This window comes from Mesorhizobium sp. 113-3-9 (genome assembly GCF_016756515.1).
In the GTDB taxonomy this organism is placed as follows: Bacteria; Pseudomonadota; Alphaproteobacteria; order Rhizobiales; family Rhizobiaceae; genus Mesorhizobium.
The window spans coordinates 3203988-3258579 of the sequence record NZ_AP023246.1; the positions used below are offsets into that span (position 1 = coordinate 3203988).

Here is a 54592-nt window from a genome sequence, read left to right on the forward strand (position 1 = left end):
ACCTGTGGATCGAGAATGTGTGCGTCGCGCCGGAGGCGCAGGGCAGGGGCATCGGCCGGCTGTTGCTGGAGCGGGCCGAACAGAAGGCGCTCGAAGCCGGTCGCCCGGAGCTGCGCCTGCTGACCAATGGTGCTTTCGCCGACAATGTGTCGTTGTACAAATGGCACGGCTATGTGATCGACCGGGAGGAGCCGTTCATGGGCGGCATGACGGTCTATATGAGCAAGAGGCTCGCGGGCTGATATGAGGGAGATTGGCAGCTTTGGCGCTGGCTTTCCTCCCGCGACGTTGGAGATTGGCGAAGGCCGCGGTTGTAGCCAATCTCCCCCCAAGTGGGGGAGATGTCCGGCAGGACAGAGGGGCGCGCGAAGGAACTCGACTGTGGTTTCTTGGCGTTTGGGATAAGTGCCACAGTCCGAAGTCCGACGACGGCATGCTGCACTCTGGCTCAATCACTGGCGTGCTGGCTCAACCACTTCGGGGGTTGCGTTTGACAGCGGCGTTTGTGCATCGTTATCTCTAGCTGGATATCACGGCCGGAACGGCCTACGGCACCCCCAAGGAGAAAACCATGTCACACAATCTGCAGTTCTATATCGATGGCGCGTGGGTCGATCCTGTTGTGCCCAACACGCTCGATGTCATCGATCCCTCGAACGAGGATGCTTTCGCGCAGATCTCGCTCGGCTCCAAGGCCGATGTCGACAAGGCGGTGGCCGCCGCCAAGCGCGCCTTCAATACATTCGGCTTCACCTCGGTCGAAGAGCGGCTCGACATCCTGAACCGCGTCATCGAGGTCTACAAGAAGCGCTCCAAGGACCTGGCGCTCGCCGTATCGCGCGAGATGGGCGCGCCGCGCCAGATGGCGCTTGACAGCCAGGTCGGCATTGGCCTTGCACATCTGCAGAAGATGGCCGAGACGCTGAAGACCTTCCAGTTTCGCCACGTCAAGGGCAGCGCGCTGATCGTCAAGGAGCCGATCGGCGTCGTCGGCCTGATCACGCCGTGGAACTGGCCGCTGAACCAGATCACCTGCAAGGTCGGCCCCGCGCTCGCCGCAGGCTGCACCATGGTGCTGAAGCCTTCCGAAATCGCGCCGCTCGACGCCATCATCTTCGCCGAGATCATCGACGAGGCGGGCGTGCCGAAGGGCGTGTTCAACCTCGTCAACGGCGATGGCCCGGGCGTTGGCCAGGCGCTGTCCAGCCACCCCGACGTGGACATGATGTCGTTCACCGGTTCGACCCGGGCCGGCATATTGGTGGCCAAGGCCGCCGCCGACACGGTCAAGCGCGTGCACCAGGAGCTTGGCGGCAAGTCGGCCAACATCCTGTTCCCGGATGTCGACCTCGCCAGCGCGGTCACCAAGGGCGTCGCCGGCTGCTTCGGCAACTCAGGCCAGTCCTGCAACGCGCCGACCCGCATGTTCGTGCCGCGCGACCGTCATGACGAGGCTGCCGGTTATGCCAAGGCAGCGGCGGAAAAGTTCACCGTTGGCCCGGCCGACGGAGCCAACACCAAGCTTGGCCCTGTCGTCAGCCAGGTCCAGTTCGACAAGATCCAGGACCTGATCCAGAGCGGCATCGACGAGGGTGCGACGCTGGTCGCCGGCGGCCCCGGCCGCCCGGCCGAACTGAACCGCGGCTACTATATCAGGCCGACGGTGTTCGCCGACGTCACCCACGACATGCGCATCGCGCGCGAAGAAATCTTCGGGCCGGTGCTGGCGATCCTGCCCTATGACACGGTCGAACAGGCGGTCGAGCAGGCCAACGACACCGTCTACGGCCTCGCCTCCTATATCCAGGCCAAGGACATCCAGAAGGCCCGCGACGTGGCGGCGCGCATGCGCTCCGGCAATGTCTACATCAATTACCCGACCTGGGACGCCGGCTTGCCCTTCGGCGGCTACAAGCAGTCGGGCAATGGCCGCGAATACGCCGAATACGGGCTCGAGGATTTCCTCGAGATCAAGGGCATCGCGGGGTATGAGGCGGCTGAATAATGCCGATACAGCGCGCCGCTCGTGCGGCGCGCTGACCTTGCTACATGGGTGCGGTGGAGCTGATTGCCGAAGTCGGCGCTGTCAATTTAGGTTCTCTTCACGTGTTCGAAGCGAAGCGATCGCGTGGCGCTTGTCTCTCTTCATTCTTGCCAATTGGCAAACGCATGCTATATCTCTGCCAATAGCAGGGTGAGCAACATGCAGCTTCAGTCGATCGTCATAACGCCGGCCACGGTCGGCAGCGCCATCTCGGATGAGGAAGCGGGCGCCTTGGCGCGCACCACGGTCAATTTGTTCAAGGCGTGGGGCCTTACCGACCTCGAGGCCTGCATCCTGCTCGGCGGCATGTCGGCGCGGACCTGGGCTCGCTGGAAGGAGGGCGGCATCGGTCGGATCGACCGCGACCTGCGCACCCGCATGGCGCATCTGATGGGCATCCACAAAGGCCTGCGCTATCTCTTCACCGAGCCGGCGCGCGGCTATGCCTGGATCCGCAAGCCCAATGCCACTTTCGGCGGCCAGTCGGCGCTCGACCTGATGCTGCGCGGCGAAATCTCCGACCTTGCCGCCATGCGCGAATGGCTCGATGCGGAGCGTGGTGCATGGTGAGTGGGGTCGCGGTCCGGCGCCGCGTCCACTGGCCCCAGACTTTTCGCATCATCCGCTCCATCCATCCGCCGATCGACCTGTTCGAGGACATTGCCGATCCGCGCGACTGGGAGGCGCTGGCCTCGGTGGAGGAGAAGACCAATCCGCGTATCAGGCTGGAGATCGGCGACCTCGGCAAGGTGGCGGCGGCGAGGCGAGTGTCCGGCCCCGGCGCCAGCTTCGTCATGGCGCCCTTCGTGCATTGTTCGACACTGCGGCCCGGGCGCTTCTCGGATGGCAGCTACGGCCTCTATTATGCCGGCGACAGCGAGGATGTGGCGCTGGCCGAAACCATCCACCATCACCAGAATTTCATGCGCGCCACCAAGGAGGATCCGGGCTGGACGGCTGACTTTCGCGTGCTGATCGGCAGCGTCGACCGCGACCTCGATGACGTCAACGCCGTGCCCGGCGTGCTCGACCCGAACGACTACACCGCCTCGCAGGCGGAGGGGCAGGCGCTGCGGGCGCAAGGCAGCGACGGGCTTCTCTGGAACAGCGTGCGCATGCCCGGGGGCCAATGCATCGGCATCTTCTGGCCTGACGTCATCCCTGTCCCGGTGCAGGGCCGGCATTACAGCTACCACTGGGACGGTGCGCGCGTCGACTTCGTGCGCCAGCACGATACGGGCAAGGTGCTGGCGGTCACCTGACGGGATGGCGGCGCGTTCGCCGCGGAGGCCGGCGCCCGGCGGCGCCATTTCCGGTTTCGTGCCCTGGCCGGAGATCAACATGCTGTGATTGCCGCAAATAATGGCATGGATTTCCTGCCATATCGCCTCCGCCCGATCTATATATCGGTTGAGATCGATGCGAGGTGAAGATGGACCGCGACATCATATTGAAGGCGCTGGCGCATCCGGTTCGACGCGATGTCCTGGCGTGGCTGAAGGAGCCTGAGAAGCACTTCACCGCGCAGGAGCATCCGCTCGAAATGGGCGTCTGCGCCAGCCAGTTCGAACGTTGCGGCCTGGCGCAGTCCACCGTGTCGGCGCATCTGGCGACGCTTGCGTCGGCCGGCCTCGTTACCACGCGGCGGGTCGGCCAATGGGTGTTCTACAAGCGCAACGAAGAAACCATCGCCGCCTTTCAGGCCGCCTTGTCCGATCTCTGACGATCCTCCCCGCTTCCTCCCCCCGAATGCATGAAAGGCATTTCTCATGGCTACCCTTTTTGATCCCCTGCGGGTCGGCGACCTGGCGCTGGCGAACCGCATCGTCATGGCGCCGCTGACGCGCAATCGCTCGCCCAATGCGGTGCCCGGCGACCTGTCGGTGACCTATTACAGCCAGCGCGCCACGGCCGGGCTGATCGTGACGGAGGCCACCGCCATCAGCCATCAGGGCCAGGGCTACGCCAACGTGCCCGGCCTCTATGGCGCGGATCAGCTTGCCGGCTGGAAGCGCGTCACCGACGCCGTTCACAGGGGCGGCGGCAAGATCGTGGTCCAGCTCTGGCATGTCGGACGCATCTCGCACACCGCGTTGCAGCCCGGCGGCGGCAAGCCGGTGGCGCCGTCAGCGATCAGGGCAAACTCCAAGACTTTCCTGGTCAAGCCCGATGGCGTCGGCGAGTTCGTCGAGACGTCCGAGCCGCGCGCGCTCGATGCGGCCGAACTCCCCGGCATCGTCGATGATTTTCGCCGCGCCGCCAAGGCGGCGATCGAGGTGGCGGGTTTCGACGGCGTCGAGATCCATGGCGCCAATGGCTATCTCATCGACCAGTTCCTGCGCTCGGGCACCAACCATCGCACCGATGACTATGGCGGCTCCATCGAGAACCGGACGCGCTTCCTGTTCGAGGTGGTCGACGCGGTGACGGGCGCTGTCGGTGCCGGCAGGACCGGGATCAGGCTGTCGCCGGTGACGCCCGCCAACGACACTTCGGATGCCGATCCGCAGCCGCTTTTCAACCACGCGGTGGCAGGCCTGGGCGGCCGCGGCCTGGCCTATGTCCATATCGTCGAAGGCGCGACCGGCGGCGCTCGCGATTTCAGCCAGGGCGACAAGCCGTTCGACTACGCAGAACTCAAGGCCAGCTATCGCAAGGCCGGCGGCACGGGCGCCTGGCTGGTGAACAATGGCTACGACAAGGAACTGGCCGAAAAGGCTGTCGCCGACGGCTATGCCGACCTTGTCGCGTTCGGCAAGCTGTTCATCGCCAATCCCGACCTCGTCAGCCGGCTGAAGCGCAATGCCGACCTGAACACCCCGGACAAGGCGACGTTCTATGGCGGTGATGCCAAGGGCTATACGGACTATCCGACGGCGGCCTGAGCCGTCGCCTGTCCACAACAGAAGAGCAGCCCGCTCCCCATGGGGGCGGGCAATCGCATATGAGACTTCCCGAAGGTTTGCCCGGCACGTACCCCCACCCCTAACCCCTCCCCCACAAGGGGGAGGGAGACTCGCGCCGGCGCTGAACTCGGCAAACTGTAGAAGTTTCGACGCCAAAGCGTAGCGCGCGGCAGCGTTCCCTCCCCCTTGTGGGGAGGGTTAGGGCGGGGGTCCTCTTCGTGAAAACTCATATGCAATTGCCCTGCCATGGGGGCCGGCTGCCTCGTTGATCCGCGACCGGATTGAATAGTCGGCCGGGACGACGTACAGACGCGATGCAAGGCAACGCTATTTTCGGATTGATATAACGTCTGCCGGTTCGAGGGCAGAGGTTCGCGAGATGGCGCCAGCAAGAAAACCCGTGGTGATGATCTATGCGGCCGGCAGCCTGCGTCATGTGCTGCCATCACTGGTCTCGGCTTACCAGGCGATGACTGGCGTGACGGCCGAGACGCGGCTTGGCCCGGCCGGCCTGCTGCGCGAGCGTATCGAGACGGGGGAGCGGCCCGATATCTTTCTCTCGGCAAGCTTTGCCCATCCGGCTCGTCTCGCCGAACTGAAGCTGGCGCGGCCGGCGGTGGTCTTTGCCCGCAACACGATGGCCGCCGCCGTGCGCCGCGATGCCGGCATCACCACCCAGAATCTTGTCGACCGGCTGCTCGATCCGGCGATCGGCATCGCCACCTCGACGCCGCTGAAAGATCCTTCCGGCGACTATGCCTGGGCGATCTTCCGCCGCATCGACCAGGCGCGGCCCGGCGGCTTCGCGCTGCTCGACGCCAAGGCGCAGAAGCTCGTTGGCGGCTCTGAAACGGCGAATATTCCCGGGCGCTACGACCCGATCGCGGCAGCACTCGCCGCCGGCACCGCCCATGTCTTCCTCGGCTATCGCACCGGCCTGAAAGGGTTGGCGCAGGAGACCGGGGGCGTCGATATCGTCGAAATCCCGGCGGCGGTGACTGTCGTGCCGGAATATGGGCTGGCAACGCTGGAAGGATGCTCGCCGGCCGGACAGGCATTGGCGCTGTTCATTCTCTCGTCGGTCGGGCAAGGGATCTTGCGGGATTTCGGGTTTCTGCCGGTGGCTCTGCCGCAGGGGCTGTGACGCGGCCTCTCTTCCTTCTCCCCTTGTGGGAGAAGGTGGCCTCGCGAAGCGAGGTCGGATGAGGGGTGCTCCAGGGAACACCAACGCCTCACTCCGCTGGAACACCCCTCAACCGTCTCGGCGCTGCGCGCCGATCCACCTTCTCCCACAAGGGGAGAAGGGAAGGCGCGCGATCGCCAGCCGAGATGAGCTTGCCGCGCTCAGCACCACGCTATATGCATGCGAACACATCGAATGCCCATCGAGAGGTCCCCCATGACTCTGCGCCTTGCCCGCGTGCTGGCCCTTGCCCTGATGTCGTCGCTGCTGGCGCTGGCGCCTGCGATGGCCCGCACCATAACCGACCAGCTCAACCGCACGGTGACCGTGCCGGACAAGGTCGAGCGCATCGTCGTGCTGCAGCACCAGACGCTCGACATCCTGGTCGAGCTTGGCGCCGCCGACAAAATCGTCGGCGTGCTGCGCACCTGGCCGAAGCTCATTCCCGGGCTCGACAAATACGCACCGCAGCTCACCGGCCTGCCGATGCCCGGCGATCTCTCGACGGCCAATGTCGAGGAAGTGCTGAAGCTGAAGCCCGATGTCGTCTTTGTCACCAATTATGCGCCGCCGGCGATGATCGAGCAGTTGTCGCAGGCCGGGCTGCCGGTGGTGGCGATCTCGCTGTCGAAAGGCGAAGGCGTCGAGGCGCCGAAACTCAATCCGACATTCGCCGATGACGATTTCGCCTATGCGGAAGGCCTGAAGATCGGCGTTCAATTGATCGGTGACATCGTCGGCAAGCGCGAGCGGGCCGATCAGCTGCTCGACTATGCCTTTGCCCAGCGCAAGCAGGTGGAAGACCGCGTCGCGTCGATCCCGGATGCCGAGCGGGTGAAGCTCTACATGGCCAACCCGGACATGAACACCTACGGCTCGGGCAAATACACCGGCGTCATCATGAAGCGCTCCGGCGGCGTCAATGTCGCTTCCGGCGTGCGCGGCGCCACCAAGGTGTCGATGGAGGATGTGCTGGCCTGGAATCCGCAAGTGATCTTCGTGCAGGATCGCTACGCGCCGGTGGCCGACGAGATCAGCACAGGCGCTGCCTGGCAGCATGTCGACGCCGTCGAGAACAAACGCATCTACATCACGCCCGAATACGTGAAGCCCTGGGGCTATCCGCTGCCCGAAGCACTGGCGCTCGGCGAACTGTGGATGGCGAAGAAGCTTTATCCCGAGCGCTTCGCCGACATCGACATGCAGGAGCAGGCTGACGCGTATTATCAGCAGTTTTATGGGCAGAAGTATTCCGGGCCGAATTGAGTTGCCGCCGAGGCCAATCGTGAGCGTCGCGCCGCCCCTCATTGCCTTGCCGGGCATTTCTGCCCGTAAACGGGGAGAAAGAAGCTGTGTCCGCGCCGCCGCCTTTTTAACAACATTGGCGATTGGCGAGATCGCTGGCGGGAGCGTCTTTGTCCCCGTCACCATACGGGGAGAAATGCCCGGCAAGGCAATGAGGGGCAGCGCAAACGATACACAAGGGATGCACGCCCGTAGTACCAGCGGCAGGAGGTGCTAATCCGTGCCCGAACCCCGCAAGCCCGCCCGCGGCCTCGCAGCCATCCTGCTCATCGCGCTGCCCGTCCTGCTCTTCCTCCTCTCCTTCCTGCTCGGCCGCTACCCCGTCGAACCCGTCACCGTCATCAAGGTCATATCAGCGCAATTCCTGCCGATCGCGCAGGACTGGCCGCCGGTGGTCGGTTCCGTGGTGCTCGATGTCCGGCTGCCGCGCGTGCTGGCCGCCATGGTCGTCGGCGGCGGGCTGGCGATTGCCGGCGCCTGTTATCAGGGCGTGTTCCGCAACCCGCTGGTGTCGCCTTTCACGCTTGGCGTTTCGGCCGGCGCCGGCTTTGGCGCGGCGGTGGCGATCCTGCTTTTCGGCGAGCGCTATGCGACGCAGGCCTGCGCCTTCGCCTTCGGTCTGCTGGCGGTGGCGATGTGCTTTGCCATGAACCGCTTCTTCCGGCTGAACTCGACCATCGCGCTGGTGCTGGGCGGCGTCATTGTCGGCTCGCTGTTCACGGCACTTCTGTCGCTGCTCAAATATGTCGCCGACCCCAACTCCAAACTGCCGGTCATCGAATTCTGGCTGCTCGGCTCGCTGTCTTCCGTGTCGACATCAGATCTCGTGCCGGTGCTGGTCGTGACCATTCCCTGCGTGCTCGGCCTGCTCGCCTTGCGCTGGCGGCTGAACCTGCTGGCAATGGGCGACGAACAGGCCCGCATCATGGGCGTCGAGGTCAACAGGCTGCGGCTGGTGATGATCCTGCTGTCGACGCTGATCGCGGCGTCCGCCGTGTCGATCAGCGGCATCATCGGCTGGGTCGGGCTGGTCATTCCGCATTTCGCCCGCATCCTGGTCGGGCCGGATTTCCGCCGCCTGCTGCCGGCGACCCTGTCGCTAGGCGCCTGCTATCTGCTCATCATCGACGATATCGCCCGCACGGTGACGGCGGCCGAGGTGCCGCTCGGCATCCTCACCGCGCTGATCGGCGCGCCGGTGTTCATGCTGCTGCTCGGGCGCGGCAGGTTGGGCTGGGCATGATGGGCCAGCCATGATGAGCTTGCCATGATCCTGGCCGCCGACGCTCTCGGCTTCTCCTATCCCGGCCGCGTCAGTCCGGTATTTTCCGGCATCGGCCTCGATATCGCGGCGGGCGAGGTGGTCTGCGTGCTCGGCCCCAATGGCGTCGGCAAGTCGACGCTGCTGCGCTGCCTGGCTGGGTTGTCCGCACCGAGCACCGGCTCGGTGCTACTCGAAGGCCAGCCAATCGCATCGCTGTCGCGCGCGGCCATTGCGCGGCTGTTGGCGCTGGTGCCGCAAAGTTATGAGACGGTGTTCGCCTTCTCTGTGCGCACCGTGGTCGAGATGGGACGGGCGCCGCATCTTAGCCTGTTCGACGCGCCGGGCGACGAGGCTGCCCGAATGACAAGCGAAGCGCTGACGACGCTCGGCATTGCCCATCTCATCGACGCCGCCTACAGCGAGATCAGCGGCGGCGAGCGCCAGCTGGTGCAGATCGCCCGCGTGCTGGTGCAGGCGCCGAAGCTGATGATCCTCGACGAGCCGACCGCGCATCTCGACTTCGCCAACCAGGCGCGCTTCCTGGCGTTGATACGCCGGCTGGCGGCCAGTGGCCTTGCCGTCATCTTCACCACTCACGCGCCCGACCACGCCTACGCCCTGGCCGATCGCACGCTGGTGATGTCGCCCAGGCATCCGCCGGTGCTCGGTCCGACAGGGGAGATCCTCACCGAGTCGGTTTTGTCAGGCGCGTATGGCGTGCCGATCCGGCTGATCCGCGCGGGCGGCCACGTCGCCTGCGTGGCCGAGGTGGAGCCGGGTTGAGCGGATTTCTTTGGGCGGTGACTTGCGGCGATCAAGAATTTGCCTGATCAAGTCGGCATCGTGCCCTGTCGCATTTGGCCAAGGAAGCGCGGTTGACCCTTGTGACGAGGAAGGGAGCAATGGCGGACAACCTCGTTGGCGACTGGAAAGTCCGCCGCACCATGATCGATTTCCTGGCCGGCGCGACCTATTGCTTCGCCGGCGACGCCGTGGTCACGGAAGATGCCTTCACCGAGCATGGAACCATGCGGATCGGCTCCCAAGAAATGCCGGCAAGCCGGCGTTACCGGCTCGAGCCGGGCGAGCGCTCGGTGCGCATCCTTCATGCCGATGGCCGCGACTTCATCGAGCTTGGGCCGGAGGCGGCGCAGACCGTCCGCCATCTCTGCGGCGCCGATCTCTATGTCGGGCGATTCTTCTTTCGCGGGCGGGACGAATGGGTGGAGGTCTGGCGGGTCAAAGGGCCTCGCAAGAATTACGCGAGCCTCGGGCGGTTCCTTCGCATCGACACCACCGGTCCATAGTCCTCAGGCCAGCGCCGCCGCCAGCAGTTTCGCCTGCGGCGTCAGTTCGTCGAAGCCGCGGGCGCAGAGATTGAGCTGGCGCGTCGCCCAGTCGTCGGTCAGCCGCAGGCTGCGTAGCCGGCGGGCCGAACGGCGCGCGGCGCTTTCGGGCACGATGGCGATGCCGGCGCCTTGCGCGACGAGCCGGCAGACATTGTCGAGGCCGGGCACGCGGATGCGGATGTGCAGGTGGCCGCCAAGACGGGCGGCCTGGCGGGTGATGTGCTCCTGCAGCGCGTGGCCGAGGCCGAGGCCGACAAAGGATTCGCCCAGGATGTCGGCGAGGTTGACGGCATGCAAGCCGGAGAGCCCCGGCCAGTCGCGCGCGACGATCACCACCAGCCGGTCGATGAAGAACGGTTTCTGCTCGAGATGCGAAAGCCCGGCCCATGTCGCGGCGATGCCGAGATCGGCCGCACCGCTGGCCACCGCCTCGACGATCTCATGGCTGGAGCGTTCATCGAGATCGACGTCGATGCCGGGATGCGCCACCAGGAAGGCCGGCAGGATATCGCGCAGCAGCTCGGCCGTGGCGGCGGTGTTGGCCATCAGCCGCACGCGTGCGCGCAGGCCGCCGGCATAGGCGCCGAGGTCGCCGGCCATCGCCTCGATCTGGTTCTGCACGGCGCGCGCATGATGCAGCAGCGCGTGGCCGGCGGCGGTCGGCACCACGCCGCGGCGGCGGCGCTCCAGCAGCGGCGCGCCGAGCCGCTCCTCCATGCCCTTGATGCGGGCACTGGCCGAGGCCAGCGCCAGCCCGGCGAGTTCGGCCCCATGGGTGATGCTGCCGCGCTCGGCAACCAGCAGGAACAGCCGGAGATCGGTGAGGTCGAAGCGCATCTTCTTGTTCCCTGCAAAACAGTCCGGCGGTTCGGAAAGTCGGTTGACCCCGATGATCAGCCTTCGCCGTGGCCGAAGGCTGGCAGCGCAACTTCCACATTGTGCGCGGTCCATGTGTCAGTCAAATCATTCACCATGGAGATGTGCGATGAGTGACAAGACCTCAGGCTGGCAAGGCATCCTTGAAAGCGCGGCGATCGTGCTGGCGGTCGCGGTTGCCTCGCTTGCCGTGGCGCAGGCGCAGTCTGGTTTACGGGATGCGCGGCATCAGCCGTCAGCCGCGATGCCGCGCCAAGACCCGGTCCTGATGCCGACGCGACGGACATGCTGCTGCATGACTGATCCCGTGGAGAAGGTGCGGTCGTGCTGAGCGCCGGCGTCATCGCGTGGATCGGCGCCGTCTTTCTCGCTGCCGGCTTCGTCAAGGGCGTCGTCGGCATGGGGTTGCCGACCGTGGCGATGGGGCTGCTGGCGGTGACGATGCCGCCGGCAGAGGCCGCCGCCCTGCTGTTGATCCCGTCGCTGGTCACCAATCTCTGGCAGTTGTTCACCGGCCCTTCCTTCGGCGGGCTCATCAGGCGGCTGTGGACGATGATGGCCGGCATCATGCTTGGCACAGTCGCTGGGGCAGGGGTGCTCACCGGCGCGCATTCAGGCGCGGCCTCGGCAGGGCTTGGCGCGGCCTTGGTGCTCTATGCCCTGCTCGGCCTGTTCAAGATTGGTGTCACCACGCCGGCGCGCCACGAGGCCTTGATGTCACCGCTGGTCGGCGTGGCGACAGGGCTGGTCACCGGCGCCACCGGCGTCTTCGTCATTCCGGCGGTGCCCTATCTGCAATCGCTGCGGCTGGAGAAGGAAGACCTGATCCAGGCGCTCGGCCTGTCCTTCACCATATCGACGGTTGCGCTCGCCATCGGCCTGCTCCGGACAGGCGCCCTGGCGTCGCCGGCGACGCAACTGACGGGGTCGGTCCTGACGCTGGCGCCGGCGCTGGCCGGCATGTTCATCGGCCAGGCACTGCGCCGGACAATGAGCGTCGAGACGTTTCGCACGGTGTTCCTGATCGGCCTGCTGGTGCTGGGAGCGTATCTTGCGGGGGAGGCGCTGTGGTGAGCGCTAGCCGGAAATCGCTTGTGCGCCCTCGATGAGTTGGCTGGCGATCTCCGGAACCTTGTCCTGTACGAGGTCGGTGACGGGCACGACGACGACCAGACTGCCCAGGATGCGCTTTTCCGAGTTGAAGATCGGCGCGGCGATGCCGGCGTTGCGGCTGTCGACTTCGCCTGCCGAGAAGGAGTAGCCCTGTTGGCGGATGGCTTTCAGTGTCTTGCGGAAACTTGCCCAGTCATTGCCGAGGCCGGCGGCGGCAATCTCGGCCGCATTGGCCAGCATCAGGCTGCGCAGCCGGTGGTCGGGCAAATGCGCCAGGATCGCCTTGCCGGCGGCGCCACGCAACAGTGGCATCGGCCTGCCGCGATCGTAGCTGGTCAGCACGGTGCGGTCGGGCCAGGCCTGGGCGATGCAGACGACGTTCTTGCCGTAATAGGCGCAGACCATGAGGTTGCCCTTCAGCCGGGTGATCATCTCGTCCATCACGTCGCCGGCGCGGTGCAGCAGCGGGTCGTTGAGGCGGATCTGGCGGTCGAGCTGGATAATGCGGGCGCCCAGTGTAAAGCCGCGCTGTATATCGGGCGCGATCAGGCCGGCGGAGCTCAACGTCTTCAGGTAGCGATAGGCGGTCGGCACCGAACAGTTCAGCTCGGCGGCGATCTCCTCCACGGTCAATGCCGTGCGGTCGCCGTCAAACAGGTCGAAAATGGCGACCATGCGCGTAAGGCTGTCCATGCGAAGACCGAACTCCTGTCTGGCAATCGCGACAGTGTATGAAAGCACCGCCGCGAAGCGTCAACCATGCGGGCTAAAGCGCGTCGTGTCGAAACGGATTCATACGCCGCGCTTCAGGTCCTTGTTTTCATGCATGCCGCGATCCCAAAACCGAGGTCACTTTTGGGGGACATGCATCAGTGGATGTGCATGCCGCCGTTGATGTCGATGGCGCTGCCGGTGATGTAGCCGGACAGCGGCGAGGCGAGAAACAGGCAGACATCGGCGACATCCTGCGGCGCGCCGAAGCGGCCGAGTGGAATGCCCTCGATGAAGCGCCGCTGCGTCGGTTCGTCGAAAGCGGTGGCGTTCATCTGGGTGATGATGATGCCGGGGTTGACGCAGTTGACCCTGATATTGCGGGGGCCAAGTTCGCGCGCCATGCTCTTGGCCAGCGCCAGAACGCCGCCTTTCGAGGCCGCGTAATGCGGGCCGCCGAGCAGCCCGCCGCCGCGCTGCGCGGCGATCGACGCCAGGCAGATGATGGCGCCGCCATCCTCCATCGCGGGGATCGCCGCCTGTGCCATGTTCAGCATGCCGCGCAGATTGATGTCGAGCGTCGCCTCCCAATCCTCGTCCGAAATATCGAGCAGCTTGCGCGCCTGGGCGATGCCGGCATTGTTGACGATGATGTCGAGCCGGCCGAACAGGGCCTTGGCCTGGCCGACGATGTCACGCAACGCCGCCTTGTCGCGAACATCGGCCGCCATGCCGATGGCGCGGGGCAGGCCCTTGGCGGGCACCTCGGCGGAGATGGACGCGGCCGCCTGTTCGCAGTCGCCCTGATCGAGGTCGATGATCACGACATGGGCGCCGGAGGCGGCGAATGTCCGCGCCGCCGCGAAGCCGATGCCGGCCGGATGCGCCGCGCCGGTGACGATTGCTACTTTTCCGTCGAGCATTTTATCTCCTGTAATTTATCATAATACGATAATTCCTTGAATTATGCGCTGTCAAGCGCGGGTATGCCGGCGTCGTGAAGGCCTTCGGATTGCTGCCAATTTGATTCCGGTGAATTAAATAACCCACTGAAATATATAATTTCCTGTGAGCGCAGGTGGACGCCTGTCCCTCCGGCTGCAAAGGCGGGCATTGGCGGGTTTTCATGGTGCCGCTTGACAATCGAAAAAATTATGAATTATCGTAATGTGAGAATTAATTGAAATTCTTGCAACCGGGAGGAAACCTGATGCGCGACAAGGAACTGAACATGCTTGCGACCCTGCATGCGCTGGAGGACGGCGTGGGGCGCCGCACCTTCATGAAGCTGATGGGGGCTGCCGGCATTTCGCTGGCGATGACGCCGGCGGTGACGCGCATGGCGCAAGCCGCCACCGTCATTCGCGGCAAGATCGCCAACCAGGTGTCCACGCCGTCCAACGACTACTGGTCGGTGTGGACGCGCGCCTTTGGCGCGGCGGCGGAGTCGCTCGGCCTCGAAAAGCAGGAACTGTTCCACCAGAACGACACCGCCCGCCAGCTGTCGCAGGTGCGCAGCCTGCCGGCGAGTTCCGCCAAGATGCTGATCGGCTGCGTCGAGCCGGCCGGCTCACTGCCGACGGTGGCGAAATTCTGCCAGGACAATTCCATCCACTACGTGCCGAGCTGGGAATCGCCGGCCTGGTTCACGCCGCCCGATATCGGCGATTTCTACGTCTCCTTTGTCACGCCGAACTCGGTCGAGGGCGCCTATGAGGTGGCCAAGGCATTGTTCCAGAGCGTCGGCGGCGAGGGCAAGATCGTCCACATAGCGGGTCTGGCGACGCCGACCGATTCCTACCGCACGGCGGGCCTGATGCAGGCGGCGGCCGAATTCCCCGGCATCAAGATCGTCGGCGGGTTGCATGCCGACTGGGACCGCGAGCAGGCGCGCAAGGTGATGCTGTCCATGGTCACCGCGCATCCCGACATGAAGGGTGTGTTCGCACAGAACGACAATATGGCGCTGGGCGTGCTCTCGGTGCTGCGTGAGCGCAATCTGAAGAACGTCAAGGTGTCGGGCGTCGACGGCCTGCCGGAAGGCCTGCGCGAAGTGGCCAAGGGCGAGCAGATGGTCGCCACCCACACCTCGCTGCCGCCCTATGGCGCGGGCTTCACGGCCGTGCTTGCCTTCGACGCGCTGAATGGCTGGAAGCCGACGCTGGGCGAACGGCTGCTGTTCACCGGCTCGGCCTTGGCCACGGCCGAGAATTCGGGGCGCATCGAGAAGGCGATCTATGGCGAAGGCTCCAAGCCGTTCGACTGGGCGCTGATGAGCCGTACGCTCAACCCCGAGACCTGGGACCCGCAGAACAAGATCACGGCCATCGAGCCCGAGACCTATTGGGGTCCGTTCCCGGACGGCAAGGAGCGCCTCAACGCCGCCTATGCCGGCGCCAGGGACAAGGGCGAGTTCTCCAAGGTCGATGCGCTCTATGCCGCGCATTACAAGACCGGGCCGGTCAAGGCCTGATCGACGCCGAGATTGAAGCCAGTCATGAACACGTTTGTTCCGGCACTCGCGCTGCGCGGTGTCAGCAAGCACTATGGCCAGGTCGCGGCACTGCGCGCCGTCGACCTGACCCTGGCGCGGCACAGCGTGCTGGGGCTGGTCGGCGAGAACGGCGCCGGCAAGTCGACGCTGATCTCGATCATCAACGGAACCGTCCTCCCGACGGACGGCGAACTCAGGGTCAACGGCGCCATCGTTGTCCCGGGTTCGCCGTTGGCCGCCGCGCGTGCGGGCATCGCCACCGTGTTCCAGGAGCAGGGGCTGATCGCCAATCTGCGCGTCTACGAAAACATGCTGCTTGGGCGCGAGCGAGGTTTCGCGCGGGCGGGTGTCCTGGGTAGTGCCGCGATGTCGGCACTTGCCCGGGACGTCCTTGCCGATCTGGGCATCGCCATCGACCCGATGGCGGTGACCGGCGATCTCGCCTTCGGCGAGCGGCAATTGGTGGAGATCGCCAAGGCCTTCGCGCTTGGCCGCATCTATCCGGTGGAGCCGATCGTGCTGCTCGACGAGCCGACCAGCGCGCTGTCGGAAAAGGAAACGCAGATCCTGTTCAACTCCATCCGGCGTTGGCGCGACAAGGCCTCGATCATCCTGGTCTCGCACCGGCTGTCGGATGTGTTCGCCGTCTGCGACCATGTCACGGCGCTGAAGGACGGTGCGGTGAATGGCCACTGGCGGGTGGCCGAGGCGACGCCCGACATGCTGCATGAGGCGATTGTCGGACGTCCGCGTTCGGCCGGTTACTACAAGGAGGCCGAGCAGCGTGAGCATCTTGGCGAGATCGTGCTGGATGTCCGCGCGCTCAACGTGTCCGGACAGCTTCACAATGTCTCGTTGTCGGTGCAGGCGGGCGAGATCGTCGGCATCGCCGGCGTGCTCGGCTCCGGCAAGACGGTGCTGGGCAATGCCATCACCGGTGCCATACGGCCGGCGAGCGGCGAGATCACGGTGGGGGCCAAGCGGCTGAGGCCAGGCTCCCGGGCCGATGCGCTATCGGCCGATGTCGGCTTCGTGCCGGCCGAACGCAATGTCGCCGGCGTCATCGGCATGCATTCGATCGAGTGGAACCTGACATTGCCGTCGATCCGCTCGTTCCGCATCGGCAAATGGCCGGTGCTTTCCGGACGCCGCCAGGCCGAAGTCACCGACAGCTGGATAGAAAGGCTACGCGTGCGCACCCCCGGACGTGCCGTGCAGATCCGCAATCTGTCGGGCGGCAATGCGCAGAAGGTGGTGTTCGCCAAATGGCTGGCGCGCGGCATCAAGGTGTTCGTGCTCGACGATCCCGGCCGCGGCCTCGATGTCGGCGCCAAGGAGGAGATCTACATCCTGCTGCGCGAACTCGCCAAGCAAGGCGTTGCCATCGTGCTGATCTCCGACAATCTGCCGGAGATCATCGGCCTGTCCAACCGCATCATCACGCTGAGATCGGGTTCGATCTCGGCCGAGATCAACGCGCCCGCGCATGACAAGCCGGCCGAGACGGCCGTCGTGCCGTACATGGTCTGAAACCAGATGGAAGCCAAAGTGTCCCAACCCACAATCGCGGCAGCACCGCCGGCATGGCGCCAATGGGTCGCCAGGAATGCAATCGCGCTCTATCCGGTGCTGGTCATCCTGGCGCTGGTGATCTTCTTTGCCGTGCAGAATCCCAACTTCGCCACTTTCGACAATGCGGTGAATATCGGCCGCCAGTCCTCGGTGCTGCTCCTGGTGGCGCTGGCCGGAACCATGGTGATCATGATCGGCTCGATCGACCTCTCGGTCGGCTCGATCGTGACGCTGTCCGGCATTGTCGCCGCACTCACAATCGACGCCGCCGGCCCGGTGGTGGCGATCGCGGCCGGGATCGGCACCGGCATTGTCGTCGGGCTGATCAATGGCGTGACGCTGATCTCGCTGAAAGTGCCGTCGTTCCTGGTCACGCTCGGCATGCTGTCGATCCTGTCGGGCATCGCCAACATGATCTGCGGCGGCTCGTCGATCATGTTCATGGACCTCAGCCTTACCGACTTCGTCAATTCGGAGCTCATCCCCGGCCTGCCGACCATCATCCTGGTGGCACTGTGCAGCGCGGCGGCCCTTGCCTTCATCGCCTTCAAGACGGTGCTCGGGCGCTATCTCTTCGCCATTGGCGGCGGCGAGATGGTGGCCGCCAATTCCGGAGTGCCGGTCAACCGCTACAAGGTCTATGCCTTCATGCTGTCGGGGGCGCTGTGCGGCATGGCGGGAGTGCTGCTCACCGCGCAGGTCGGCGCCGGCACCCCGGCCGCGGGCGCCAATATGCTGCTCGATTCCATCGCGGCAATCGTCATGGGCGGCACCGCGCTGTCGGGCGGCATTGGCGGGCCGCAACGCACCATCCTGGGCGTGCTGGTCATCGCCATCCTGTCCAACGGCATGGATGTCACCGAGGTCAGCAGCTTCACGCAGGAGATCGTCAAGGGTCTCGTCATCATCCTGGCGGTGGCCTCGACCATCGACCGCAAGAAATACCCCTTCATCAAGTGATCCAACGCACCAAGATACAGGAGCAGCCATGAGCGCCAAGCTTGTCCCCGTCGTCACCCGCAAGGACCAGGAGCATGCCGGCACCGGCCAGTCAGGCGGCGCGGTGCGCATTTCGGGTGTCAGTCCGCAGCACACGCCGGCGACGAAGATCTGGTTCGGCAAGGTGTCGAACAAGCCGGGCTACCGTTCCCTGCCGCACCATCACGGCGAAGCCGAGACCGGCGGATATGTGCTGCAGGGCAAGGGCCGCATCTATTTCGGCGACGACTATGCCGAATATCTCGACATGGACGAAGGCGACTTCGTCTTCGTGCCGCCGCACATGCCGCATGTCGAGGTCAATATGAGCACGACCGAGGACCTGGTCTGGCTCACCACGCGCACGCCCGACAATATCGTGGTCAACCTGACCGACGTCGACGACGCCACCCTGGTTGGCTATAGGCGCGCCTGACAAACCCCTCGGGAGGAAATGATGACCGACATCCGTCTCTACATGTTCGATACCGGCATCCTCAAATGCAAGTATCACGACATCTATCTGAACCAGGGCGGCGACGCCGATTTCGAAATCCCGGTGCCGTTCTATTTCATCACCCATCCAAAGGGGAACGTGATCATCGACGGCGGCACGCCGGTGGAATGCGCCACCGACGCCAAGGGCCATTGGGGCAAGGTGGCGGAGTTCTTCACTCCCGTGCTGACGCCCGAGCAGGGCTGCGTGGCGCAGATCGAGAAGCTCGGCTTCTCCGTCGACAGCGTCAAGCATGTCGTGCTTTCGCACCTGCATCTCGACCATGTCGGCGCCGTCGGCCGCTTCCCAAACGCCACCCACGTCGTGCAGCGCATCGAGTATGAATATGCCTTCACGCCGGACTGGTTCGCGGTGCTTGCCTATGTGCGCAAGGATTTCGACAGGCCCGACCTGAAATGGCTGATCCTCGAGGACGCCTGGGGCGATTTCTACGACCTCTATGGCGACGGCTCGATCATCCTGATCCGCTCGCCCGGCCACACGATCGGGCACCAGTCGATCCTGGTGCGGACCTCCAATGGCCAGTCGGTTCTGCTGGCTGTCGATGCCGCCGACACGCTCGACCATTGGGAGGAGCGCGCGCTGCCCGGCGCGTTGCATTCGACCATCGATTCCGTGCGCTCGGTGAAGAAACTGCGCGCCGTGCAGGCCAAGACCGGTGCGCTGGTGGTGGCCGGTCATGACGGGCCGCAATGGGCGACGCTGAAGAAGGCGCCCGACTTCTACTGACAGGCTTTGCAGGGCGGGCCGGACGGCCCGTCCGATATCGAGGACATGACATGAAGCTTCTGCGTTTTGGCCCGGCCGGCCAGGAAAAACCGGCACTGCTCGACGGGCAGGGCCGGTTGCGCGACCTTTCCGGCGTCATCGACGACATTGCCGGCGATGCGCTGGGCGACGATGCGCTGGCACGGCTCGGCGCGATCGAGCCGGCGACGCTGCCTCTGGTGGAGGGTAATCCCCGCATCGGCGCCTGCGTCGGCAAGGTCGGCAAGATGATCTGCGTCGGGCTGAACTATGCCGATCATGCCAGGGAGACCGGCAAGGAACCGCCGGCCGAGCCGATCCTGTTCATGAAGGCGACGACGGCGCTGTGCGGCCCCGATGACGACATCGAGATTCCGAGGGGCTCGCAGAAAACCGACTGGGAAGTCGAACTCGGGGTCGTCATCGGCAAGCGGGCAAAATATGTCGATGAGGCCGAGGCGCTCGGCCATGTCGCCGGCTATTGCGTGGTCAACGATGTGTCAGAGCGCGCCTTCCAGTCGGAACGCGGCGGCCAGTGGACCAAGGGCAAGAGCCACGACACGTTCGGTCCGATCGGCCCGTGGCTGGTGACGCGCGACGAGATCGCCGATCCGCAGGCGATCGATCTGTGGCTGGAGGTGGACGGTATAAGCCGGCAGAACGGCTCGACCAAAACCATGATCTTCGGCGTCGCCCATCTCGTCAGCTATATCAGCCAGTTCATGACACTGGAGCCCGGCGACATCATCGCCACCGGCACGCCGCCCGGCGTCGGGCTCGGGCAGAAGCCGCCGCTGTTCCTGAAGGTCGGCCAGACCATGCGGCTCGGCGTCGCCGGGCTGGGCATCCAGACGCAGCGCACCATCGCGGCGCGGGCCTGACCCGCGCCATCCCTCTTGACGCAATCCCGGTGGGAAAACCGCCTTACACCTTTCCGGGAACTGCCTCGCCCGACACCAGGAAAACACAGATGAGAAGTCTTGAAGGTCGCGTCGCCATCGTTACCGGCGCCAGCCGTGGGCAAGGGGAAGCGGAGGCGCGGCTGCTGGCGCAAGCCGGCGCCGCCGTGCTGGTCTGTGACGTGCTGCAGGCGGAAGGCGAAGCGCTGGTGCAATCGCTCGAGGCCGATGGTCACGAGGCGCGGTTCCTGGCACTTGACGTGTCCAGCAAGGACGCCTGGGCCGATGCCATCGCGGCGGTGCGCGGCTGGAAGGGCCGGCTCGACGTTCTGATCAACAATGCCGGGATCATCAACCGCAAGTCGCTCAACGACACGCCGCTGGAGGCATGGGAACGGCTGATCGGCATCAATCTCACCGGCACGTTCCTCGGCATCCAGGCGGCGGCACCGCTGATGCGCGAAAGCGGCTGCGGCAGCATCGTCAACATCTCGTCGAACAGCGCCTTCTCGGGCCATTACGACCCGGCCTATACGGCGAGCAAATGGGGCGTACGCGGCCTGACCCGCACGGCGGCGATGGAATATGTCGGCTGGGGCATCCGCGTGAACAGCGTCTGCCCAGGCCTCATCGTCACCGGGCTCAACGCCGACGCGCCGCATCTGAAGCCGATGATCGAGCTGACGCCGATGAAGCGCAGCGGCACGCCGGAAGAGGTGGCAAGGCTGGTGCTGTTCCTGGCCAGCGAGGAGTCCAGCTTCATCACCGGCGAGGATTTCCTCATCGACGGCGGCTTCACCTCGGGCGCCGCCTACAGGCGCGTCGCGGTGGAAAGCGGGCTCTACGAAAGCTGAACCGCGGCGCGCCGGCGGGCCGGTTTATATCCCAGCCGGCAATCGATCGAACGACCCGCGCCCTATCGAACGACCAGCACCGGGATCGCGGTGTAGGACAGCACTTCCGCCGTCTGGCTGCCCAGAAGCAGCTTGCCCAGTCCGCGGCGGCCATGCGAGGCCATCACGATCAGGTCGCAGCCCAGTGCCTGCGACAGTTCCAGGATCGCCTCGGCGGGCCTTTTGTCCTCGACATGGACCACCTCGGCGGAGACGCCGGCCGCATCGGCCGAAGCCTTGCACTTGGCCAGAACCTCCTTGCCGTATTTGCGCGATTCTTCCTGGTAGACGGCCAGTTCGTCGCCGGCGGCATAGCCGGCCATGGCGCCGCCCCAGGCGAAGATCGGGAATTGTTCCGAGACGGTGACGAAGGTGACGGCGGCGCCGATGCCCTTGGCCAATGTGAGGCCATGGGCGACGCCCTTGTCCGCCAGTTCCGATCCGTCGGTGGCGATGAGCAGATGTTTGTACATGGTGATCTGACCTGTTGTGCAAGGGCCGATGCCCTTGGGGTGGCGGGAGCCTTGGAGCGGCTTACCCTGATATAGTTGCGCGGCGGGCCTCCTCACAGGGCCAGCTTTATGTGGATCAGGGCCAGGCGAGGAGGGTGGGACCTGAAACCAGCGTCAGGCCGGTCCGATGCAGCCTGCCATTGGCGATGCGGTCGTCTTTTTGCAAACAATGCCGGTCGCAAGCAATTGGCCGCCGGGCATGCCCGGCGGCCAATGTTGAAACCGTATGATCCCGTCCCAGGCTTAGAACGGCGTCGCCGGCAATTCCTGGGTGCCTTCGAGCTTCACGGCCTGGAGCTCGTTCGCGTCATAGCCAAGGGCCCGCAGAATGGTGGGCGCTACCTGCGTCGTCTGCACCAGGGCTGGCACCGACCTCGGCTTGAGCGAAGGACCGCTGATGAGGAGCGCCACGTTGCGATCGTTCGCATTGGCGCCACCATGCTCGGCAATCTTCGAACCGGATGTGTAGACCACACCCGGATTGACCGTGGCTATGAAGTCCGGCGTACGGCTGTCGGTCGCCGGGTCCTGATAGGCGAGAGCCAGCGCATTCGGCGGTTGGATCTGGGCGATGCCTTCAGCCTTGCCCGATTTCTCGAGATAATCCTGCGCCGCCGCGAGGTTTTTCACCCTGTCTTGCGGCTTGAGCCAGATCAGCGCGGCGTCGTCGGCGATGTGGAAGGCGTAGCCCGGTGTCTTCGTGTATGGATCATCGTCCAGTGGCTGGAACGTCGCCGGGTCGATGGGCGACTGGCCATGCTTCGAGGCCAGTATGATCAGGGTCGAGTCGGCGAGATGATTGCCCTTGAGTGCGGCCATCAGTTCGCCGAGGGCGCCGTCGACATAGGCGAGCTGCCCCGCAAGACCATTGCCCGGCGCGCCGCTGGCGTCCACATAGCCGCCGACTAGACCGGCCTCGTCGCCAGGACCGGCCTTGGGGAGCTTCTGTCCCACGCTCACCGCCTGGAAATTCATGCCGAAAAGCGCGGGAACCGCAACATGATGCGCGCCGGTGCTGTCGAGGCCCTTGATTTCGTTGATCACCGCCTGGACCCGCGCTTCGTCGAAGTCACGTTCGGCCTTGAAGCTGCCCGTCGTCTTGACCTTCGTGCCGGGGATCAGGCTGTCCTGTTCCAACGCGTAGAGGTCGTCGACGCCTTTGCCAGAAGGTCCGTTCAGCCATTCGTAGGCCGGGTGCTTGTCGGACCAGGCCGTGCGGCCGCCATGCGCTTTCACGATCTCGAAGACGTTGTTGACCCGCACGAAATCATGCGGATAGACCACCGAGCACTTGCCTTTGATCAGCGTCATCGGCAACTTTGCCGGGTCGATCTGGCTGCGGAAATCGCCCGGCTTGCCGCCACCATCAAGGCGCGTCGAATCGACGTCGATGTTCTCGGCGAAGGCCACCTCGGCACCCGGCTCGCCCTTGCAATCCGAGGCCGGCGCGAAATAGGTGCGGTCGTAGCTGTCGTCGTAGAACACGCCCGTCGATTTGGGCGTGCCGCCGGTCACCTGTGCGACAAAGCCAGGGAACGAGTCGGACGGGGCGCTGGTCAGCGCGTTGGGATAGAAAATCCCCGTATGGGCGAGCGCGGCGAACGAGCTTGCCGGATGTGCCGCGACATAGTTTGACAGGTCGAGCGCATGAAGCCCGTCGACGCTGATAAGCAGCACGTGCTTGTAGGGTGCGGCGACGGCGCTGGAAGCAGACAGCGCGCCAGCGAACGCCGCCGTCAGCGTGCCCGCCGCCAGCGCCAGAGATAGCGTTTTCATTGAAGTGTCCCTCGTCTCGCAGCCCCGCGATGGATCAAGGATAGGCGAGTGGATATGACAGGTTCATGAAAACGCGTTGGCAAGGACCTTACGGATTCGTAAGCCAGCGGTGATGCAGCGGAAAGGTTGCCTCCGGCCAGCGCCGCTATTGCCGCCGGGCCTTTCGCTGTGCCGTACGGACCGCTACAGCTTGGCCGACAGCAACGAAAGGCCGAGCGTATGAGCAACGCATATCCGCAAATCCATCTGGTCCGGCATGGCGAGACGGCGTGGAGCCTTTCGGGGCAGCATACCGGGCGCACCGACATGCCGCTGACGCCGGCGGGTGAAGCCGCCGCGCGGGGGGTGGCGGAGCGGCTCAAGGGCCTGTCGTTCTCGGCGGTGTGGTCGAGCCCCTCGCAGCGCGCCTACAACACCAGCGTGCTTGCCGGCTTTGGCGCGACAAGCGTCAGAAACGACGATCTGCAGGAGTGGGACTACGGCGCCTATGAGGGGCGCACCACCAAGGAGATCCTGGCCGAGCGGCCGGGCTGGACAGTGTTTCGCGACGGCTGTCCGCAAGGCGAGACGGCGGCCGATGTCGGCGCCCGCGCCGACAGGATCATCAGGCAGATTCGTGAAGCCGGCGGCTCGATCCTGATCTTCTCCAGCGCGCATTTCCTGCGCGTGCTTGCCGCCCGCTGGCTGGGCCTGCCGCCGGAAGGCGGTGCGCTGTTCGTGCTCGACACGGCCAGCATCAGCGTGCTCGGCTACGAGCACGATCTCAGCGAGCCGGTCGTGCGCAGGTGGAACCTGAAGTAGCCGGAAAGCAACGCTGGCTCGGCGGGAAACGCCGTGGCTTCGTCATCCACGGGCGGAGCAAGGAGCGCAGCGACGCGGCGCAGACCCGAGGATCCATGCCGGGACTCCGAAGCGTTGCCACGGTGCAGAATATTGCTCCGCTGCGTTCTCCGACAAATGTCGCGGCATGGATCCCAGGGTCTCCGCGACGGAGCTTCGCTCCTGCTTCGCCCTAGGATGACGAACGCGGGGAGGCTCCGGCTATTCCGAATGTTTGGGGAACGGCGAAACCTGCGCAACCGCCCCCTACTTGTCGAACTTCCGGATCGCCTCTGCGCTCACGGGCGTGAAGAAGTTCACCAGATTGCCGTCGGGGTCGCGGAACAGCAGCGAGCGGTTGCCCCAGGGCATGGTGGTCGGCTGTTGCACGGTCACGTTCCTGATCAAATCGGACAGCTTGGCGAATTCGGCATCGACGTCGCCGACGCGGAATTCGAGGATGGCTGTGTGGTTGTCGGCGGGGCGGGCGATGTCGCCGCCGAACAGCATCAGGGTGCGCGTGCTGCCGATCGCCAGCGTGCAGGAAGGCGTCGCCAGTTCGGCGAAATCCTCGGTGTAGACCGTCACCGGCATGCCGGTGATCTCGCCGTAGAAGCGCACGAGGCGCTGAACATCAGATGTGATGATGCGGACAGAGACGAAATTCATCGCAGGGCTCCTTGATCGTCGAAGCCGCGGCCGGGCTCCCAGCTTCTCTATAGGGCAGGCCTCCTGCCAGCTTTCTGTCAGGAGAGAGATGCGGGCTTCACGCTTCCGGTTCGGACCATGTGGGCGGCAGGCCGAAGGCGACGAACAGCTCTGCCGCGAGCGGGCCGACATAGACCGTCAGCGAGGCGATGGCGCCATCGGCCGGCTCGATGACGTGCAGCGACTGGGCGCGCCATTCCGGGTCCTGGTGGCGCCGCGCGTAGATCGCGACGGCGGGTTGGCCGTTGGCCCGCGTTGCCGCGGCGCGGTAGCCGGCGAAATTGCCCCATACGGTCTTGAAGAAATCGTGGATCGCGGGGCGGCCCTGGTACCAGTCGTGCCATGGCGGCATGTGGTAGGTGGCGTCCTCGCGCAGCAGTTCGATGAAGCCGTCGAGATTGGCGGCCCGCCAGGCCCTGACATAGCGTTCGAGCAGCAGGCCCTCTTCGGGGTTGGGCTGCGATCGCTGCAAGGGGCGGCCCTCGGGATAGCGCTGGCCAAGCGTCGCCCGCGCCCGCTGCAGGGCGCTGTTGACCGAGGCGGTCGTGCCGCCCAGCAACTGCGCGGTCTCCAGCGCCGACCAGCCCAATACATCGCACAGCAAAAGGGCCGCGCGTTGCCGGGGCGGCAGCAGCTGGATGGCGGCGACGAAGGCCAGCCGCACGGCTTCGCCAGTTTCGTAGCGCGCGTCCGGGCCGGGCTCGCCATCGACAAGGTCCGGCAGCTCGGCGTCGGGGTAGGGCTCCAGCCAGGAAAGCTCGGCGGCCGGCCCGGCGGCGGCGGGCCCTTCGGTCGGCGGCCGTGCGGGCTCTTCGAGAATGCGGTGCGCCGACGATCGTGCCTTGATGGCGTTGAGGCAGGCATTGGTGGCGATCGTATAGAGCCAGCCGCGCGGCGAGCCGCGCCCGTCGAATTGCATGCGGCCGCGCCAGGCCTTGAGGAACGTTTCCTGGACGAGATCGTCGGCCTCGTGCAGCGAGCCCATCATCCGGTAGCAGTGGAGCTTGAGTTCGCGTCGGTGGGTCGCGGCCAGGCGCTCGAAGGCTGGCCGGTCGAGAACCGGCCGGTCTGTTCGATCCTGGGGCTCGGAAGCGCCGGGAGCGTCTGTCATGTCGAGCCCGCCATGCTGGTTGCGGCCGTCATCCTGCGCGCCTCACGCGGCCGCGGCAAGGCCGCTGCCGCTCACGGTGAAGGCGGTGCCCGGCATCTTGCCGCCAGCCATCGCGACCACCGCGCGCCCGACATCGGCGGGTGTCTGCACATCGCTCATGCTGGCCAGGAAATCCGCCGGGCTGATGCCGAGATAGGCGGAGACGCCCGCTATGCCGCGCTCGCCGACCCCGGTGCCGGCCATGATGCGCATCGGCGCCAGCGCCATGAAGCGCAGGCCAAGGCCAAGCCGGTCGGCTTCCTTCTGGCTGTGGGCGGCAAGGATCATCTGCATGCGCTTGGCGCCGGAATAGCCGCCGGAGTTCGGCGGTCCGCCGCTCAGCGCCGCGCCGCTGGAAATCAGCACCACGCGGCTGCCCGGCTTCAGCCGACCCTGAAGGGCGGCCCTGCAGAACAGGAACGAGGCCCTGACGTCCGTCTCCCAATTCGCCGAGAAGTCTTCCCAGCTCTGGTCCTGGATGGGGGCCGACGGAGCGAAGGCGCCGGCCGACATCACCAGCACGTCCGGCTCCAGCGCGGCGAACACCCTATCGGGCGCGGTGTCCCGCGTGGCGTCGGCGGCCAGCGTCCTGACCCCGGACGCTTCCCAGGAAAGCTCCTTCAAGGTTTCCGCGCCGCGGGCGACGGCAAGCACTGTCGCCCCTTCACCCAGGGCAGCTTCCACGATCGAGCGGCCGACACCCCGGCTGCCTCCGACCACGACGACATTTTGACCTTGCAACGATCCCATGGATCACCTCGCTTTTCCGGCCCGGACAATTCCGGCGCCTGTAGGTGAAGACAGCGCGGGCGGGCGGAAATCATCGGTGAGGCAAAAAAAAATTCGCGAATGGCGTCGCCGGAAAAACAGATGGTGAGGGCAGTTCTCCGGGTGAACGGCGTTTGTCGCTGCTCCTGACGGAAATTTGATCGTGCGTATCAGTACAAAGGCAGCTGGAAATATTATACAAGGCTAGAATAGATGGGTTTGCTTCAGGTATCCGAAATAGAGAGGACGATCATGCCGTCAATTCAAGGCGTGTTGGTTTCGATTTCTAAAAAAAAACTACAGGTAATACTCAATAATCTGAAGGATAGGAAAAATGACGCGCCGTATGACTTGTATCATAACAATGGCTGCAGTGGTTGGGTTTACTGGTTATGCGATGGCGGGGAGCAACCGGCCGATAACCTATGAAAAGACAGCACTTTCCGGGCGGGAGATTTATATTTTCCAGGATGCCAACCTGAACCCGGACTGCACGAGTGCAGGCCTGGACGACGTGCAGGCGACATCGGGGCCAAGCCACGGATCAATCCGGATCGTGGATGGCAAGGTCTATCCTAACTTCCCCAAGGACAGCGAGCGCTACAAATGCAACCTGCAGAGCGATGACGGAGTACAGGCGTTCTACAAGTCAGTCCCAGGTTTCAAAGGGCAGGACCAGATCAGTCTGTCTATCCACACGTTCAACGGAACCGCCCGCAACGTGGTGGTGAACATAACTGTCGAATAGGACAGTCAGAGCGCAGGCCGGGCCGGCGGGCGCGCCATAGAGCGCTCCTGCAGGCTGCCATTTCACTCCCCCACCAGCGCCAGCTCCTCCGCCGTCAAATGCCGCGCCGTGCCCTTGGCGAGGTCGCCTAGAGGCAGCCGGCCGATGGCAATGCGGATGAGGCGCTTGACCTCGATGCCGTGGGCGGCGAGCAGGCGGCGTATGTGGCGGTTGCGGCCCTCGTCGAGGACGATCTCCAGCCAGGCGGTGCGGCCGCCGCTGCGCAAAAGCGCGATCGAATTGGCGGTCAGGGTCTCGCCGTCGACGGTGACGCCCGCGCGCAACGTCTCGAGCATCGCTTCATCGGGCACTGTGCCGACCTGCACATGATAGGTCTTGGGCAAATGCGAGGCCGGGTCCATCAGCCGGTTGGCGAAATGTGTGTCGTTGGTCATCAGGAGCAGGCCTTCGCTGGCCTTGTCGAGGCGGCCGACCGGCGAGACGAAGGGCAAATCGAGCCCTTCCAGGCAGGCATAAACGGTGTCGCGCTGCTGCGGGTCGTCGCGGGTGGTGACCAGCCCGCGCGGCTTGTTGAGCATGACATAGACCTTGCGCTCGGCGACCAGCTTTTCGCCATCGACGACGATGCGGTCGCGGTTCGTGTCGACGCGCAGGGCCGCATCGCGCACCACCTTGCCGCCGACGCGCACGCGGCCCGCGGCGATCAGCACCTCGGCCTGCGTGCGAGAGCACAGGCCGAGCTTGGAGAGCGCGCGGTTCAGGCTGACGCCGGCTTTGGCCGGCCTGCCGTTGGGTGGTGGTCTTGATGCCATGCTGATCCGGATATGTCGGTTGCATCAGACAGATGGCACGGGCCGCGATGGCTCCGCAAGCCGCACACCGGCCGCGCCGAAGGGGCCGGTCGCTCAATCGCGCCCGTTGAAAAATGCGGTCAGCACCGGCGCGTGCGCGGCTGACTTCAGCATGTGGTTCTGGCCTGCCAGTGTCTGGTGACGGGCATTGGGCAGGGCCTGCGCCAACGCCTTGTTGCCATGGCGCATCCAAAGCGGGCTTTTTCCGCCATCGGTCACCAGTGCCGGCACGCCGAGCGAAGTCCAGCGGGCGGGGTCCAGCGGCTTGCCGAGCTGGTCGCCGGCGACGATGGCGCCGTCATAAGGCAAGGTATGCGCCACCGCCTTGAGCTTGCGCCAGATCGGCGTCAGCTTCATGACCGCGATCAGCAGGCCGGGCATGCCGACCGATTTGAGGAAGGCGCCCACAGCGTCGCCACGCCTGTCATCCGCGATGGCTTGCCTGATCGTTGTCCAGTCGCCTTGCGTGGCCGGGCGGCTGTCGTCGACGATCAGCGGCGCTTCGTAGAGCGCCAGCTTCGTGATGCCGGGCAAACGGGTCGCCGCCATCAGGGCCAGCATGGCGCCTGAGGACATGCCCCAGACATAGGCTTCACCACCGGCCGCCCGAAGCACGGCCTCGATGTCGTCGACCTCACGCTCGACCGCATAGGGCAAGGTGTCGCCGCTGTCGCCGCTGTCGCCGCGGCCACGGCGGTCGTAGCGGAAAACGGTGAAATCGCCTTCCAGCGCCTTGGCCAGAGGGCCGCTCGGGCCCATGGCGCGGGAGCAGAGCGCGCCATCGACGAGGATGAGCGGATGACCCTGGCCCCGGCGCTCGCAGGCGATCGGCGTTCCGTCCCGCGACAGCACGGTCTGCGTAGTCGGCTTGACGCCTTCAGCCTGCATGCTCGGCTCCCTTGTTGATCAGCTGTTCCAGCCGGTCGAAGCTCTGCGTCCAGCCGCCGCGCATGCCGAGCGCCAGCAGGCGTTCGCGGTCGGCGACGCTGGCCAAGGTGACTTCGAAATGGACATGGGTGCGCGCGCCGTCCGGTGTGAAGGTGACGGTGTGGCGGCTGTGGCCCGGCGGCTTGCCGGCCCATTCGCGGATTTCAGGATCCGGTTCGTCGCTGTAACTCAGCCTGACGTTCTCGATGACTTCGAGATAGCTGCCCCGGTTGCGGTAGAGCGTCCCGCCGGCGGTGAGCATGTCGATGCGCCAGCGGCCGCCGACACGCACGTCGAGCACGCAATGGGGGATGGTGCAGTCCCTGATGCCCCACCATTGCGCCACCAGAAGCGGATCGGTCCACAGCCGGAAGACGCGCTCGACCGGGGCGCTGAAAATCCGCTCGATGGCAAAGCTGCGGTCGGCGGTAGCGGGCGCGCTCATTCCGGCCTGTCCGCGCCGCGCCGCAACAGGTCCTCCATGCGATCGAAACGATTTTCCCACAGCTTGCGGTAGTCGTCGAGCCAGCGGTCGATGTCGCGCAGCGGCTTGAGTTCGATGCGGCTGAGATGTTTTTGGGCCGCCCGGCTGCGGGTAACGAGGCCGGCCTGTTCCAGCACGCCGACATGTTTGGAGACGGCGCGCACGGTAAGCGCGAAGGGTTGCGCCAGTTCGGCGACCGAGGCTTCGCCATCGAGCAGCCGGGCCAGGATCGCCCGGCGCGTCGGATCGGCCAGCGCCGCGAATGTGTCGTCGAGGGAGGGTTCAACAGCCATTATGGAACCAATAAGTTCTGGAACTAATTGGTTCTATAAACGGTTCCAGCCGCGCCGTCAACGCGCTTACGGAGTGGTGTGGGCGCTTGTGGAAGCATCCGCCGGGGAGGGCGTTTCCGCCCCGGCTGGACGTTTCAGGCCGCTTGCCCGACCTCGTTCGCGATGCCGTTCAGCACCTCGACCGCGTCGGCTGGCAGCTTCAGTTCCGCCGCCGCCAGGTTTTCCCTGAGATGGCCGACCGACGACGTGCCGGGGATGAGCAGGATGTTGGGCGAGCGCTGCAGCAGCCAGGCGAGCGCCACCTGCATGGGGGTCGCGCCAAGCTTGCGGGCGACATTGGCCAACGTGTCCGACTGCAGCGGCGTGAAGCCGCCGAGTGGGAAGAAGGGCACATAGGCGATGCCGTCGGCGGCCAGCTCGTCGATCAGCGCGTCATCCTCGCGATGCGCGATGTTGTACTGGTTCTGGACGCAGACGATGTCGGCGATGCCGCGACCCTGAGCGATCTGGGCGCGGGTGACGTTGCTCATGCCGATATGGCGCACCAGGCCCTGGCGCTGCAATTCGGCGAGCGTGTTCAATTGCGGCTCGAGCGATCCTTCCGCGGGGCCGTGGATGCCATGCATGGAGCGCAGGTTCACGACCTCGATCACGTCCAGGCCAAGATTGCGCAGATTGTCATGCACGGCCTGCGTCAGTTCCGGCGGCGACATTGCGGGAAGCCACGATGCGTCGGCGCCGCGCCGGGCACTGATCTTGGTGACGATGGTGAGGTTGGCGGGGTAGGGGTGCAGCGCCTCGCGGATGATCTGGTTGGTGACGTGCGGGCCATAGAAATCCGATGTGTCGATGTGGTCGACGCCGCTGGCGATCGCCTCGCGCAGCACGACGAGGGCGCCATCATGGTCTTTCGGCGGACCGAAGACGCCCGGCCCCGCCAGTTGCATGGCGCCGTAGCCGAGGCGCTTCACGGTGCGGTCGCCGAGTTTGAAGGTTCCGGCCTTGCTGATGTCGGTCATGGTCTCATCTCCTTTGGATCGGCCCAATGTAGACAAAGCGCGCTTGCACGATAATATGGTGCAATCGGCACACCCTGTGCGGAAAGGCGAACAATGGCGACGGATCTCGGCGACCTCCAGGCGTTCATGGCGGTGGCGCGCGCCGGCGGCTTTCGCGAAGCGGCACGGGTGGGCGGCGTCAGCGCCTCCAGCCTCAGCGAAACGGTGCGGCGGCTGGAGAACGGGCTCGGCGTGCGGCTGTTCAACCGCACCACGCGCAGCGTCGCCCCCACCGAGGCCGGGGCCCGGCTGCTCGAGCGGCTCGGCCCCGCGCTCGGCGAGGTCGAGGCGGCGCTCGACGTGGTCAACGGCTTTCGCGGCCGCCCGGCCGGCACGCTGCGGCTCAACGTGCCCGTCGTCGCGGCGAAACTGGTGCTGCCGCGCCTGTTGCCGCCGTTCCTCGCCGCCTATCCCGAGATCCGCATGGAAGTGACCGCCGAGGACAGTTTCGTCGACATACTGGCGAGCGGCTGCGATGCCGGCATCCGCTATGACGAGCGGCTGGAGCAGGACATGATCGCCGTGCCGATCGGTCCGCGCCGGCAGCGCTTTGCCACCGCCGCCGCTCCGGCCTATCTCGACCGGCACGGCCGGCCCGGGCACCCGCGCGACCTGCTCGACCATGCCTGCCTGCGCGGCCGCTTCGCCAGCGGCCTGACGCCGGCCTGGGAATTCGAACGCGACGGCGAGGTGGTGAGCGTCGAACCGACCGGGCCGCTGCTGGTCAGCACCGGCACGGCAATGGCCCTTGCGCTCGAAGTGTCGGTCGCCGGCGGCGGCATCGTCTCGCTGTTCGAGGACTGGCTGCGGCCCTATTTCGACGATGGCCGGCTGGAGCCGGTGCTGGAACCCTGGTGGCAGGAGTTTTCCGGGCCGTTCCTCTACTATCCCGGCCGCCGCCTCACGCCGGCACCGCTGCGCGCCTTCATCGATTTTGTCGGCACGATGCGCTGGGGGTGATTTCGGGAAGACATCGCGCTGCCAGCTGTCCTGCCTGTTGCACGATGGTTCGCCGGCCGCATGCGATCCCTTCAACCGAGGCAACCGATGGAGGAAAGCGCGTCTTTCTCATGTTTTCATGTCCGACCTGTCGAACGGACCTTACGAATATTTATTCCAGCGGCAATGTGTGCGAAATTTCAATGGTTCATCGTTTCCGGCGGTAATGGGTCGTTTCAATGAACAGGGTCGCTGAAACCTTTCGAATTGCGTCCGCGCTGGTTTTAGGCGGCACGCTCGCAATCGTCCTGATACCGATCGTTGCGATCGTTTGTTTTTCAATACTCGCGCTTCTTGTGGCCATGCGGGGGCTTCGTCGGCAACATCGTCATGGCGGTGACAATCGAAAAGCCCCGGCCGCACAGTCCCCGGTTCCTCCCACCATTGAGACGACCTATACCGTCGTCCATCCGTCGTAGTGCTGTCGTCGTAATGCCGTAAGTGCCTGGGCAAACGCCGTCATAGACATTGCAGCCGGCGTTGGGGACACAAAAGCAACAAGAACGTTAGGCGAGGAAGCCAGGAAGCGCCCGTTGTGCCATGGGCTCTCGGGATTTGACGGATACGGGGATGGTCTCGTCGTCGAAGGCGGGCCTGGCCAGCAAACTCGTCTGGCCCCCAGCGAGCATCAATCTTGAAACCCTTTATTGGCGTGGGCAGCCGCCAGATCCGACAAGACCAAGGAACTTTTTGAGCAATATGATTCCGAAGCCTGAATTTCCCAATCCGAGCCACCTGGATCCGATAGCCGATCCGGTGACCACACGCGATGCGCGGCTGCAGATGTTCGGCTTCTGGGGACGCTACCAGCATTTTGCCATGCCAGTCGCGGGCGTGGCCATCGCGGTAATCACCGTGGTGGTGCTGCAGCGATTCTTGAATGACCTTTCGCTCGACCACGTGTTGGAATCGGCGCGCAACATCCCCGGCAAGCACCTTCTGGTCGCGCTTGCACTTACCCTTTTGAGTTTTGCCGCCGTCGCCTTTTACGATGTCGTGGCTGTGGAGACGATCGCGCCGGGCCGCGTCCCCAAGCTGTTGTCGGCATGCGTGGGCGCTGCCGGCTACGCCATCTCCAATGCGCTCGGCTTTTCGCTGCTGACGGGCGGGATGCTGCGTTATCGCATCTATGCAGGCGAAGGCATTGCCTTGTCCGATATCGGTCGAATCATCGCCACCTCGTGGTTGTCGATCTGGTTCGCCTTCACCGTGATGATCGCTCTTGCCCTGGTCCTCGACCCGGCTCGTACACCGTTTGTCGACCAGCTTGATCCTCGCCTGGGCTTGACGCTCGGCGTCGCGATGATTGTTTCGGTTGGTTTGCTGGTCGTATGGCTGTCGCGCGGCGAACGTACGCTGACAGTGGGAAGGTTTTCCATCAAATTGCCCGGGTCGCGCGGCGCGCTGACGCAGATCGTGGCCGGCCTGGTCGACGTCTGCGCCGCCGCCGGAACGCTCTACGTCTTGATGCCTGAGACGGTCACCACCAGTCCGGCGGTCTTCGCGCTTGTCTTTGTCGTGGCGACCATCATCGGCATCGCCAGCCACGCTCCCGGCGGTCTCGGCGCCTTCGAGGCATCGATGATCGCCGGCCTTGGCTTGGGCAACAATCCGGATGCCATCGCAGCCCTGCTTGCCTTCCGGATCATCTTTACGCTTTTGCCCTTCCTGGTTGCCGTCATCGGTGTCCTGACATTCGAGATCTACGCACGGCACGCCGAAGTGTCGCAGCGGGTGCTCTATGCAGGCCGCGTCCTGGAGCCTCTTGTCCCACCGATTGCCGCCGGCGCGACCTTCCTGGGCGGGATAATGTTGTTGTTCTCGAGTTCCATTCCAGGTGCTGCCGAACGCCTCGACCTTCTCTCCGACATGCTGCCGCTGCCATTCATAGAGGTCTCGCACCTGGCGGCCGCCTTCGCGGGCATTGCAATGCTGATCCTTGCGCGGGGGCTGGCGCGGCGGCTTCAGCAGGCATGGGCGGCGTCGCTCATCCTGTTCGTCCTGGGAGCCGCCTTTTCGATCGGCAGGGGTCTTGATTGGGAGGATGCGGGCGTCCTCCTGACCCTGTCGACGGTCCTGATAGGCTTCCGCAAGGCTTTCTATCGCCGCCCGATCGAGGGAATCGGAACGCTGTCATGGGGCTGGCTCGCCAGCGTCATCAGCATCGTCGCCATCTCGATCTGGCTTGGATTCTTCAGCTATCGCGACATCGACTATTCCAATCAACTGTTCTGGCAATTTGCCATTGACGGCGACGCGCCACGCTTCCTGCGCGCCAGCATCGTAATCCTGATCGCCACGGCAGCGGCGGCGCTTCACACGGCCATCAATCGAAAGGCCATCGACCGCAAGCAACGCGCCGAAATCCCTCCGGCCGTCAGCGCGATCGTCGCCTCCTCGAACGTGACCCATGCGGCTCTGGCAATGCTCGGCGACAAGCAATTCCTGATGTCGCCGGACGGCCGGGGCTTCATCATGTATGCGCGCTCGGGCGGGAGCCTTATCGCGCTCGGCGGGCCGATCGGGCCTGTCGAGGGCGACAGCAAGCTCGCCTGGGCCTTTCACGACCTGGCCGACCGCTCCGCGGTCCGTACAGCCTTTTACGGCGTGCAACCCGACCAATTGCCCATGTACCTGGACATGGGCCTCGTCGCGCTGAAGCTCGGCGAGGTCGCGCGCGTCGACTTGACGGCCTTCAACCTCGACGGCCCACGCCGGCAGCCGTTGCGCTACGCCGATCGGCGCGCCGAGAAGGATGGTCTGGTTTTCGAGATCGTCGAGGCCGCCAATGTGAGACCGCTTCTAGGCGAATTGCGAGAGGTGTCGGATGCCTGGCTCCAGATGAAGGCGAGCTCCGAGAAAGGTTTTTCGTTGGGCTATTTCGACGATGACTATGTCAGCAGATTCGATATGGCCGTCATGCGTTGGCAGGGCCGCATTATCGCTTTCGCCAATTTGTGGGGCAGCGCCGACAAAAGCGAACTGACCGTCGACCTGATGCGCCATGGGCCCGACGCGCCCAAGATCGCCATGGACGCGCTGCTGACCAAACTGCTTCTTCATGGCAAGTCGCAGGGTTATCGCTGGTTCAATCTGGGCGCGGCGCCGCTTTCGGGATTGTCCGCGGGCCGGCTGGCTTCCCGGTGGAACCGGTTCGGGTCCTTTCTCTACCGACGTGGCCAGACCTTTTATCGCTTCGACGGGCTCAAGGCTTTCAAGGACAAGTTCGATCCCGTCTGGACCCCGCATTATTTCATATGCCCGCCCGGACTGGACACCATACGATCCCTGTTCGACGTCACCACTCTGATCGGCGGCGGGCCGCTGGAACTCGTTCGAAAATGATTGCTTCCTTTGCGCGGATGACCAGAAGCCGCGCGACGTTGGTTCTGGCGGCTCTGGTCATCGCTGCCGGCCTTGGCCTCGCGCTGCATTTCAACCGGACGCGGGCCGTCCAACGCGAGATCCGCGTTTCCGCCGAGCGTCTGGTCGATATTCCTGTTCAGCTACCGCAACAGGAACCGGCGGGGCTGGTCATCCTGTTCTCGCAAAAAGGCGGCATCGGTCAGCGCGACCTCGATCTGGCGGCGGCCCTGGTCAGCAAGGGCTTGATCGTGCTGCCGGTCGACCTCGAAAAATATCGCAACAAGCTGAATGCGGCCGATGGCGCGTGCATGTATCTCGGGTCCGATCTGGAGGCGCTGTCCAAGGCGGCCATCCGCGCTGCCGGCGGCGGCAGCTACTTTCATCCGGTGGTGGCAGGGGTCGGCGAAGGAGGCACGCTGGCTTATGCGGCGTTGGCCGATGCACCGGTGACGACATTGGCCGGTGCGGTCGCGCTCGAACCGACGCGCGGCGTGGCGACGCGGCTGCCAACATGCCCGGGCGGCGCAACGCCGACGGTGGATCCGGCGGGCGGCTTCAACTATGCCCTCGACGCGGAATTGCCTTCACCCGCAACACTGGTTTCGGCCGCGCCGCTTGCGGGTATTTCCACGCAATCGTCCGACAATGCGATGCGGGCAAAGGCGGTTGTTGTCGACAGCGTGTCCGGCCGCCTCGACGCGGCGGTTGATGCCGTGGTGTCAATCGCCGCGAGAGATGCATCGTCAAATGACCTGCCAACCATCGATATCCCCGCCAGTTCGACGCCAGATTCCGTTGTGCTGTTCTTTTCGGGCGACGGCGGCTGGCGCGACCTCGACAAGGTGATTGGCGATGAGATGAGCAAGCACGGCGTTCATGTGGTGGGCATCGATTCGCTTCGTTACTTCTGGGCGGAACGCACGCCACGGCAAATCGCAAATGACACCGTATCCATCATCGACCGCGCCGATCCATCGGGCAAAATGCCTGTCGCGGTCTACGGTTATTCATTTGGCGCCGATGTCTTTCCGTTTGCCTGGACCTTGCTGCCGAAGCGGATAAAGGATCGCATCCGGTTTGTCGGACTCCTCGCCACCCAGAAAACGATTACCTTCCAGGTGACCGTCGGTAGCTGGCTCGGTGGTGGAGGCGATCATTTCGTCGCGCCGGCGATTGCCACCATTCCGCGCGAGCGCCTGCTGTGCGTCTATGGCGAGGACGAGGATGACACGGCCTGCACCGATCCCGCGCTGGCGGGAATCCAGACGCTGAAGATGAAGGGCGGACATCACTTCGACGAAGACTACCCCGCGCTCGCCAAGATTCTTCTCGCCCGCATGAAACCGCGAATGTCGTAGCACCGCGATCACGGGAGCGCTGACAGTGCTTCCGTCGCAAGGCTCGATGCAAGCCGCCGGAATTTGCCCGCCACGGTTCTCTTCTGCCAAACGACCGCTTCCCAGCGCAAGGCGTTAGCCCTGGCTGTCACGGCCTTGTCATGGTCCGCTGCCATTAATCCATAAATCTGGATGAATGGATTGATGGACAAGATTTCGGCATTGCTGGCGCTCGCCGCGCTCGGCCAGGAGACAAGGCTGAAAGTGTTCCGGCTGCTGGTCCGGGCCGGGGCCGAGGGTGTGCCGGCAGGCGAGATCGGCATACGGCTGGGCACGGTGCAGAACACCATGTCGGCGCATTTGAAGATCCTCGGTCGGGCCGGGCTGGTGCGTGCCGAACGCGAAGGCCGCAGCATCCGCTACACGGCCGACATGACCGGGTTTCGCGATCTGCTCGCCTATCTGATGGAGGATTGCTGCAACGGCGCGCCGGAGCTTTGCCAGCCGATCATCCAGGCCGTGACCTGCAAATGTTGAGGCGGGAGTCATGACCGACATTCGACGCCGTCTCGCGGCCGAAGCGCTGGGCACCGCCATGCTGGTTGCCACGGTGGTCGGCTCGGGCATCATGGCCAGCCGGCTGACCGGCGATGTCGCACTTTCGCTGCTCGGCAACACCATTCCGACCGGCGCCATGCTGGTGGTGCTGATCACCACGCTGGGGCCGGTTTCCGGCGCCCATTTCAACCCGGCCGTCACACTGGTTTTCGGGCTGCGGCGCGAGATCGGCTGGCCGGCGGCGCTGGGCTACATCACTGTCCAGATTGTTGGCGGCCTCGCCGGCACGCTGGTCGCCCATGCCATGTTCGACCTGCCCTTGCTCGAGGTGTCGGCGACGGTACGCAGCGGGCAGGGGCAGTGGCTGGCCGAACTGGTCGCGAGTTTCGGCCTGGTCTTCACCATCCTTGCCGGCTTGCGCTTCCGGAGCGACGCTATTCCGTGGCTGGTCGGGCTCTACATCACATCGGCCTACTGGTTCACGGCCTCGACCTCGTTCGCCAATCCGGCGGTGGCCATTGCCCGCGCCTTCTCGAACACGTTTGCCGGGATCCGGCCTTCCGATGTGCCGGCCTTCATAGCCGCGGAACTGGCGGGTGCGCTGCTGGCGCTGGCGCTGGCCGGCTGGCTGCTGGCCGAACCCCAGACCCTTACCGACAAGACCCCAACCCAGATGAAAGCCGCGCAATGACCATCACCATCTATCACAACCCGGCCTGTGGCACGTCGCGCAACACGCTGGCGATCATCCGCCAGTCCGGCGAGGCGCCGGAGGTGATCGAATATCTGAAGAACCCGCCGTCGCGTGAAAAGCTTGTCGAGCTGATCGCGGCGATGGGAATGACGCCGCGCGCGCTGTTGCGCGAGAAGGGCACGCCCTATGCGGAGCTCGGCCTTGGCGATCCCAAATGGAGCGACGACGAGATCCTCGATTTCATGCTGGCGCATCCGATCCTGATCAACCGGCCGATTGTGGTGAGCCCGCTCGGCGTCGTGCTGGCCCGGCCGTCAGAAGCGGTGCTCGACATCCTGCCCAATCCCGACATCGGCCCGTTCACCAAGGAGGACGGCGAGGTCGTCGTCGATGCCGCCGGCAAGCGGGTCGTCTGACTCTTATTTCGATATTCTTCGAAATAGTCCTTGACGAGTCCTGTCGCCGGCCGCATGCTATTTCCATGAAACTCGAACAAGCAGCGAAGCAGCTGGAAGCGCTCGGCAATCCGACGCGGCTGAACCTCTATCGGATCCTGGTGAGGGCCGGCGAGGCGGGCCGGCCGGTCGGCTTCCTGCAGGAGAGCCTCGGCATCGCCGCCTCAACGTTGTCGCACCATCTGCACCGCCTGATCCTGACCGGGCTGGTCAGCCAGGAGCGGCAGGCGACGACGCTGATCTGCCGCGCCAACTACCCCATGATGAACGATCTCATCGGCTTCCTGGCCGATGAATGCTGCGCCGATGCGGCTTGCAATCCTGCGGCGGATGACGCGGCCGCCTGATTTTTTTGCCTCTTATTTCGATAATGCCGGAAGGATGGAAATTATGGCCACGCGAAACGATCCGCCAATCGCCGTCATCGGCGCCGGTCCGGTTGGGCTGGCGGCCGCCGTTCATCTCATGGCCCGGGGCCTGCCGGTGAAGCTCTACGAGGCCGGCAGCGGCGTCGCGGCCAGCCTGCGCGATTGGGGTCATGTCCGGGTGTTCACGCCATGGCGCTACTGCATCGACCAGGCGGCCGGCCGGCTGCTCGAAAGCCAGGGATGGCGGATGCCGGACCCGGAAACCTTTCCCACCGCCGGTGAACTCGTCGCGCACTATCTCGAGCCGCTTGCCAGACTGCCGGAACTTGCGCCGGCGATCGAGACCAATGCGCGTGTCGTGGCCATATCGCGCTGGGGCGCCGACAAGGTGCGCGGCAGCGAGCGTGGGGCGCGGCCCTTCATGCTCGTCGTCGAGACCGCCGACGGCACCAGGCGCGACAGCGCGCGGGCCGTCATCGACGCCTCCGGAACATGGCGCACGCCCAATCCTCTCGGCGCCGGCGGCATCGCGGCGGAGGGCGAGGCGGAGTTCGCCGACCGTATCGCCTACGGCATACCCGATGTCCTGGGCCGCGACCGGGCGCTTTATGCCGGCCGCACGACGCTGGTTGCCGGATCGGGCCATTCGGCGGCCAACGCCTTGCTCGACCTTGCCAGGCTGGCGGATGCCGAGCCCGGCACGGCTTTCATCTGGGCGGTGCGCGGAACCGACCTCGTGCGCATCTATGGCGGCGGCGACGCCGACCAGTTGCCGGCGCGCGGCGAGCTCGGCGCCGATGTGCGCGACCTCGCTGAAAGCGGCCGCGTCCGGCTGGTGACGGGCTTTGCGACGCTTGCGATCCGCGAGCATGACGGCCGGTTGATCGTGGCGGGGCAAGGTGAGGAGGGCCTGATGGAACTGGGACCCGTCGATCGCATCATCGCCGCGACCGGCCAGCGTCCGGACCTCTCGCTGACCAGGGAGCTCAGGCTCGATCTCGATCCGTGGCTGGAGAGCGTCAAGGCGCTCGGTCCGCTCATCGATCCCAACGAGCATTCCTGCGGCGACGTGCCGCCGCACGGCCACCGCGAGCTCAGCCATCCGGAGCCCGGCTTCTACACGGTCGGCATCAAGAGCTATGGCCGCGCGCCGACCTTCCTGCTGCTGACCGGCTACGAACAGGTTCGCTCGGTCGCGGCGGCGATCGCCGGTGACATGGCGGCGGCCGACGCGGTGCAACTGGTGCTGCCCGAGACCGGCGTCTGCACGGTGCCGGCAGGCGGGGCTTCGAAGGGCTGTTGCGGCGGACCGGCGCCGGCGGCGATCGATGCCTGCTGCGTGGCCGATGCCGACGCCAAGGCCGCCGGTAAAGGCGGCTGCGGCTGCGCAGGCACCGGCAAGATGGAAGCCGCCGAGTGAGCGACGGCAAGATCCCCGCTTCCGCCATCTGGGCGCTGGGCGCCACCCAGATCATCGGCTATGGCACGCTCTACTACAGCTACAGCATCCTGGCGCCGGCGGTGGCGGCGGAACTCGCCTGGTCGCAGCAATGGGTGTTCGCCGTGCTGTCGGTGTCGCTGCTGGCGAGCGCCATCCTGGCGCCGTTCGCGGGCAGCCTCGCGGACCGGGTCGGGGCAGGGCGCCTGATGGTGCCGGGATCGCTGGCGGCGGCGGGCGCGTTGCTGTTGTGCGCGCTGGCGCCGGGGCGTGCCGGCTTTGCCATCGGCGTGCTGGCCATGGAGCTTGCCTCCTGCTTCGTGCTCTACAGCACGGCCTTCGTCGCCATCGTGCAGCTCGGCGGCGCGCGGCGCGCCATCACCCATCTCACCTTGATCGCCGGCTTCGCCTCGACCCTGTTCTGGCCCCTGACGACGCTGCTGCACCAGCATCTCGGCTGGCGCGAGGTGCTGGTTCTCTTTGCCGCGCTCAACGCCTTTGTCTGCCTGCCGATCCATTGGTGGCTGGCCCGGCTTCCGGGCGGCGCGGGCAAGGCGCGGGAGAGGATCGTCCCGGTGACATCAGGCCTGTCGGCCCCAACGCCCGGCCGGCGATGGTCGCCTCTGTTCATCCTGGTGCTGGCCGGATTTGCCATAGAGGGGTTCGTGCTTTCGGCTGTTCTCGTGCAGATGGTGCCACTGCTCACACTGGTCGGCCTCGGCGGCGCCTCGGTGCTGGTCGCCAGCCTGTTTGGCCCGTCGCAAGTGGCGAGCCGGCTGGTCAACATGCTGTTCGGCCGGGGCCTGTCGCAGACATCGCTGGCGCTCGGCGCGACCGCAGCCCTTGCCGGCGGCCTCGCGGTGCTGCTGGTGGTGGCGCCCTCCGTTCCCGGCGCCATGCTGTTTGCCGTGCTCTTCGGATTCGGCTCGGGCCTGATGAGCATTGTCGGCGGCACGCTGCCGCTCGAATTGTTCGGCCAGGAGCGCTACGGTTCCTATGTCGGCTGGATCACGGCGGCGCGTCAGTTCAGCTCCGCCTTCGCCCCGTTCGGCCTGACGCTGATGATATCAGGCCTCGGCGTCCTGCCGGCCTTGTGGCTCAATGTCGTGGTCGGCCTGTTCGGCATCGCGGCCTTCGCCGCCATCGCGTTGATCAGCCGGCAATCGCGCAAGGGTGCGGAAAGCGGCACGGCCGCGGTCGCGCCGCACGCGGCCGGATGATTGTCGCCGGTGCCCAGCCATCGGAATTTATGCGGGGGCGCTGCCTTTGGTGCCGGGGCCGCAAGGACTCGGCCGGATTTCGCTGACCGCCATCAGTTCGAACCGCCGTCGGCAACGGACGCGTTGCCTTTGGCTGCGTACCGGTCAAAGCTGCCCGCGGCGCAATTTCTAGAGCGTTTCACCATTTCATGGAAACGGCGAACCGCTCTAACTCTTTGTTTTGACGCAATTCCAGACGGAAAGCCGCTAACACTTTTCCTGGAATTGCTCTAGAGCGTCCGCCCATGACTGGAATGTTTCCTGCCACCTCCATGCCTGACCGCGATTGGTGGGAGGCGCTTTGGCCAGACCCGTCGGGGCTCTTGCTGTCGTTGGGCGTCGAGCCAGGCATGACGGCCCTGGACCTGTGTTGCGGCGATGGCTATTTCACCGCTCCGCTTGCGAAAATCGTCAGCGGCCGCGTCTATGCGCTCGATCTCGACCCGGGCATGATCGAGGCGGCCAAGGCCGAGGTGAAGCGGCTCGGCGTTTCGGTCCTGAAGTGGATTGTCGCGGATGCCGGCGAAGTCGCGGAACTGATACCGGAGAAAATCGACTTCGTGCTGATCGCCAACACCTTCCACGGAGTGCCCGACCAGCCGGCCCTCGTCAAAGCCGTCGCCCGTACGCTCAAGCCGCGCGGCCTGTTCGCGCTCGTCAATTGGCATCGGCTGCCGCGAGAGAGCACGACCGTGCTTGGTCAGCCGCGCGGCCCCAGGACGGAGATGCGCATGTCACCCGAAGCGGTGGCGGCGGTTCTGGAGGCTGCCGGTTTCCGGCTTCTGCGAATGGTCGATCTGCCGCCGTATCACTACGGGGCGGTGTTCGAACACAAGGCCGCTACCCCAGGGTGAACGCGCCGATGCTCCGGTAGAGGACATAGCCCGCGACGACAAAGATCAGGGCTGCGAAGATGCGGTTGAGCACGTTCTTGTAGGATGCCAGGCGGGTTGCCGCCAACATGCCGATCAAGCCTCCGCCAATACCGCCAACGATGAATTCGCCGGCCAACTGCCAGTCGACCATTCCCGATAGCGCGTAGTTGAAGGCCGTGGCGAGACCGAAGGCCGCGACGGCAAGCAGGGACGTGCCTATCGCATTGATCGTCGGCATTCCGGTGGCCAGGATCAGCCCGGGCACGATGAGGAAGCCGCCACCTATGCCGAAGAAGCCGGAGGCCGCGCCGGCGACGACGGCGACCGCGGCGGTCATCGCGCACATCTTGGCGTCGACGGGCCGGGCCGTGGTCGAGGCGCCGCGCCTGGGAAGGACCATCAAGCCGCCCACCACCAGCATCAGCAGCCCGAACAGGAAAAGCAGATGCGCCCCGTCGATCGACTTTCCAAGCGTCGATCCCGCCAGGGCCCCCACGGAACCCAGTGCGGCGAAGACAAGCGCGCAGCGCCACCAGACGTGACCCTTCAACGCATGGCTGCCGAAGTTCGCGAACGCGTTGGCGGCCACCGCAAGCGCGCCCGTGCCGATGGCGATGTGGGGTTGGGCTACGCCGACGACATAGAGCAGGAGCGGCGTGGCAAGGATCGATCCGCCGCCGCCGACAAGGCCAAGGGTGAAGCCGACCAGGCCGCCGGAGCCGACGGCGGCAAACAATGTACCGGTCATGATGGTCTCCTGGGAAAGAAGCGGTCATGGACAACCATTCCCGCCAGCATGAAGGCCACGAAGACCAGGGTTGGCATCAGCCCAAGCGACAGCGAAGCCAGTGCCGGGCCGGGGCAAAACCCGCCCAGGCCCCAGCCAAGGCCGAAGATCGCCGAGCCGATGACAAGAGGGGCGTCGATCCGCGCGTTCATCGGCCAATGAAAGCGATCCGCCAGCAGCGGTCGCGACATTCGCCGGATCCAGGCCATGCCCGCCATCGCAACCGCGACGGCACCGGCCAGCACGAAGGCCAGGCTCGGATCCCACGCGCCAAAGACGTCGAGAAAGCCCTGGACGCGGACAGGATCGAGCATGCCCGACAGTGCCAGGCCGAATCCGAAAAGCGTGCCCGCGGCCAAGGCGGCGGCAGGCTGCAGTTTGGTGTGTTTCACAAGACTGCTCCGCGCAGAAGCGCGACAGCCGCGATGCCGCTCGCAAGGAACGTCACGACCGCGACGATCGAACGTGGCGACAGCCGGGCCAGCCCCATCACGCCATGACCGCTGGTGCAACCCGAGCCCATCCGGGACCCAAAGCCGACCAGCAATCCCGCAAGCATCACCAATGGCAGCGACGCCGTCACGGTCACGGCCGGCCAGTGACGGAAAGCCGTGAAGTACACCACCGGGCCAAGCAGCAATCCGGCGACGAAGGCGGCGTTTGTCCGGATATCGATGCCCTGGACCGCCCTGCCGACAATCCCGCTGACGCCGGCGATCCTGCCGTTCAGCATCAGCAGGATGGCCGATGAAAGACCGATGAGGGCCCCACCAAGAAGGGATACGAGATAGGAGGTCATGGCCGACCTTCCGAACAGAAGATCGTGTAAAGTGCCGCAACCAGTCGAGCGGCCTTTTCGGCGGTCAGCCGGTAGAAGATCTGTTTGCCGTCTCGCCGCGTTTCCACAATGTTGGCGTCGCGCAACACGGTCAGTTGCTGGGAAAGGTTCGGCTGATGGATGTCGAGCCTTTCTTCCAGCTGGCTGACCGAATACTCGCCTTCGACAAGGGTGCAGACGAGCATCAGCCGCATTGGATGCGCCAGTGTCTTCAGCAAGGCCGCCACTTCACCGGCGCGCGATTCCATGGCGGCGGGCGACATGTTCACCGTATCGGGCTGGATCTCGCTCACCATACTGCTCCCGGCAACGCATCGAGGGGAAATTTCAGATAGCGCGTACCGTTTGCTTCCGGCTCCGGCATACGCCCCGCCTGGACGTTGACCTGCAGGGCATGCAGGATGAGCTTGGGCATCGGCAGCGTCCGGTCACGCGCCATGCGCAATCCGGCAAAGGCCTCTTCACTCATGCCCGCCAGGTGCGCGTTGGCACGCTTCTGTTCGCCGACCGTGCCTTCCCACCTCGGCTCGCGTCCGCCCGGCTGGTAATCATGGCCCGTGAACAGGCGGGTCTCATCCGGAAGCTTCAGGATGTCCTGGATCGATTTCCACAGGATGCGAGCGTCCCCACCGGGAAAATCGGCGCGAGCCGTGCCGCTGTCGGGCATGAAGATGGTGTCGTGGACAAACGCCGCATCGCCGATCACGTAGGTGATCGACGCCAGGGTGTGACCGGGCGAAAACATCACGCGCGCGGCTATGGAACCGACCTTGAAAGTGTCGCCGTCCGAGAACAGCCTGTCCCACTGCGAACCGTCGACACGAAGTTCGGGCCAGTTGTAGATGCCTCGCCACAGGCGCTGGACATCGACCACCCGCGCTCCGATCGCGGTCGGGGCGCCCGTCTTCTGCTTCAGATACTGGGCGGCCGAAAGGTGGTCGGCATGAGGATGGGTGTCGAGAATCCATTCGATGCTCAACCCGTTCTCGGCGACATAGGCAAGCATAGCGTCGGCGTTACGCGTCGCGGTCGCTCCGGACTTCTCGTCGAAATCAAGAACCGGATCGACAATGGCGCATTTCCGGGTATCCGGGTCCGAAACCACATATTGCACGCTTCCTGTGCGGGGATCGTAGAACCCTTTCACGTCCGGTCGCAGCCGCCTGTGCGCTTCGAGCCATCGCGACGCCGCCGACAGGTCGATGCCGAGTTTCGAGCCAAGAGCGTCGATATTCCGGGGTGACATGCGGTCATCGAGGGCCTCGCCCAGCACATAGAGGGTCAGGGCACGGGTGCCGGACTTGCAATGAGCAAAGACCGGGCCGCCGGCATCGGCCATGGCCGCCTGGAAGGCCCGCACATCCGCCTCCGTGATGGTCGGCATGGTGACGGGTATGAAGGTGTAGGAAACACCGGCGTGACCGGCCGCCTCCCGCTCGGCGGTGTTTCCGGGCTGGGAGGCCTCCTCGCCGTCAGGTCGAGCGTTGATCATTCCCGCAAACCCGTGGCCCGCAAGCGACCGGACTTCGGGAATCGAGGGCTGGGGGCCGACGCTCAGCACGTCATTTACACGGATGATGGTCATGTTCGAGCACCTGGTTCATTCAATATACAATTGCACATAATGTATAATGATGATCGATGCAAGAAGCCCGCGTGGAAATGTGCGGGGGGTTGCCGAAGGTGGTCCGCAAGCGACCTTGCGGGAGGGGGCGGGCGCTCCCCGCCTCAGAACTTGCGGGGGTCGATGCCCTTGGTGCCCGGGCCGTAGGGGCTCGGATAGATCTCGCCGATCGTCATCAGTTCGATCTCGCCGTCGAGCGTCGAACCGATGATCTTCACCTCCGGATCATCGCAGCAGAACTCCCAGATCACTTGCCGGCATTCGGCGCAGGGTACGCCCGAATAGGGACCGTGGCAGACGATGGCCTCGATCTGGCGCTCGCCCGCCGCCGCCATCTGCATCACGGCGTTGCGCTCGGCGTGGACCGATTGCTGGAGGGTGACGACCTCGACATTGCAGGCGGCGAAAAGCCGGCCCGATGCGGTGCGCACGGCCGAGCCGACCTTGTGGTTGGAGTAGGGCGTATAGGCCTTGTCGCGCGCTTGCGCCGCGGCGGTGACGAGCGCCTGGTCGGCACTTGAAAGCCTGTCGAAAGTGGTCTTCAGCATTGGTTTCTCCGCATCCGGGCTCCATCCCGCACTGATTCAGGATGGAGCCTTATCTGATTGCTTTTCCCGGTCTTTCGCTGGCTCAGGCCGGCTGCCGTTCCGATCGCGTGACAAGTCCCGCGACGAAGGGAACGACCGAGAGGATGAAGCCGACCAGCGAGGCTGGGATGCCGCCCGGCTCGCCCAGCAGCACCAGGATCGCGGTCGAGCCGGAGCCGATGACGATGGTCGCCAGCATCGACCAGGACGGAATGCGCCAGCCGAAAGTGGCCGACAGCACCGGCAGCAGCAGGCCCGGCACATAGACCGAGAAGCCGAGCATCAGGATGGTGACGATGCCGGGCACGCTGAGCGCCACGACCAGGGCGACGAGGCCGAGCACGAGCAGCAGGATGCGGCTGGTCCACAGCCTTTCCCGGTCGCTGGCGTCGGGGCGCAGCCGCGAGATCACGTCGCGCTGCAGCGTTGTGGCTGTCACCAGCAGGGTCGTGCTCGCCGTCGACATCGCCACCGCCAGGAAGGCGGCGACCAGCACGCCGATGACGCCATGCGGCAGAAGCTGCACCATCAGGTCGGGCATTGCGTTGACCGGGTTGGTGTCGGCCGGCAGCAGCGCCTTGGCGGCGACGCCGAGGAAGGTGAGGATGACGCCGAACACGGCCATGATGAGAAAGCCGTTGATCATGCCCCGGCGCGCCGTGTCGGGCGAGTTGGCGGAAAAGACGCGCTGGAAGCCGATCGTGTCGATGAAACCGGCGGGCAGGAGCAGGAACCAGACGAACAGCGTCGCCGGCGGCACGTTGGCGAACAGATTGTAGAAGCCGGGAATGTCCTTGGTCGCCTCATAGATGTGCGGCACGCCAGGCCCGAAGATGACGAACAGAGGCGCCACCACGCCGATGACGATGAGGAAGATGACGGCCTGCAGCACGTCGGTCGCCACCACGGCGAGGAAGCCGCCGAGCATGGTGTAGACGATGACGACGAGGAAGGCGACGATGGCGCCGGTCGTCGGATCCATGCCGGAGAACAGCGTGAACACCATGGAGATGCCGAACACCTGAGCCGCCGCCCAGGCGAGATAGTTCCAGCTCGTCACCAGCGAGGCGGCGACGCGCACTGAATCGGGATATTCCTGAGCGACGATGTCGGGCGTCGTCACATGCATGCGCTGGCGCACGATCTTGGCCAGGAAGATGCCCATCAACAGCAGGCCGATCGGGAAGGTGAACCACCACCAGGTTCCCGATATGCCGTAGCGCACGACCATTTCGGGCGTGCCGAACAGGCCGGCCAGGCCCGTCCAGGAGGCGAAGGCGGAGATGGTCAGCCATAGCGGCCCCATGCGCCGGCCGGCGACGATGTAGTCTTCCTCGGTCTTGATCGAGCGGGCGAAGAACAGCCCGATGCCGGTGACCGCCACGAGATAGATGGCGACGACAGCTATATCCAGATTTCCCATTTCGTACCCCTTCACATGCAAAGCCGATGGCGCGCCGTACGCCCTGGGGCGCGCCGCGCTGCTGTCCGTTGCCCCTTCTCGTGGGGGCTTGACGACCCTCTGCAAGATTTGTCACATGCAAAAATCTTTTTTGCAAGTGCTGAATCTGGATCGTGATCGGAGACTTCGAATGACCCAAGCCCAGGCCAATCCGGCGACCCCCGAGCTGGTCGAGCGCGGTGGCGCCCGCATCGCCTGGATCCGTTCGCGAATGGCGTTGCTGGCCGGACTGCGCGGGGAATTCCGCCGCACGCGGCCTTTTGCTGGCCGGCGCATCGGCGTGTCGCTGCATGTCGAGCCCAAGACGGCGGTGCTGCTGGAAGTGCTGGCCGAAGGCGGCGCCGAGATCGTCGGCACCGGCAATCACGGCTCGACGCAGGATGATGTCGTCGCCTTCCTGCAGAGCCAGGGCATCGGCATTTTCGGCCGCCGCGCCGACTCGCTCGCCGACCATCACGCCAATCTGGCGCGGGTGCTGGACGCTGAGCCCGACATGCTGCTCGACAATGGCGCCGACCTCGCCGCCGGCATCGTCGAGCGGGGCAGGGCGGCGTCCATACTGGGCGGCACCGAGGAGACGACCTCGGGCGGCGACCGGCTGCGCGGCGAACTGGCCGGCAAGGTGCCGTTCCCCTCCATCGTCATCAACGACAGCCCGCTGAAGGCGATCGGCGAGAACAAGCACGCGGTCGGCCAGTCGGTGGTGGAAAGCTTCATGCGCATCACCAACCTGATGATCCCCGGCCGGCGCTTCTGCGTCATCGGCTATGGCTGGTGCGGGCGCGGCATCGCGCAATATTTGCGGGCGCTGGGCGGCCGGGTGGCCATCGTCGAAATCGACGAGATCAAAGCGCTGGAGGCGGCACTCGACGGCTACCGCGTGGCGCCGCTCGCCGACCTCGCGCCGTGGGCGGAAGTGTTCGTCACCGCCACCGGCCGCGCTGGCGTGCTGCCGGCGCAAGCGATCGCCGTCATGCAGGATGGCGCGGTGCTGGCCAATTCCGGGCATTTCCCGTGGGAGATCGACACCGAAGGTCTCAACGCCATGACCGTGTCCGCCACCGACCTGGACGGCACGCTGCGGCGCCTCGACCTTGCCAATGGACGCCATGTCATCCTCGTTGCCGAGGGGCGCATGTTCAACCTTGCCGGCGTCGAGCCGAAGGGCAATTCGATCGAATCCATGGATATCGGCTTCATGCTGCAGGCGCTGTCGCTGGAGCGGGTGGCCAGGGGCGAGGGATTGGTTGGGGGCGCGCAGCCCGTGCCCGACGACATCAACCGGCGCATCGCCCGGCTGATGACGGCTACGATGGGGGCCGCCTTGTAACTATAGTAAGCCCTTGATTCTGGTTCTGAAGGATTGTGGGGCATGGCTGGCAAGACCGCGGAAGCGCCGGATTATTCGGTACCGGCCCTGGAAAAGGCGTTCGACATCATCGAACTGCTGGCCGAGCAGAAGGACGGGCTGAACCAGGGCCAGATTTCCGAAGCGGTCGGCCGCTCCATCCACCAGATCTATCGCGTGCTGCAGGCGCTGGAGCGGCGCGGCTACATCTTCCGCGACCGACCGGCCGGGCTCTATTTCCTGTCGCCGCGCCTTTTCGAACTGGCGCACCGGCACGAGCCGTTGCGTGGCCTCGTCCAGGCGGCGCTGCCGTCGATGCGGCGGCTTTCCGACGCCATCCAGCAATCGTGCAATCTCGGCGTCCACAATGCCGGAAGGGTGCTGATCCTGGCGCAGGTGGAAAGCCCGGCGGCGTTCGGCTTCCGTGTCCGCGTCGGTGCCGAGTTTCCGCTGTTCGGCACCGCGACAGGCCGCACGCTGATGGCGTTCCAGCCGCAGGACAGAGTCAGCCAATGGCTGCAAGCCGCTGGTATTCCTGATGAAAAGGCCGAAATGCGCGATGCGCTTGCCCGCATCCGCGCCGCCGGCCATGAGGAGGTGGCGGACGGGCTGCAGCCGGGCGTCATCGATCTTGCCTTTCCGGTCATCGGGCCGTTCGGCCAGTCGGTCGCGGCACTCACCGTGCCCTATGTGGCAACCACCTACAGCATGCTCGACCTTGCCACCGTGCGCCGCCACGCGGCGGAGGCGGCGCGGGAGATCGCGCTGGTGCTGGCGCCCGAGCCGGCGCAATGACACTGCCGGGGACATCACCGGCAAGCGGTTCCCTGTCATGTCCAACTGAGGACGATCCAGCCCAGCACCGCGTATCGCGCCGTTTTGCCGATCGTGACCAGCACAAGGAAGCTCCAGAACGGTTCGCGCAACACGCCGGCGACGACCGTGAGCGGGTCGCCGACGATCGGCAGCCAACTGGCCAGCAACGACCATCTGCCGTAGCGATGGTACCATTTAGAGGCGGATTGAAGGGCGGCCGGCGTGACCGGAAACCAGCGGCGACCCGAGAAGCGCAGGATTTCCCGGCCAAGGAACCAGTTGATCACGGCGCCCAGGACATTTCCCGCGCTGGCGACTGCGAGCAGCAGCAGGGCCGAATAGGCCTTGCTGGCCAGCATGACGGCCAGAACGGCCTCCGACTGGGCAGGAAGGATGGTGGCCGCGACCAGGGCGCTCAGGAACAGGCCGGCATAGGCGCAAAACGCAGTCAGCTGTCTACCTGTGCGGGTGGGTGCAGGATGGTGCCTCGCTACCCTCCAGGGCCGGATCTTGCAAGTGCGGTCTGTCGGATGATGCGGCGCGCGGATGCGGTTCTTTTGACGGCCAACCACGCCTGGCGTGGTCCCGGCCGCGCCGCTGCCGCGACCGCGCGGACCCTGCGCCCGTGAACGGTTCCACCGGCGCCGCGCCGATCGTCAAGGCGATCGCCATCGATGCCGAGCCGGCTGAGGTCTGGCGGGTGCTGACGACGCCCGGGATGATTCCGCAATGGATGTCGGACGAGGACCTGACCGTCAGCCTGCAGGGACATCAAGGCGGTACGATCGTGATACGCGGCGTGCTGCATGGAATGCCGTTCGAAAACCACGGCACTGTGCGGGTGTTCGAGCCGGAGAGGCGGTTCGCCTACAGCTACTGGAGCACGCTGTCGGCCTCGCGCCTGGCGGACTTGCCCGAGAACCACACCGTGGTCGGTTTCGCCCTGGCGCCGGCCGACGGCGGAACGCTGCTGACGTTGACACTCAGCGATTTCGCCGAACCGGCGATCCGCCCGCATGCCAATCTCTATTGGGGGCCGACCTTGCAGATCCTGAAGGCGGTCTGCGAAGGGCGGTCATGACGGCGGTCAGTCGGCCGGGATAAAGCGCAGGGTGCCTGCTCGGCGCGTCGGCCTGCCGGTGTCGTTCGTATGATTGACGCCATCCATGACAGGCACCTCCGGGAAATCGAATGGGCTTACCCCGTCCAGGCAAGCCACGTTCACGGCATACAGGTTCTGGTTCGAGCGTCGTTGATGATGTGTGTATATTCCGCAGCGGGAACAGAAGAAGTGCTGCGCCGATCCGGTATGGAAGCGATATGTCGTCAGGGCATCCTCCCCCTGCAGGATCCTGACCCCGCCCATTTCAGCCATGACGACGACGGCGCCTCGCATCCGGCAGTAAGAACAGGTGCAGCGGCGGATCGAATTGAACCCGTCGCTGAGCGTCGCCTCGAAACGCACCGCGCCGCAATGGCACTGGCCAGCCCGAAGGTTCGTGTCACCCACCATGTTGCCTGTGTCTCCTGTTCGGTCACTTCTACGTCGGGTCCTGGCAAGAGGACAAGAACGTCTCGGCGCCGTTAGCCGGCCAGCTGGTCGTTGCCGGCAGTGTCGTCGCCGCGGGTGATTGCCCAACGGCCTTGCACCAGAGCGCGTCGTGTCGCGCAAAATCTCTTGACTGACTGGTCACTCTTTTATAAACCGCGCTGCAAATCCAGGAGAAAACCGTGGCCAGACCGAAAAGCGAGGACAAGCGCAGCGCCATTCTGGCGGCGGCCACGCGTGTCATCGCATCACAGGGCCTGAGTGCGCCAACGGCTGTTGTCGCGAAGGAGGCGGGTGTCTCCAACGGCTCGCTGTTCACCTATTTCGAGACCAAGGCCGACCTGCTCAACCAGCTCTATGTCGAGTTGAAGACGGAGATGGCCGCCGCTTCCCTCGATGGACTTCCGACTGACGGCGACATCCGCACGCAGATGCGCCATGTGTGGTTCGGCTCGCTGCAATGGGCGACATCTTGGCCGCAAAAGCGCCGGACGCTCGCGCATCTGGCGGTCTCGGACGACATCACGCCGCAAAGCCGTGAGATCGGGCACCGGACCATGGCCGGCGTGGCGAAATTGTTGGAGCAGAGCCGCGCGGAAGGCCCCATGCGCGATGTTCCGATCGCTCTTGTCGCCACGCTGATGACAGGGGTGGCCGACGCCGTCGTCGATTTCATCATCCGGGATCCTGCCAATGCGCAGAAGCATTGCGCGGACTCGTTCGACGCGATGTGGCGCATGATCGCCTAAAAAAATTTCGCTGATTAATGACTGACTAGACAGACAATTATAAAGGAGACGCAGATGACCGGACGACCGGCTTTCGTCATCACAGGCCCGACCTCGGGCATAGGCCGCTTCACGGCACTCGAACTGGCCAAGCACGGCACCGTGGTGCTGGTTGGCCGCGACCAGCGCAAGCTCGGCGATGTGCGCAAGATCATCGCGGGACGAGGTCAGCATGCCGTGTCCGTGGTGTGCGACCTGGCCGATCCCCAGAGTGTGAGCAGGGCCGTGGCCGAGATCGTCGCACTGGATCTTCCCATGGCCGGCCTGCTCAACAATGCCGGCATCATGCCACTGGGCGCCCGGCAGAATGCGCTTGGCTGGGACCTGGCGTTCGCCACCAACCATCTCGGTCCGTTCGCGCTGACCGAAGCGCTCGTGCCGCATCTTCCCGACGGCGCCAATGTCGTCTTCATCGCCTCGGGGGTCGAAGACCCTGAACGCAGGCCGGCCCGGATTGCCGGTTTTCGCGGCGGCCGCTTTGTCAGCGTGGAAGCCAGCGCGCGCGGGGAGTGGCTGCGGGGTGGCTCGACGATGCCAGGTGCGGATGCCTACGCCACGTCGAAGCTGTGCATTCTCGCATCGGCCATGGCGTTCGCGCGCGAGACGCCGCGTCTGCGCTTCAATGCCGTCGAACCGGGATTCGCACCGGCGACCGGACTCGGACGCGATGCCAATGTGTTGCTGCGCTACCTGCTGCTGCCTGTCCTGTCGCTGGTCGCCCCTTATGTCAAATACTGGAGCACGCCAAAGCGCGCGGCCCGCGTCATAACCAAGGTCTTGCTCAATCCATCAGGGGCGACCGGCGTCTATTACGATGAGGTCGGTGAGCCTATGCTCGCCTCGACGCTTGCCCGTGACCCGCAATTCCAGGATCGCGTGGTTGCCGAGACCAGGGATTTTCTTGCCAAGGTAATAGCTTAGGCGATGAAGTTGGAGCTTCAAGCCGCCTTGGTGTGCCGGGCCAGCGCGCGGATGCGGTCGGCGACCTTGCTGTCGATCGGGTTGTAGACGGTCAGGTTCAAATCCGGCCTGCCGTCGACCGCGAAGGACGAGTATTCCAGCTCGATGTCCCCCAGTTCCGGGTGCTTCAGGCGCTTTGTTCCGTCGCCATGGGCGAGCACGTCGTTCTCCCGCCACAGGACGGCGAATTCGGGGCTGCCGTTGCACAGTTCGTCCACCAGCTGGGTTACCTCGGAGACCGCGCCGGCGCGCGCGGCGTCGGCGCGGAAGGCGCCGACCACGAAACGGGCGAGGTTTTGCCAATCGTGCTGCTTGGCGCGAATGTGGGGCGTGAGGAACATGAAGCGCAGGACGTTGCGCCGGCCGGCGGGGATGGTGCTGTAGTCGGTCAGCACGACCTCAGCGGCACGGTTCCAGGCAACGACGTCCCAGGTCGCGGTCTTGACCAGAGCGGGGCTGGCATCGAGCGTGTCGATGAGGCGTTGCAGCCGGGGGCTGACGCCTTCGTCGCCCCGGTAGCGAACCTCGGGCGGGCGCCCGAGCCCGAGCATGAAGAGATGTTCGCGCTCCGCCTCGGTCAAAAGCAGCCCCTTGGCGATGCGGTTCAGCACATCGGCCGAAGGCGCGCCGCCGCGGCCCTGTTCCAGCCATGTGTACCAGGTCGGGCTGATGTTGGCGCGCTGGGCGACCTCTTCGCGGCGCAGCCCCGGCGTGCGCCTGCGGCCGGAAAAGCCGAACGAGGCGGGGTCGAGCCGGGTGCGCCGGTCTTTCAGGAAGGCTGCGAGTGAACCGGGGGAAGGCATTCTGTCAGGCACCCTGTTAAAGATTATACCATGATAAGGTCACTACTTTAATGGAATAATAGACCGTCGATATTACGCAGGCAACCGCAGGAGATTTTGCATGCGTATCTTTTTGACCGGCGCGACCGGCTTCATCGGCTCGGCCATCGTTCCCGAACTCATCAAGGCCGGCCACCAGGTGGTCGGCGTCACCCGCTCCGAGGCAGGCGCCGAGGCACTCGCTGCGGCAGGCGCCGAGGTGCATCGCGGAACCCTCGAAGAGCCGGAGGGCCTGCGCGACGGCGCGGCGAAGGCGGACGCCGTGATCCACACGGCGTTCGACCATGACTTTTCGCGCTTTGCCGAGAATTGCGAAAAGGACAAGCGCGTCATCGCTGCACTTGGCGCGGCGCTGGCCGGATCCGACCGGCCGCTGGTGATCACGTCGGGCGTCGGCATGGGCAGCCCGGGACATGGCCAGCTGGCGGTCGAGGATGTCTTCAATCCCAGCCATCCCAACCCGCGCATCGCCTCGGAACTCGCCGGCAATGCCTTGCTGGAGGCCGGCATCAATGTGTCGGTGGTGCGCCTGCCGCAGGTGCACAATCCGGTCAAGCAGGGGCTCATCTCGCCGCTGATCGAGATCGCGCGGCAGAAAGGCGTCTCGGCCTATGTCGGCGAAGGCCGCAACCGCTTCTCCGCCGGCCATGTCCTGGACGCGGCGCGGCTCTACAGGTTGGCCGTGGAAAAGCGGCAG

61 protein-coding genes (2 of these 61 only partly in view) are annotated in these 54592 nt (G+C 65.1%); 38 read left to right on the plus strand and 23 right to left on the minus strand.

The window, feature by feature from the left end; all coding sequences use genetic code 11:
* From MesoLj_RS15510 to MesoLj_RS15560, 11 genes are all read left to right on the plus strand, one after another.
* Positions 1-242, plus strand: partial view of an N-acetyltransferase family protein gene (locus MesoLj_RS15510; protein WP_446720312.1) — the 3' portion only. It extends 223 nt beyond the left edge of the window; 242 of the gene's 465 nt are visible here — the last part of the coding sequence; the start codon falls outside the window, past its left edge; its stop codon occupies positions 240-242.
* Positions 243-571: 329 nt separating this feature from the next.
* Complete coding sequence (locus MesoLj_RS15515; protein ID WP_202326578.1) at positions 572-2005, plus strand: aldehyde dehydrogenase family protein; 1434 nt, start codon at positions 572-574, stop codon at positions 2003-2005.
* Between the two features lie 198 nt (positions 2006-2203).
* Positions 2204-2614, plus strand: a complete 411-nt coding sequence (locus tag MesoLj_RS15520) for an MbcA/ParS/Xre antitoxin family protein (protein WP_202326579.1) — start codon at positions 2204-2206, stop codon at positions 2612-2614.
* The gene (locus tag MesoLj_RS15525; RefSeq protein ID WP_202326580.1) at positions 2608-3306 is read left to right on the plus strand and encodes an RES family NAD+ phosphorylase; all 699 of its coding nucleotides are present in this window, start codon (positions 2608-2610) and stop codon (positions 3304-3306) included. The genes MesoLj_RS15520 and MesoLj_RS15525 overlap by 7 nt, the downstream gene beginning before the upstream one ends.
* Before the next feature lie 170 nt (positions 3307-3476).
* A complete protein-coding gene (locus MesoLj_RS15530; protein WP_140774151.1) occupies positions 3477-3767 on the plus strand; it encodes an ArsR/SmtB family transcription factor in 291 nt (96 codons plus the stop codon).
* A gap of 46 nt (positions 3768-3813) precedes the next feature.
* On the plus strand, positions 3814-4929 hold the full coding sequence (locus MesoLj_RS15535; RefSeq protein ID WP_202326581.1) for an alkene reductase: 1116 nt from the start codon (positions 3814-3816) through the stop codon (positions 4927-4929).
* A 400-nt stretch (positions 4930-5329) separates the two neighbouring features.
* Positions 5330-6094 (plus strand): substrate-binding domain-containing protein, encoded by a 765-nt coding sequence (locus tag MesoLj_RS15540; protein ID WP_202326582.1) that lies wholly within the window; start codon positions 5330-5332, stop codon positions 6092-6094.
* A gap of 255 nt (positions 6095-6349) precedes the next feature.
* Positions 6350-7399 carry an ABC transporter substrate-binding protein gene (locus MesoLj_RS15545; protein ID WP_244735442.1) on the plus strand — a complete coding sequence of 350 codons (1050 nt, stop codon included), beginning with the start codon at positions 6350-6352 and terminating at the stop codon, positions 7397-7399.
* Positions 7400-7658: 259 nt separating this feature from the next.
* On the plus strand, positions 7659-8681 hold the full coding sequence (locus tag MesoLj_RS15550) for a FecCD family ABC transporter permease (protein ID WP_202326583.1): 1023 nt from the start codon (positions 7659-7661) through the stop codon (positions 8679-8681).
* Positions 8682-8705: 24 nt separating this feature from the next.
* Entirely contained in the window at positions 8706-9485 is a 780-nt protein-coding gene (locus tag MesoLj_RS15555; protein ID WP_202326584.1) for an ABC transporter ATP-binding protein, read from the plus strand.
* Positions 9486-9604: 119 nt separating this feature from the next.
* Positions 9605-10009 carry a DUF6314 family protein gene (locus MesoLj_RS15560; protein ID WP_202326585.1) on the plus strand — a complete coding sequence of 135 codons (405 nt, stop codon included), beginning with the start codon at positions 9605-9607 and terminating at the stop codon, positions 10007-10009.
* Positions 10010-10012: 3 nt separating this feature from the next.
* Here MesoLj_RS15560 and MesoLj_RS15565 read toward each other — a convergent pair whose 3' ends face one another.
* A complete protein-coding gene (locus tag MesoLj_RS15565; protein WP_202326586.1) occupies positions 10013-10888 on the minus strand; it encodes a LysR substrate-binding domain-containing protein in 876 nt (291 codons plus the stop codon).
* 148 nt (positions 10889-11036) lie between these two features.
* Here MesoLj_RS15565 and MesoLj_RS15570 point away from each other — a divergent pair, with 148 nt between their 5' ends.
* Together MesoLj_RS15570 and MesoLj_RS15575 are read left to right on the plus strand one after the other, a co-directional pair.
* Positions 11037-11258, plus strand: a complete 222-nt coding sequence (locus MesoLj_RS15570) for a hypothetical protein (protein WP_202326587.1) — start codon at positions 11037-11039, stop codon at positions 11256-11258.
* The gene (locus tag MesoLj_RS15575) at positions 11252-12001 is read left to right on the plus strand and encodes a sulfite exporter TauE/SafE family protein (RefSeq protein ID WP_202326588.1); all 750 of its coding nucleotides are present in this window, start codon (positions 11252-11254) and stop codon (positions 11999-12001) included. The genes MesoLj_RS15570 and MesoLj_RS15575 overlap by 7 nt, the downstream gene beginning before the upstream one ends.
* 3 nt (positions 12002-12004) lie before the next feature.
* Here MesoLj_RS15575 and MesoLj_RS15580 read toward each other — a convergent pair whose 3' ends face one another.
* Both MesoLj_RS15580 and MesoLj_RS15585 read right to left on the minus strand, forming a co-directional pair.
* Positions 12005-12733 carry an IclR family transcriptional regulator gene (locus MesoLj_RS15580; RefSeq protein WP_202326589.1) on the minus strand — a complete coding sequence of 243 codons (729 nt, stop codon included), beginning with the start codon at positions 12731-12733 and terminating at the stop codon, positions 12005-12007.
* A 176-nt stretch (positions 12734-12909) separates the two neighbouring features.
* Positions 12910-13674, minus strand: coding sequence for an SDR family NAD(P)-dependent oxidoreductase (locus MesoLj_RS15585; RefSeq protein ID WP_202326590.1), 765 nt, complete (start codon positions 13672-13674; stop codon positions 12910-12912).
* Positions 13675-13961: 287 nt separating this feature from the next.
* Between MesoLj_RS15585 and MesoLj_RS15590 the strand changes: the two genes are divergently transcribed.
* From MesoLj_RS15590 to MesoLj_RS15620, 7 genes are all read left to right on the plus strand, one after another.
* A complete protein-coding gene (locus tag MesoLj_RS15590; protein ID WP_202326591.1) occupies positions 13962-15224 on the plus strand; it encodes a sugar ABC transporter substrate-binding protein in 1263 nt (420 codons plus the stop codon).
* A 24-nt stretch (positions 15225-15248) separates the two neighbouring features.
* On the plus strand, positions 15249-16775 hold the full coding sequence (locus MesoLj_RS15595; protein WP_202326592.1) for a sugar ABC transporter ATP-binding protein: 1527 nt from the start codon (positions 15249-15251) through the stop codon (positions 16773-16775).
* A gap of 18 nt (positions 16776-16793) precedes the next feature.
* On the plus strand, positions 16794-17777 hold the full coding sequence (locus tag MesoLj_RS15600) for an ABC transporter permease (RefSeq protein ID WP_244735445.1): 984 nt from the start codon (positions 16794-16796) through the stop codon (positions 17775-17777).
* A 28-nt stretch (positions 17778-17805) separates the two neighbouring features.
* Positions 17806-18231 (plus strand): cupin domain-containing protein, encoded by a 426-nt coding sequence (locus MesoLj_RS15605; RefSeq protein WP_202326594.1) that lies wholly within the window; start codon positions 17806-17808, stop codon positions 18229-18231.
* 21 nt (positions 18232-18252) lie between these two features.
* Complete coding sequence (gene attM / locus MesoLj_RS15610) at positions 18253-19041, plus strand: AttM family quorum-quenching N-acyl homoserine lactonase (RefSeq protein WP_202326595.1); 789 nt, start codon at positions 18253-18255, stop codon at positions 19039-19041.
* Positions 19042-19091: 50 nt separating this feature from the next.
* Positions 19092-19940: a fumarylacetoacetate hydrolase family protein gene (locus tag MesoLj_RS15615; RefSeq protein WP_202326596.1), complete on the plus strand. Its 849-nt coding sequence runs from the start codon at positions 19092-19094 to the stop codon at positions 19938-19940.
* 89 nt (positions 19941-20029) lie between these two features.
* On the plus strand, positions 20030-20812 hold the full coding sequence (locus tag MesoLj_RS15620; RefSeq protein WP_202326597.1) for an SDR family NAD(P)-dependent oxidoreductase: 783 nt from the start codon (positions 20030-20032) through the stop codon (positions 20810-20812).
* A 62-nt stretch (positions 20813-20874) separates the two neighbouring features.
* Here the strand turns inward: MesoLj_RS15620 and MesoLj_RS15625 are convergent, their stop codons facing one another.
* Positions 20875-21324 (minus strand): universal stress protein, encoded by a 450-nt coding sequence (locus MesoLj_RS15625; protein WP_140774137.1) that lies wholly within the window; start codon positions 21322-21324, stop codon positions 20875-20877.
* 282 nt (positions 21325-21606) lie between these two features.
* On the minus strand, positions 21607-23139 hold the full coding sequence (locus MesoLj_RS15630; RefSeq protein WP_202326598.1) for an alkaline phosphatase family protein: 1533 nt from the start codon (positions 23137-23139) through the stop codon (positions 21607-21609).
* 219 nt (positions 23140-23358) lie between these two features.
* On the opposite strand from MesoLj_RS15630, the gene MesoLj_RS15635 reads away from it, so the two are divergent.
* Positions 23359-23940: a histidine phosphatase family protein gene (locus MesoLj_RS15635; protein WP_140774135.1), complete on the plus strand. Its 582-nt coding sequence runs from the start codon at positions 23359-23361 to the stop codon at positions 23938-23940.
* Positions 23941-24225: 285 nt separating this feature from the next.
* Here MesoLj_RS15635 and MesoLj_RS15640 read toward each other — a convergent pair whose 3' ends face one another.
* The 3 genes from MesoLj_RS15640 to MesoLj_RS15650 all read right to left on the minus strand — a co-directional run bounded on the left by MesoLj_RS15640 (position 24226) and on the right by MesoLj_RS15650 (position 26566).
* The gene (locus MesoLj_RS15640) at positions 24226-24627 is read right to left on the minus strand and encodes a VOC family protein (protein ID WP_202326599.1); all 402 of its coding nucleotides are present in this window, start codon (positions 24625-24627) and stop codon (positions 24226-24228) included.
* 97 nt (positions 24628-24724) lie between these two features.
* Positions 24725-25777 (minus strand): sigma-70 family RNA polymerase sigma factor, encoded by a 1053-nt coding sequence (locus MesoLj_RS15645; protein ID WP_202326600.1) that lies wholly within the window; start codon positions 25775-25777, stop codon positions 24725-24727.
* Between the two features lie 42 nt (positions 25778-25819).
* Positions 25820-26566 (minus strand): SDR family NAD(P)-dependent oxidoreductase, encoded by a 747-nt coding sequence (locus tag MesoLj_RS15650; RefSeq protein WP_202326601.1) that lies wholly within the window; start codon positions 26564-26566, stop codon positions 25820-25822.
* 352 nt (positions 26567-26918) lie between these two features.
* Here MesoLj_RS15650 and MesoLj_RS15655 point away from each other — a divergent pair, with 352 nt between their 5' ends.
* Positions 26919-27332, plus strand: coding sequence for a hypothetical protein (locus MesoLj_RS15655; protein ID WP_202326602.1), 414 nt, complete (start codon positions 26919-26921; stop codon positions 27330-27332).
* 62 nt (positions 27333-27394) lie between these two features.
* Here MesoLj_RS15655 and MesoLj_RS15660 read toward each other — a convergent pair whose 3' ends face one another.
* The 5 genes from MesoLj_RS15660 to MesoLj_RS15680 form a co-directional block, all read right to left on the minus strand.
* Complete coding sequence (locus MesoLj_RS15660) at positions 27395-28144, minus strand: pseudouridine synthase (RefSeq protein WP_202326603.1); 750 nt, start codon at positions 28142-28144, stop codon at positions 27395-27397.
* Positions 28145-28237: 93 nt separating this feature from the next.
* Positions 28238-29071: an alpha/beta fold hydrolase gene (locus MesoLj_RS15665; RefSeq protein WP_202326604.1), complete on the minus strand. Its 834-nt coding sequence runs from the start codon at positions 29069-29071 to the stop codon at positions 28238-28240.
* A complete protein-coding gene (locus tag MesoLj_RS15670) occupies positions 29061-29555 on the minus strand; it encodes an SRPBCC family protein (protein WP_202326605.1) in 495 nt (164 codons plus the stop codon). The genes MesoLj_RS15665 and MesoLj_RS15670 overlap by 11 nt, the downstream gene beginning before the upstream one ends.
* On the minus strand, positions 29552-29887 hold the full coding sequence (locus MesoLj_RS15675; protein ID WP_202326606.1) for an ArsR/SmtB family transcription factor: 336 nt from the start codon (positions 29885-29887) through the stop codon (positions 29552-29554). The genes MesoLj_RS15670 and MesoLj_RS15675 overlap by 4 nt, the downstream gene beginning before the upstream one ends.
* A 134-nt stretch (positions 29888-30021) precedes the next feature.
* Positions 30022-30906, minus strand: a complete 885-nt coding sequence (locus tag MesoLj_RS15680) for an aldo/keto reductase family oxidoreductase (protein ID WP_202326607.1) — start codon at positions 30904-30906, stop codon at positions 30022-30024.
* A 93-nt stretch (positions 30907-30999) separates the two neighbouring features.
* Between MesoLj_RS15680 and MesoLj_RS15685 the strand changes: the two genes are divergently transcribed.
* The 10 genes from MesoLj_RS15685 to MesoLj_RS15730 all read left to right on the plus strand — a co-directional run bounded on the left by MesoLj_RS15685 (position 31000) and on the right by MesoLj_RS15730 (position 42273).
* Complete coding sequence (locus tag MesoLj_RS15685; RefSeq protein WP_140774125.1) at positions 31000-31905, plus strand: LysR family transcriptional regulator; 906 nt, start codon at positions 31000-31002, stop codon at positions 31903-31905.
* 822 nt (positions 31906-32727) lie between these two features.
* Positions 32728-35289, plus strand: a complete 2562-nt coding sequence (gene mprF, locus MesoLj_RS15690) for a bifunctional lysylphosphatidylglycerol flippase/synthetase MprF (RefSeq protein ID WP_446720328.1) — start codon at positions 32728-32730, stop codon at positions 35287-35289.
* Positions 35202-36668, plus strand: a complete 1467-nt coding sequence (locus MesoLj_RS15695; RefSeq protein WP_244735447.1) for a virulence factor family protein — start codon at positions 35202-35204, stop codon at positions 36666-36668. The genes mprF and MesoLj_RS15695 overlap by 88 nt, the downstream gene beginning before the upstream one ends.
* A 183-nt stretch (positions 36669-36851) precedes the next feature.
* Positions 36852-37184, plus strand: a complete 333-nt coding sequence (locus tag MesoLj_RS15700) for an ArsR/SmtB family transcription factor (protein ID WP_202326608.1) — start codon at positions 36852-36854, stop codon at positions 37182-37184.
* A gap of 10 nt (positions 37185-37194) precedes the next feature.
* Positions 37195-37896 carry an aquaporin gene (locus tag MesoLj_RS15705; protein WP_140774122.1) on the plus strand — a complete coding sequence of 234 codons (702 nt, stop codon included), beginning with the start codon at positions 37195-37197 and terminating at the stop codon, positions 37894-37896.
* Positions 37893-38315: an arsenate reductase (glutaredoxin) gene (gene arsC, locus MesoLj_RS15710; RefSeq protein ID WP_202326609.1), complete on the plus strand. Its 423-nt coding sequence runs from the start codon at positions 37893-37895 to the stop codon at positions 38313-38315. The genes MesoLj_RS15705 and arsC overlap by 4 nt, the downstream gene beginning before the upstream one ends.
* Before the next feature lie 65 nt (positions 38316-38380).
* Entirely contained in the window at positions 38381-38701 is a 321-nt protein-coding gene (locus MesoLj_RS15715) for an ArsR/SmtB family transcription factor (protein WP_202326610.1), read from the plus strand.
* A 43-nt stretch (positions 38702-38744) separates the two neighbouring features.
* Positions 38745-40142 (plus strand): FAD-dependent oxidoreductase, encoded by a 1398-nt coding sequence (locus MesoLj_RS15720; protein WP_202326611.1) that lies wholly within the window; start codon positions 38745-38747, stop codon positions 40140-40142.
* Positions 40139-41380, plus strand: a complete 1242-nt coding sequence (gene arsK / locus MesoLj_RS15725) for an arsenite efflux MFS transporter ArsK (protein WP_202326612.1) — start codon at positions 40139-40141, stop codon at positions 41378-41380. The genes MesoLj_RS15720 and arsK overlap by 4 nt, the downstream gene beginning before the upstream one ends.
* Before the next feature lie 284 nt (positions 41381-41664).
* Complete coding sequence (locus MesoLj_RS15730; protein ID WP_202326613.1) at positions 41665-42273, plus strand: class I SAM-dependent methyltransferase; 609 nt, start codon at positions 41665-41667, stop codon at positions 42271-42273.
* On the opposite strand, the gene MesoLj_RS15735 is transcribed toward MesoLj_RS15730, so the two are convergent.
* The 7 genes from MesoLj_RS15735 to MesoLj_RS15765 all read right to left on the minus strand — a co-directional run bounded on the left by MesoLj_RS15735 (position 42260) and on the right by MesoLj_RS15765 (position 47553).
* Positions 42260-43042: a sulfite exporter TauE/SafE family protein gene (locus tag MesoLj_RS15735; protein ID WP_202326614.1), complete on the minus strand. Its 783-nt coding sequence runs from the start codon at positions 43040-43042 to the stop codon at positions 42260-42262. The genes MesoLj_RS15730 and MesoLj_RS15735 overlap by 14 nt on opposite strands.
* Positions 43039-43473 carry a YeeE/YedE family protein gene (locus MesoLj_RS15740; RefSeq protein WP_202326615.1) on the minus strand — a complete coding sequence of 145 codons (435 nt, stop codon included), beginning with the start codon at positions 43471-43473 and terminating at the stop codon, positions 43039-43041. Before MesoLj_RS15740 ends, MesoLj_RS15735 begins: the two co-directional genes overlap by 4 nt.
* Positions 43470-43880, minus strand: coding sequence for a YeeE/YedE family protein (locus MesoLj_RS15745; RefSeq protein ID WP_202326616.1), 411 nt, complete (start codon positions 43878-43880; stop codon positions 43470-43472). The genes MesoLj_RS15740 and MesoLj_RS15745 overlap by 4 nt, the downstream gene beginning before the upstream one ends.
* Positions 43877-44215, minus strand: a complete 339-nt coding sequence (gene bigR / locus MesoLj_RS15750; protein WP_202326617.1) for a sulfite-sensing transcriptional repressor BigR — start codon at positions 44213-44215, stop codon at positions 43877-43879. Before bigR ends, MesoLj_RS15745 begins: the two co-directional genes overlap by 4 nt.
* Entirely contained in the window at positions 44209-45504 is a 1296-nt protein-coding gene (gene blh, locus MesoLj_RS15755) for a bifunctional sulfur transferase/dioxygenase Blh (protein ID WP_202326618.1), read from the minus strand. Before blh ends, bigR begins: the two co-directional genes overlap by 7 nt.
* Positions 45505-45647: 143 nt before the next feature.
* Positions 45648-46091 (minus strand): cytidine deaminase, encoded by a 444-nt coding sequence (locus MesoLj_RS15760; RefSeq protein ID WP_056571043.1) that lies wholly within the window; start codon positions 46089-46091, stop codon positions 45648-45650.
* 82 nt (positions 46092-46173) lie between these two features.
* Positions 46174-47553 (minus strand): sodium:solute symporter family protein, encoded by a 1380-nt coding sequence (locus tag MesoLj_RS15765; protein WP_202326619.1) that lies wholly within the window; start codon positions 47551-47553, stop codon positions 46174-46176.
* Positions 47554-47722: 169 nt separating this feature from the next.
* Between MesoLj_RS15765 and MesoLj_RS15770 the strand changes: the two genes are divergently transcribed.
* Positions 47723-48922 (plus strand): adenosylhomocysteinase, encoded by a 1200-nt coding sequence (locus MesoLj_RS15770; protein ID WP_202326620.1) that lies wholly within the window; start codon positions 47723-47725, stop codon positions 48920-48922.
* Between the two features lie 42 nt (positions 48923-48964).
* Positions 48965-49735: an IclR family transcriptional regulator gene (locus MesoLj_RS15775; protein ID WP_202326621.1), complete on the plus strand. Its 771-nt coding sequence runs from the start codon at positions 48965-48967 to the stop codon at positions 49733-49735.
* A 35-nt stretch (positions 49736-49770) separates the two neighbouring features.
* Here MesoLj_RS15775 and MesoLj_RS15780 read toward each other — a convergent pair whose 3' ends face one another.
* The gene (locus MesoLj_RS15780; RefSeq protein WP_140774724.1) at positions 49771-50208 is read right to left on the minus strand and encodes a YqaA family protein; all 438 of its coding nucleotides are present in this window, start codon (positions 50206-50208) and stop codon (positions 49771-49773) included.
* A gap of 173 nt (positions 50209-50381) precedes the next feature.
* Between MesoLj_RS15780 and MesoLj_RS15785 the strand changes: the two genes are divergently transcribed.
* On the plus strand, positions 50382-50837 hold the full coding sequence (locus MesoLj_RS15785; protein ID WP_202326622.1) for an SRPBCC family protein: 456 nt from the start codon (positions 50382-50384) through the stop codon (positions 50835-50837).
* A 6-nt stretch (positions 50838-50843) separates the two neighbouring features.
* On the opposite strand, the gene MesoLj_RS15790 is transcribed toward MesoLj_RS15785, so the two are convergent.
* A complete protein-coding gene (locus MesoLj_RS15790) occupies positions 50844-51269 on the minus strand; it encodes a GFA family protein (protein ID WP_202326623.1) in 426 nt (141 codons plus the stop codon).
* 218 nt (positions 51270-51487) lie between these two features.
* Here MesoLj_RS15790 and MesoLj_RS15795 point away from each other — a divergent pair, with 218 nt between their 5' ends.
* Positions 51488-52054, plus strand: coding sequence for a TetR/AcrR family transcriptional regulator (locus MesoLj_RS15795; protein WP_202326624.1), 567 nt, complete (start codon positions 51488-51490; stop codon positions 52052-52054).
* Between the two features lie 54 nt (positions 52055-52108).
* Positions 52109-53014: an SDR family NAD(P)-dependent oxidoreductase gene (locus tag MesoLj_RS15800; protein ID WP_202326625.1), complete on the plus strand. Its 906-nt coding sequence runs from the start codon at positions 52109-52111 to the stop codon at positions 53012-53014.
* A 17-nt stretch (positions 53015-53031) separates the two neighbouring features.
* Here the strand turns inward: MesoLj_RS15800 and MesoLj_RS15805 are convergent, their stop codons facing one another.
* Positions 53032-53856, minus strand: a complete 825-nt coding sequence (locus tag MesoLj_RS15805) for a helix-turn-helix transcriptional regulator (protein WP_202326626.1) — start codon at positions 53854-53856, stop codon at positions 53032-53034.
* Between the two features lie 100 nt (positions 53857-53956).
* Between MesoLj_RS15805 and MesoLj_RS15810 the strand changes: the two genes are divergently transcribed.
* Positions 53957-54592, plus strand: partial view of an SDR family oxidoreductase gene (locus MesoLj_RS15810; RefSeq protein ID WP_202326627.1) — the 5' portion only. The gene runs 249 nt beyond the window's last position; the window shows 636 of its 885 coding nt (coding positions 1-636); it begins with the start codon at positions 53957-53959; its stop codon lies beyond the right edge, outside the window.

Bases quoted from the DNA above. Each gene is read 5' to 3' on its own strand.
- MesoLj_RS15665 (WP_202326604.1), bottom strand. From the start codon at position 29,071: ATGCAGGCTGAAGGCGTCAAGCCGACTACGCAGACCGTGCTGTCGCGG.
- MesoLj_RS15595 (WP_202326592.1), top strand. From the start codon at position 15,249: ATGAACACGTTTGTTCCGGCACTCGCGCTGCGCGGTGTCAGCAAGCAC.
- mprF (WP_446720328.1), top strand. From the start codon at position 32,728: ATGTTCGGCTTCTGGGGACGCTACCAGCATTTTGCCATGCCAGTCGCG.
- MesoLj_RS15525 (WP_202326580.1), top strand. From the start codon at position 2,608: ATGGTGAGTGGGGTCGCGGTCCGGCGCCGCGTCCACTGGCCCCAGACT.
- MesoLj_RS15730 (WP_202326613.1), top strand. From the start codon at position 41,665: ATGACTGGAATGTTTCCTGCCACCTCCATGCCTGACCGCGATTGGTGG.
- MesoLj_RS15630 (WP_202326598.1), bottom strand. From the start codon at position 23,139: ATGAAAACGCTATCTCTGGCGCTGGCGGCGGGCACGCTGACGGCGGCG.
- MesoLj_RS15655 (WP_202326602.1), top strand. From the start codon at position 26,919: ATGACGCGCCGTATGACTTGTATCATAACAATGGCTGCAGTGGTTGGG.
- MesoLj_RS15635 (WP_140774135.1), top strand. From the start codon at position 23,359: ATGAGCAACGCATATCCGCAAATCCATCTGGTCCGGCATGGCGAGACG.
- MesoLj_RS15545 (WP_244735442.1), top strand. From the start codon at position 6,350: ATGACTCTGCGCCTTGCCCGCGTGCTGGCCCTTGCCCTGATGTCGTCG.
- MesoLj_RS15535 (WP_202326581.1), top strand. From the start codon at position 3,814: ATGGCTACCCTTTTTGATCCCCTGCGGGTCGGCGACCTGGCGCTGGCG.
- MesoLj_RS15675 (WP_202326606.1), bottom strand. From the start codon at position 29,887: ATGGCTGTTGAACCCTCCCTCGACGACACATTCGCGGCGCTGGCCGAT.
- MesoLj_RS15790 (WP_202326623.1), bottom strand. From the start codon at position 51,269: ATGGTGGGTGACACGAACCTTCGGGCTGGCCAGTGCCATTGCGGCGCG.
- arsC (WP_202326609.1), top strand. From the start codon at position 37,893: ATGACCATCACCATCTATCACAACCCGGCCTGTGGCACGTCGCGCAAC.
- MesoLj_RS15570 (WP_202326587.1), top strand. From the start codon at position 11,037: ATGAGTGACAAGACCTCAGGCTGGCAAGGCATCCTTGAAAGCGCGGCG.
- MesoLj_RS15615 (WP_202326596.1), top strand. From the start codon at position 19,092: ATGAAGCTTCTGCGTTTTGGCCCGGCCGGCCAGGAAAAACCGGCACTG.
- MesoLj_RS15800 (WP_202326625.1), top strand. From the start codon at position 52,109: ATGACCGGACGACCGGCTTTCGTCATCACAGGCCCGACCTCGGGCATA.
- MesoLj_RS15560 (WP_202326585.1), top strand. From the start codon at position 9,605: ATGGCGGACAACCTCGTTGGCGACTGGAAAGTCCGCCGCACCATGATC.
- MesoLj_RS15735 (WP_202326614.1), bottom strand. From the start codon at position 43,042: ATGACCGGTACATTGTTTGCCGCCGTCGGCTCCGGCGGCCTGGTCGGC.
- MesoLj_RS15705 (WP_140774122.1), top strand. From the start codon at position 37,195: ATGACCGACATTCGACGCCGTCTCGCGGCCGAAGCGCTGGGCACCGCC.
- blh (WP_202326618.1), bottom strand. From the start codon at position 45,504: ATGACCATCATCCGTGTAAATGACGTGCTGAGCGTCGGCCCCCAGCCC.
- MesoLj_RS15555 (WP_202326584.1), top strand. From the start codon at position 8,706: ATGATCCTGGCCGCCGACGCTCTCGGCTTCTCCTATCCCGGCCGCGTC.
- MesoLj_RS15640 (WP_202326599.1), bottom strand. From the start codon at position 24,627: ATGAATTTCGTCTCTGTCCGCATCATCACATCTGATGTTCAGCGCCTC.
- bigR (WP_202326617.1), bottom strand. From the start codon at position 44,215: ATGGTGAGCGAGATCCAGCCCGATACGGTGAACATGTCGCCCGCCGCC.
- MesoLj_RS15745 (WP_202326616.1), bottom strand. From the start codon at position 43,880: ATGACCTCCTATCTCGTATCCCTTCTTGGTGGGGCCCTCATCGGTCTT.
- MesoLj_RS15805 (WP_202326626.1), bottom strand. From the start codon at position 53,856: ATGCCTTCCCCCGGTTCACTCGCAGCCTTCCTGAAAGACCGGCGCACC.
- MesoLj_RS15620 (WP_202326597.1), top strand. From the start codon at position 20,030: ATGAGAAGTCTTGAAGGTCGCGTCGCCATCGTTACCGGCGCCAGCCGT.
- MesoLj_RS15765 (WP_202326619.1), bottom strand. From the start codon at position 47,553: ATGGGAAATCTGGATATAGCTGTCGTCGCCATCTATCTCGTGGCGGTC.
- MesoLj_RS15580 (WP_202326589.1), bottom strand. From the start codon at position 12,733: ATGGACAGCCTTACGCGCATGGTCGCCATTTTCGACCTGTTTGACGGC.
- attM (WP_202326595.1), top strand. From the start codon at position 18,253: ATGACCGACATCCGTCTCTACATGTTCGATACCGGCATCCTCAAATGC.
- MesoLj_RS15540 (WP_202326582.1), top strand. From the start codon at position 5,330: ATGGCGCCAGCAAGAAAACCCGTGGTGATGATCTATGCGGCCGGCAGC.
- MesoLj_RS15775 (WP_202326621.1), top strand. From the start codon at position 48,965: ATGGCTGGCAAGACCGCGGAAGCGCCGGATTATTCGGTACCGGCCCTG.
- MesoLj_RS15515 (WP_202326578.1), top strand. From the start codon at position 572: ATGTCACACAATCTGCAGTTCTATATCGATGGCGCGTGGGTCGATCCT.
- MesoLj_RS15585 (WP_202326590.1), bottom strand. From the start codon at position 13,674: ATGCTCGACGGAAAAGTAGCAATCGTCACCGGCGCGGCGCATCCGGCC.
- MesoLj_RS15625 (WP_140774137.1), bottom strand. From the start codon at position 21,324: ATGTACAAACATCTGCTCATCGCCACCGACGGATCGGAACTGGCGGAC.
- MesoLj_RS15685 (WP_140774125.1), top strand. From the start codon at position 31,000: ATGGCGACGGATCTCGGCGACCTCCAGGCGTTCATGGCGGTGGCGCGC.
- MesoLj_RS15680 (WP_202326607.1), bottom strand. From the start codon at position 30,906: ATGACCGACATCAGCAAGGCCGGAACCTTCAAACTCGGCGACCGCACC.
- MesoLj_RS15720 (WP_202326611.1), top strand. From the start codon at position 38,745: ATGGCCACGCGAAACGATCCGCCAATCGCCGTCATCGGCGCCGGTCCG.
- MesoLj_RS15520 (WP_202326579.1), top strand. From the start codon at position 2,204: ATGCAGCTTCAGTCGATCGTCATAACGCCGGCCACGGTCGGCAGCGCC.
- MesoLj_RS15760 (WP_056571043.1), bottom strand. From the start codon at position 46,091: ATGCTGAAGACCACTTTCGACAGGCTTTCAAGTGCCGACCAGGCGCTC.
- MesoLj_RS15700 (WP_202326608.1), top strand. From the start codon at position 36,852: ATGGACAAGATTTCGGCATTGCTGGCGCTCGCCGCGCTCGGCCAGGAG.
- MesoLj_RS15660 (WP_202326603.1), bottom strand. From the start codon at position 28,144: ATGGCATCAAGACCACCACCCAACGGCAGGCCGGCCAAAGCCGGCGTC.
- MesoLj_RS15715 (WP_202326610.1), top strand. From the start codon at position 38,381: ATGAAACTCGAACAAGCAGCGAAGCAGCTGGAAGCGCTCGGCAATCCG.
- MesoLj_RS15670 (WP_202326605.1), bottom strand. From the start codon at position 29,555: ATGAGCGCGCCCGCTACCGCCGACCGCAGCTTTGCCATCGAGCGGATT.
- MesoLj_RS15565 (WP_202326586.1), bottom strand. From the start codon at position 10,888: ATGCGCTTCGACCTCACCGATCTCCGGCTGTTCCTGCTGGTTGCCGAG.
- MesoLj_RS15530 (WP_140774151.1), top strand. From the start codon at position 3,477: ATGGACCGCGACATCATATTGAAGGCGCTGGCGCATCCGGTTCGACGC.
- MesoLj_RS15605 (WP_202326594.1), top strand. From the start codon at position 17,806: ATGAGCGCCAAGCTTGTCCCCGTCGTCACCCGCAAGGACCAGGAGCAT.
- MesoLj_RS15590 (WP_202326591.1), top strand. From the start codon at position 13,962: ATGCGCGACAAGGAACTGAACATGCTTGCGACCCTGCATGCGCTGGAG.
- MesoLj_RS15645 (WP_202326600.1), bottom strand. From the start codon at position 25,777: ATGACAGACGCTCCCGGCGCTTCCGAGCCCCAGGATCGAACAGACCGG.
- MesoLj_RS15695 (WP_244735447.1), top strand. From the start codon at position 35,202: ATGCCCGCCCGGACTGGACACCATACGATCCCTGTTCGACGTCACCAC.
- MesoLj_RS15650 (WP_202326601.1), bottom strand. From the start codon at position 26,566: ATGGGATCGTTGCAAGGTCAAAATGTCGTCGTGGTCGGAGGCAGCCGG.
- MesoLj_RS15770 (WP_202326620.1), top strand. From the start codon at position 47,723: ATGACCCAAGCCCAGGCCAATCCGGCGACCCCCGAGCTGGTCGAGCGC.